Annotated in this window: 53 protein-coding genes, 1 other RNA gene, 1 pseudogene and 1 CRISPR repeat array (1 of these 56 cut by a window edge); of the genes and pseudogenes, 1 reads left to right on the forward strand and 54 read right to left on the reverse strand. The window is 51.1% G+C overall.

Annotated features, from left to right (window positions below; translation table 11 throughout):
• The first annotated feature begins 2 nt into the window (after window positions 1-2).
• Window positions 3-302: a CRISPR direct-repeat array (repeat unit 32 nt; unit sequence GTTTCAATCCACGCACCCGTGAAGGGTGCGAC).
• A gap of 174 nt (window positions 303-476) precedes the next feature.
• The 21 genes from cas2 to rplM form a co-directional block, all read right to left on the reverse strand.
• Complete coding sequence (gene cas2, locus HMPREF1527_RS07725) at window positions 477-767, reverse strand: CRISPR-associated endonuclease Cas2 (protein ID WP_016478053.1); 291 nt, start codon at window positions 765-767, stop codon at window positions 477-479.
• Window positions 768-769: 2 nt separating this feature from the next.
• The gene (gene cas1c, locus HMPREF1527_RS07270) at window positions 770-1,789 is read right to left on the reverse strand and encodes a type I-C CRISPR-associated endonuclease Cas1c (RefSeq protein ID WP_016478054.1); all 1,020 of its coding nucleotides are present in this window, start codon (window positions 1,787-1,789) and stop codon (window positions 770-772) included.
• A 6-nt stretch (window positions 1,790-1,795) separates the two neighbouring features.
• Window positions 1,796-2,419 (reverse strand): CRISPR-associated protein Cas4, encoded by a 624-nt coding sequence (gene cas4, locus HMPREF1527_RS07275; RefSeq protein ID WP_016478055.1) that lies wholly within the window; start codon window positions 2,417-2,419, stop codon window positions 1,796-1,798.
• Window positions 2,420-2,425: 6 nt separating this feature from the next.
• The gene (gene cas7c, locus HMPREF1527_RS07280) at window positions 2,426-3,340 is read right to left on the reverse strand and encodes a type I-C CRISPR-associated protein Cas7/Csd2 (protein ID WP_016478056.1); all 915 of its coding nucleotides are present in this window, start codon (window positions 3,338-3,340) and stop codon (window positions 2,426-2,428) included.
• 9 nt (window positions 3,341-3,349) lie between these two features.
• Window positions 3,350-5,176 carry a type I-C CRISPR-associated protein Cas8c/Csd1 gene (gene cas8c / locus HMPREF1527_RS07285; RefSeq protein ID WP_016478057.1) on the reverse strand — a complete coding sequence of 609 codons (1,827 nt, stop codon included), beginning with the start codon at window positions 5,174-5,176 and terminating at the stop codon, window positions 3,350-3,352.
• Complete coding sequence (gene cas5c, locus HMPREF1527_RS07290) at window positions 5,173-5,856, reverse strand: type I-C CRISPR-associated protein Cas5c (RefSeq protein WP_016478058.1); 684 nt, start codon at window positions 5,854-5,856, stop codon at window positions 5,173-5,175. The genes cas8c and cas5c overlap by 4 nt, the downstream gene beginning before the upstream one ends.
• Before the next feature lie 54 nt (window positions 5,857-5,910).
• Entirely contained in the window at window positions 5,911-8,382 is a 2,472-nt protein-coding gene (locus tag HMPREF1527_RS07295) for a CRISPR-associated helicase/endonuclease Cas3 (RefSeq protein WP_016478059.1), read from the reverse strand.
• A gap of 661 nt (window positions 8,383-9,043) precedes the next feature.
• Window positions 9,044-9,943: an N-acetylmuramic acid 6-phosphate etherase gene (gene murQ, locus HMPREF1527_RS07300; protein ID WP_016478060.1), complete on the reverse strand. Its 900-nt coding sequence runs from the start codon at window positions 9,941-9,943 to the stop codon at window positions 9,044-9,046.
• Entirely contained in the window at window positions 9,940-11,103 is a 1,164-nt protein-coding gene (locus HMPREF1527_RS07305; RefSeq protein WP_016478061.1) for a MupG family TIM beta-alpha barrel fold protein, read from the reverse strand. Before HMPREF1527_RS07305 ends, murQ begins: the two co-directional genes overlap by 4 nt.
• A 128-nt stretch (window positions 11,104-11,231) precedes the next feature.
• On the reverse strand, window positions 11,232-12,737 hold the full coding sequence (locus HMPREF1527_RS07310) for a PTS transporter subunit EIIC (RefSeq protein WP_016478062.1): 1,506 nt from the start codon (window positions 12,735-12,737) through the stop codon (window positions 11,232-11,234).
• A gap of 61 nt (window positions 12,738-12,798) precedes the next feature.
• Window positions 12,799-13,785 carry a MurR/RpiR family transcriptional regulator gene (locus HMPREF1527_RS07315; RefSeq protein ID WP_016478063.1) on the reverse strand — a complete coding sequence of 329 codons (987 nt, stop codon included), beginning with the start codon at window positions 13,783-13,785 and terminating at the stop codon, window positions 12,799-12,801.
• 387 nt (window positions 13,786-14,172) lie between these two features.
• Window positions 14,173-14,472, reverse strand: a complete 300-nt coding sequence (locus HMPREF1527_RS07320) for an STAS-like domain-containing protein (protein ID WP_198009262.1) — start codon at window positions 14,470-14,472, stop codon at window positions 14,173-14,175.
• 83 nt (window positions 14,473-14,555) lie between these two features.
• Window positions 14,556-15,527, reverse strand: coding sequence for an ATP-binding protein (locus HMPREF1527_RS07325; protein ID WP_016478065.1), 972 nt, complete (start codon window positions 15,525-15,527; stop codon window positions 14,556-14,558).
• On the reverse strand, window positions 15,524-16,087 hold the full coding sequence (gene tsaE, locus HMPREF1527_RS07330) for a tRNA (adenosine(37)-N6)-threonylcarbamoyltransferase complex ATPase subunit type 1 TsaE (protein WP_016478066.1): 564 nt from the start codon (window positions 16,085-16,087) through the stop codon (window positions 15,524-15,526). Before tsaE ends, HMPREF1527_RS07325 begins: the two co-directional genes overlap by 4 nt.
• Window positions 16,080-16,685 carry a uracil-DNA glycosylase family protein gene (locus HMPREF1527_RS07335; RefSeq protein WP_016478067.1) on the reverse strand — a complete coding sequence of 202 codons (606 nt, stop codon included), beginning with the start codon at window positions 16,683-16,685 and terminating at the stop codon, window positions 16,080-16,082. The genes tsaE and HMPREF1527_RS07335 overlap by 8 nt, the downstream gene beginning before the upstream one ends.
• 85 nt (window positions 16,686-16,770) lie before the next feature.
• Entirely contained in the window at window positions 16,771-17,922 is a 1,152-nt protein-coding gene (gene alr, locus HMPREF1527_RS07340; RefSeq protein WP_016478068.1) for an alanine racemase, read from the reverse strand.
• Between the two features lie 5 nt (window positions 17,923-17,927).
• The gene (locus HMPREF1527_RS07345) at window positions 17,928-19,544 is read right to left on the reverse strand and encodes a bifunctional ADP-dependent NAD(P)H-hydrate dehydratase/NAD(P)H-hydrate epimerase (protein ID WP_016478069.1); all 1,617 of its coding nucleotides are present in this window, start codon (window positions 19,542-19,544) and stop codon (window positions 17,928-17,930) included.
• 3 nt (window positions 19,545-19,547) lie between these two features.
• Window positions 19,548-20,069, reverse strand: coding sequence for a holo-ACP synthase (gene acpS / locus HMPREF1527_RS07350; RefSeq protein WP_016478070.1), 522 nt, complete (start codon window positions 20,067-20,069; stop codon window positions 19,548-19,550).
• 13 nt (window positions 20,070-20,082) lie between these two features.
• On the reverse strand, window positions 20,083-21,426 hold the full coding sequence (gene glmM, locus HMPREF1527_RS07355) for a phosphoglucosamine mutase (protein WP_016478071.1): 1,344 nt from the start codon (window positions 21,424-21,426) through the stop codon (window positions 20,083-20,085).
• A 243-nt stretch (window positions 21,427-21,669) separates the two neighbouring features.
• Window positions 21,670-22,065 (reverse strand): 30S ribosomal protein S9, encoded by a 396-nt coding sequence (gene rpsI, locus HMPREF1527_RS07360; protein ID WP_016478072.1) that lies wholly within the window; start codon window positions 22,063-22,065, stop codon window positions 21,670-21,672.
• A 3-nt stretch (window positions 22,066-22,068) separates the two neighbouring features.
• The gene (gene rplM, locus HMPREF1527_RS07365) at window positions 22,069-22,509 is read right to left on the reverse strand and encodes a 50S ribosomal protein L13 (protein ID WP_016478073.1); all 441 of its coding nucleotides are present in this window, start codon (window positions 22,507-22,509) and stop codon (window positions 22,069-22,071) included.
• Between the two features lie 193 nt (window positions 22,510-22,702).
• On the opposite strand from rplM, the gene pfkB reads away from it, so the two are divergent.
• Window positions 22,703-23,635: a 1-phosphofructokinase gene (gene pfkB, locus HMPREF1527_RS07370; RefSeq protein WP_016478074.1), complete on the forward strand. Its 933-nt coding sequence runs from the start codon at window positions 22,703-22,705 to the stop codon at window positions 23,633-23,635.
• Here the strand turns inward: pfkB and HMPREF1527_RS07375 are convergent.
• From HMPREF1527_RS07375 to secA, 33 genes and pseudogenes are all read right to left on the reverse strand, one after another.
• Window positions 23,628-24,659: a patatin family protein gene (locus HMPREF1527_RS07375; RefSeq protein WP_016478075.1), complete on the reverse strand. Its 1,032-nt coding sequence runs from the start codon at window positions 24,657-24,659 to the stop codon at window positions 23,628-23,630. The two genes, pfkB and HMPREF1527_RS07375, sit on opposite strands and share 8 nt — an antisense overlap.
• Before the next feature lie 38 nt (window positions 24,660-24,697).
• Window positions 24,698-25,210 carry a hypothetical protein gene (locus HMPREF1527_RS07380; RefSeq protein WP_016478076.1) on the reverse strand — a complete coding sequence of 171 codons (513 nt, stop codon included), beginning with the start codon at window positions 25,208-25,210 and terminating at the stop codon, window positions 24,698-24,700.
• A 136-nt stretch (window positions 25,211-25,346) separates the two neighbouring features.
• Window positions 25,347-25,793 carry a LytTR family DNA-binding domain-containing protein gene (locus HMPREF1527_RS07385; protein ID WP_016478077.1) on the reverse strand — a complete coding sequence of 149 codons (447 nt, stop codon included), beginning with the start codon at window positions 25,791-25,793 and terminating at the stop codon, window positions 25,347-25,349.
• A 224-nt stretch (window positions 25,794-26,017) separates the two neighbouring features.
• Entirely contained in the window at window positions 26,018-27,061 is a 1,044-nt protein-coding gene (locus HMPREF1527_RS07390; RefSeq protein ID WP_016478078.1) for a class C sortase, read from the reverse strand.
• Window positions 27,062-27,083: 22 nt separating this feature from the next.
• A complete protein-coding gene (locus HMPREF1527_RS07395; RefSeq protein ID WP_016478079.1) occupies window positions 27,084-28,514 on the reverse strand; it encodes an isopeptide-forming domain-containing fimbrial protein in 1,431 nt (476 codons plus the stop codon).
• A 157-nt stretch (window positions 28,515-28,671) separates the two neighbouring features.
• Window positions 28,672-29,667: a class C sortase gene (locus tag HMPREF1527_RS07400; protein WP_198009263.1), complete on the reverse strand. Its 996-nt coding sequence runs from the start codon at window positions 29,665-29,667 to the stop codon at window positions 28,672-28,674.
• A gap of 21 nt (window positions 29,668-29,688) precedes the next feature.
• Window positions 29,689-31,122 carry a SpaH/EbpB family LPXTG-anchored major pilin gene (locus HMPREF1527_RS07405; protein ID WP_016478081.1) on the reverse strand — a complete coding sequence of 478 codons (1,434 nt, stop codon included), beginning with the start codon at window positions 31,120-31,122 and terminating at the stop codon, window positions 29,689-29,691.
• A 65-nt stretch (window positions 31,123-31,187) separates the two neighbouring features.
• Window positions 31,188-33,314: a SpaA isopeptide-forming pilin-related protein gene (locus HMPREF1527_RS07410; RefSeq protein ID WP_198009264.1), complete on the reverse strand. Its 2,127-nt coding sequence runs from the start codon at window positions 33,312-33,314 to the stop codon at window positions 31,188-31,190.
• A 1,666-nt stretch (window positions 33,315-34,980) separates the two neighbouring features.
• The gene (locus HMPREF1527_RS07735) at window positions 34,981-36,141 is read right to left on the reverse strand and encodes a recombinase family protein (RefSeq protein WP_016478083.1); all 1,161 of its coding nucleotides are present in this window, start codon (window positions 36,139-36,141) and stop codon (window positions 34,981-34,983) included.
• A 24-nt stretch (window positions 36,142-36,165) separates the two neighbouring features.
• Window positions 36,166-36,593, reverse strand: a pseudogene (locus HMPREF1527_RS08070) (recombinase family protein).
• 28 nt (window positions 36,594-36,621) lie between these two features.
• The gene (locus tag HMPREF1527_RS07420; protein WP_016478084.1) at window positions 36,622-37,953 is read right to left on the reverse strand and encodes a hypothetical protein; all 1,332 of its coding nucleotides are present in this window, start codon (window positions 37,951-37,953) and stop codon (window positions 36,622-36,624) included.
• Window positions 37,946-38,788 carry a DNA adenine methylase gene (locus HMPREF1527_RS07425; protein WP_016478085.1) on the reverse strand — a complete coding sequence of 281 codons (843 nt, stop codon included), beginning with the start codon at window positions 38,786-38,788 and terminating at the stop codon, window positions 37,946-37,948. The genes HMPREF1527_RS07420 and HMPREF1527_RS07425 overlap by 8 nt, the downstream gene beginning before the upstream one ends.
• Window positions 38,789-38,800: 12 nt before the next feature.
• Window positions 38,801-38,980, reverse strand: coding sequence for a ribbon-helix-helix protein, CopG family (locus tag HMPREF1527_RS07830; protein WP_016478086.1), 180 nt, complete (start codon window positions 38,978-38,980; stop codon window positions 38,801-38,803).
• A 106-nt stretch (window positions 38,981-39,086) separates the two neighbouring features.
• Complete coding sequence (locus tag HMPREF1527_RS07835; protein ID WP_156825500.1) at window positions 39,087-39,242, reverse strand: hypothetical protein; 156 nt, start codon at window positions 39,240-39,242, stop codon at window positions 39,087-39,089.
• 45 nt (window positions 39,243-39,287) lie between these two features.
• The gene (locus tag HMPREF1527_RS07430) at window positions 39,288-40,139 is read right to left on the reverse strand and encodes a hypothetical protein (protein ID WP_016478087.1); all 852 of its coding nucleotides are present in this window, start codon (window positions 40,137-40,139) and stop codon (window positions 39,288-39,290) included.
• On the reverse strand, window positions 40,112-40,612 hold the full coding sequence (locus HMPREF1527_RS07435) for a hypothetical protein (protein ID WP_016478088.1): 501 nt from the start codon (window positions 40,610-40,612) through the stop codon (window positions 40,112-40,114). The genes HMPREF1527_RS07430 and HMPREF1527_RS07435 overlap by 28 nt, the downstream gene beginning before the upstream one ends.
• A gap of 144 nt (window positions 40,613-40,756) precedes the next feature.
• Complete coding sequence (locus tag HMPREF1527_RS07440) at window positions 40,757-41,107, reverse strand: hypothetical protein (protein WP_016478089.1); 351 nt, start codon at window positions 41,105-41,107, stop codon at window positions 40,757-40,759.
• Between the two features lie 13 nt (window positions 41,108-41,120).
• Window positions 41,121-42,083, reverse strand: a complete 963-nt coding sequence (locus HMPREF1527_RS07590) for a DUF5906 domain-containing protein (protein ID WP_016478090.1) — start codon at window positions 42,081-42,083, stop codon at window positions 41,121-41,123.
• 108 nt (window positions 42,084-42,191) lie between these two features.
• On the reverse strand, window positions 42,192-42,908 hold the full coding sequence (locus HMPREF1527_RS07450) for a hypothetical protein (RefSeq protein WP_016478091.1): 717 nt from the start codon (window positions 42,906-42,908) through the stop codon (window positions 42,192-42,194).
• A 133-nt stretch (window positions 42,909-43,041) separates the two neighbouring features.
• The gene (locus HMPREF1527_RS07455; RefSeq protein WP_016478092.1) at window positions 43,042-43,251 is read right to left on the reverse strand and encodes an AlpA family transcriptional regulator; all 210 of its coding nucleotides are present in this window, start codon (window positions 43,249-43,251) and stop codon (window positions 43,042-43,044) included.
• Between the two features lie 938 nt (window positions 43,252-44,189).
• Window positions 44,190-44,559: a transfer-messenger RNA gene (gene ssrA / locus HMPREF1527_RS07750) on the reverse strand.
• Between the two features lie 523 nt (window positions 44,560-45,082).
• Window positions 45,083-45,877, reverse strand: coding sequence for a YoaK family protein (locus tag HMPREF1527_RS07465; RefSeq protein ID WP_035434230.1), 795 nt, complete (start codon window positions 45,875-45,877; stop codon window positions 45,083-45,085).
• Between the two features lie 146 nt (window positions 45,878-46,023).
• Window positions 46,024-46,161, reverse strand: coding sequence for a rubredoxin-like domain-containing protein (locus HMPREF1527_RS07470; protein ID WP_003149771.1), 138 nt, complete (start codon window positions 46,159-46,161; stop codon window positions 46,024-46,026).
• Window positions 46,162-46,417: 256 nt separating this feature from the next.
• Window positions 46,418-46,888 (reverse strand): SsrA-binding protein SmpB, encoded by a 471-nt coding sequence (smpB, locus tag HMPREF1527_RS07475; RefSeq protein ID WP_016478096.1) that lies wholly within the window; start codon window positions 46,886-46,888, stop codon window positions 46,418-46,420.
• Window positions 46,875-47,837: a hypothetical protein gene (locus tag HMPREF1527_RS07480; protein WP_016478097.1), complete on the reverse strand. Its 963-nt coding sequence runs from the start codon at window positions 47,835-47,837 to the stop codon at window positions 46,875-46,877. Before HMPREF1527_RS07480 ends, smpB begins: the two co-directional genes overlap by 14 nt.
• A 170-nt stretch (window positions 47,838-48,007) precedes the next feature.
• Entirely contained in the window at window positions 48,008-50,149 is a 2,142-nt protein-coding gene (rnr, locus tag HMPREF1527_RS07485) for a ribonuclease R (protein WP_369745462.1), read from the reverse strand.
• Between the two features lie 113 nt (window positions 50,150-50,262).
• The gene (locus HMPREF1527_RS07490) at window positions 50,263-51,510 is read right to left on the reverse strand and encodes an amidohydrolase family protein (protein WP_016478099.1); all 1,248 of its coding nucleotides are present in this window, start codon (window positions 51,508-51,510) and stop codon (window positions 50,263-50,265) included.
• 53 nt (window positions 51,511-51,563) lie between these two features.
• Complete coding sequence (locus HMPREF1527_RS07495; RefSeq protein WP_016478100.1) at window positions 51,564-52,994, reverse strand: APC family permease; 1,431 nt, start codon at window positions 52,992-52,994, stop codon at window positions 51,564-51,566.
• Window positions 52,995-53,222: 228 nt separating this feature from the next.
• Window positions 53,223-54,158, reverse strand: a complete 936-nt coding sequence (ftsX, locus tag HMPREF1527_RS07500) for a permease-like cell division protein FtsX (protein WP_016478101.1) — start codon at window positions 54,156-54,158, stop codon at window positions 53,223-53,225.
• Complete coding sequence (gene ftsE, locus HMPREF1527_RS07505; protein ID WP_016478102.1) at window positions 54,136-55,113, reverse strand: cell division ATP-binding protein FtsE; 978 nt, start codon at window positions 55,111-55,113, stop codon at window positions 54,136-54,138. The genes ftsX and ftsE overlap by 23 nt, the downstream gene beginning before the upstream one ends.
• 87 nt (window positions 55,114-55,200) lie before the next feature.
• Window positions 55,201-56,079, reverse strand: coding sequence for a YitT family protein (locus HMPREF1527_RS07510; RefSeq protein WP_016478103.1), 879 nt, complete (start codon window positions 56,077-56,079; stop codon window positions 55,201-55,203).
• Window positions 56,076-57,191 carry a peptide chain release factor 2 gene (gene prfB, locus HMPREF1527_RS07515; protein ID WP_016478104.1) on the reverse strand — a complete coding sequence of 372 codons (1,116 nt, stop codon included), beginning with the start codon at window positions 57,189-57,191 and terminating at the stop codon, window positions 56,076-56,078. The genes HMPREF1527_RS07510 and prfB overlap by 4 nt, the downstream gene beginning before the upstream one ends.
• Window positions 57,192-57,201: 10 nt before the next feature.
• Window positions 57,202-57,671 carry the 3' portion of a preprotein translocase subunit SecA gene (secA, locus tag HMPREF1527_RS07520; RefSeq protein WP_016478105.1) on the reverse strand. The gene runs 2,290 nt beyond the window's last position, so the window shows 470 of its 2,760 coding nt (coding positions 2,291-2,760); its start codon lies beyond the right edge, outside the window — the gene reads right to left on this strand; its stop codon occupies window positions 57,202-57,204.

Here is a 57,671-nt window from a genome sequence, read left to right on the forward strand (position 1 = left end):
GCGTTTCAATCCACGCACCCGTGAAGGGTGCGACAACGGCACTGTTACCGGCATAGGCACCGATAACGTGTTTCAATCCACGCACCCGTGAAGGGTGCGACGTCGCGTACGGTGACCATCGAGTGCGAGGTTCAGGGGTTTCAATCCACGCACCCGTGAAGGGTGCGACTTTATCGGTACTATTTTCAAAGTCGAAAATAGCAGTTTCAATCCACGCACCCGTGAAGGGTGCGACCCGAGAGCCACAATGCAACTCACTACGCTTTGATGGTTTCAATCCACGCACCCGTGAAGGGTGCGACTGTCACTTTATGCATTATTTTGCATTGACATCTCTATTTTATACTTTCTGGAGGCTTTTGGAATTTTGGTAACCAAAATAAATCTGTTTTGGTTATAAATACCCCCCCCCCAAAGACTGCGCGAATCTCCCGTATATAATCCATTGCTCACGGTTCGCGCACACAATTAGTATCTTAAATGCATAAAATCCCCTCGGGATCATAAGAACTTTTAGCACCTACATGATCAACTCGGTTTTTCCATTGCTTGCCTAAATTATAGAACCGTAAACTATCCTTTTCTTTGTCGATAATTCTAACAAGCTCATGTTTCATACTTTCATATTGACTGGGGTCAACTAGACATTCAAATACAGAGTATTGAACTCTTTGCCCGTATTGCATACAAACTTTCGCGACTCGCCGCAAACGTCTTGCTCCATTAACATCTCCACTTGCAACATCATAGGTCACCAAAACATACACAATTACCTCCAAAAAAATGCAGGATAATCGCTAAGATCTCCTCTTAGATACCGAGAAAATAACTGAGCTTGAACGAACGGAACAAGACCCAAAGGCATTTTTTCTTTTAAAAACGGATGAATAATCTGACTCTGTTTCTTTTGCTGCCAGTAACCTATCGCTTTCTTGAGCGAAGCATCTTTGAAGAAGAACCCTTGGGATTGAGTGAGAAAATCTGTTTCAGAAAGCTGCTTCCGGTTGAACAATGAGAGGACAAATCGATCTACCATGGGAGCGCGTAGCTCTTCAATAAGATCAAGAGCGAGACTTGCTCTTCCAGGTCGGCAGGCATGCAAATACCCCATTTGTGGATCAAGGCCAACAGATTCACAAGCAGACAATAGCTCTCGGCTTAACATTGTATAAAAAAATGAAAGAACAGCATTGACGGGATCTTTAGGTGGTCGCTTCTTCCGGCCTGAAAAAATTATATTTTCACAGCGCAAGGCCCCACCTAATGCTGAGTAGTAAAGATGAGCGGCATTGCCTTCAACACCTCTCAGCTCATCAAGATTATTGCAATAGAATATTTCTTTTTTACTATTTTCCAGTGCATCGACAATTCGGTCTACGCCAATATCTTTCATATCTGAATAGTCGCGGGCATAGTGCTGAAGTACTAGTCTTGCGTTATGAATTTTCGCACTAACAAAACGCTTTGCAATCGAAAGGCATGCCGATGAATCCATTGAGAGCCTATATTGTTCTCTTCTGAGCAAGACATTGCCAGATGTTGGACCGTTCACATGAGCTTGGAACCTTCCTCTTTCATCTAGGATAGAAACAGAAATTCCATGCATCGCACAGGCTCCAAGTACAGAGGTGCTGCAGCCGACATGTCCAAACAGAACAACTCCTTCAAGAAGATGAAAAGGTACACTCATTATTTTCTTCTGATCAACATATACAGCAAGAGCATCATCTTTTTTTCGAAGGTAGGCATCAGGGTTTGTTAGATAAAGCGTATTTAAAAGTCTTTTCATCTCAGTTTACTGCCTCCTGTCAAATTGCATCCAATACTCTTCTATTGCAAAATTACTTATTTTAGGAAGACATTCATCAGCGAGTGAACAACGGCAACATTTTGGGCCTATCTTAGCTTGAGGAGTTTTCTCTGCCTCAAAAAGATTGTGCATATGTTCTGCAAGTTCCTTTACCTCACTCCTAAGTTTTTCATTCACCTCTATATATTCTCTTCTTCGCGTCTCTCCATAAAAAAGAGAAGCCGTAGTAATAGTCTTTCCGTGCATCTCCTCAAGACATAAGACTTGTGCTGTTGCTTGAATCCTATCCCAATCCTCCACTTTCGGTTTTCCTACCTTATATTCAATAGGTCGAATATAAGAATCGGCGCCGCCAACACCGTATTCCACAATGTCAGCGACACCATATAGCCCAAGTGAATAACTTACAAGATGAACCCCACGTTCAGCTCTTACGCCATCAACACAAGAATATCCTGCCATATCCACACGCTCATGAAAGTAATTACCACGTACCGTGTCGATACTATCTTTCCAAATCTTCTCTAAATGAATGAGAGCCCATTGACGTTCACAATATGCCAGATGCTGTAAGCCTGAGAGAGCCAGCAGCTCGTCCTCGGTGTACATGACAGCCTATATGGAAGGCGCTATATAGTCGTAAATCTCCACCTCAATGCCGGGCATTTCCTCTTCAGAAACCTTAATCTCGTAGTCTTCAAATTTTCTTGGTTCTTGATTGGCAGGAATCTTCTTCTCAACCTGCACCATATCAAAAAGTGTATGGGCAGGAGCATTGCCAAGTTTGCTCTCATGCTTGAAGACTACAAGCTTACGCGATGTCATAAGGCCACGAGCAGCGCTGCGATCGCTCTCGAACATGTTCATGAAAGCCTCCCACAGAAGGTCGAGGTCAGCCTGGCAAAAACTAGATTTCTCGGCAAGGAAGGCAGAAACGAATCCCTCTATTCGATAAAGACCGTAGGGCACGTACTGCTTACGACCCATAGTCTTATTGTCCTTATCTTCCTTGGCTTCCGTTGCGGCCATTCGCGTGATGCTCATCTCAAGCGGCACGACTGGATCGATGGACTCGCCGAAACACAACTGCACGGGACCACGCACCTGGCCGCAGTTAACACCCGTTGTCATAACCGCACCAAAGGTCCTGATGTCGAAGAAGTTGTTGCACATGAATCTGGTGACCTTCAGCTGCTCCTCGACCTTCTTGGGCAGCTTCTTTTTTTGCGGCGTCAAATTGTAATGCCTATACGCTCTAAGATTGCGCTCGTTGAGAACAGCACCCTCCTGCACGTAAATCTTGTAGCCCAACTCTCCCTCATTAGTGTCCGGATCGTCTATGGCCTCTCCCTTTATAAGATTGACGTAATTGCGAATCTTACGCTTGATGCATACATCGGAAATAATCCCACGCGAGGTATCAGGATCGATGCGCGGGAGATTTCCTGCATCGGGGTCACCATTGGGGTTGCCGTTTTTGACATCACAGAAGAAGACGAAATCGTAACGGTTCTTGATAGGTTCTGCCATGATATTCTCCTAATTCTCACTGAGTCTACTGTCTGCAGTTTCATTGGATTCACTACCATTTTGTTTGTGTGAAGTCCAGAGATCTACGCGCTCTTGGTAGTACCCGATAAAGAACTCACCCTGATCCTCCATGGAGAGCGTCCCTGGATAGGGATTATCTGAGAGCTTCTTTCCCACTATCTCGTCAAGTTCCTTTTCAAGGATAACATTCAATCCTGGCTTCTTCTTGCGCAAATCGCTTAGGTGGTTCTGGCAACCATGCATGAGCGTCGGCATCACACGAGCCGGCGTAACTGATGCGGAACCTATATACTTATCCCGGATGGTTGCATTGGTGGTTCCCAACGCCTCCGACTGCGCTCTTTCCATCACGGCAAACAATCTACCAAGAAGGTACCCTACGTTGTTGTTGTCTCTATTTAAAGCCACGTCAATCTCGCTTTCTCTTATTGATGGAATTCCCGAAACACGCCGCGTGCGGACAAGGCAAGCTTTGATGAGCGATGCACGCTGACCTATGTCCCAACTGTTGTTTGACCCATGGTCTGCCCGCATGCGCGAGAGCAAAGTGCTGAGCAACGAACGGGGAAACCTGCCGCCAGTGAGCATCGCCTGCACACAAGGGTTCACAAGTGTGGAGGGGATATTCTCGTACTTTCTCTGAACGGCACATTGTCTGATGAGTTGAAACAGCGAAGTCTCCCGCACGCCTACCATCTCAATATCCCGCAGGTATTGGCCATAGTGCTCAGCCACTTCTCCAAGTGTGGCAGTCTCAAAGAACCGAACAGAAAGTCGCGCAGCGTTGGGAGATATGCCCAATACGTAGTAACGCACGTCAGGATTAAAGCTCATACTAAAAGGACGTCCGTTTTTGATACCTTCAATTGCATTACGGACACGATCAACAATTGCCGAGTCCTCAGCGACCTTATTTCCGTCGTTCCCACCAAGGAAATGCGTGAGCAGGCTGTCCTCGTCAGGCGATGGCCTGTCGCTCCAGAACGTAAAGGTAGTATCGCCCAAGTGAACCTTGCGTTCTGGGTCAGAGAGCAGCATCTTGAGGGCTGTACCCGCTCCAAAGGCAACCCGCTCTGAAACCGAGGCATTGTAGGCTTGGGTCTTGCCGTAGGAATTGAACGAATCACAGTTGAACGAAATGAGAGAGGCGCCGGAAGACTGCGCACCAGCAAAGCCTGTCACTGGCAAAAAGACACGGGCTAACATAGCTTTCTCACTCGTGACAGAGCACTGACCGGAGGTGCTGCTTTCGGGGTTTTCTGTACGATAACGATTCCAAGCATCAATCACAGACGGACGTTCATGAGCAAAAAATCCTTCTCCTGCAAAGTTCTCGACATAAAAAACAAGAAGGTTGCTTTTATTGTTTGCCTGTTTGAAAGACAGGATATCTTCTAATCGCCCTACATCCCACTGTCCCATCGGAAGACTTTGTGAGAAGAACTTGCGCACTGCGTCTGCAACGAAATCATCGCAGTGTTTGAGCACATTCTCGTGTAGCTCGCGCGATTTATTGCGCTTCTCGGTGCTACCTAGTCCAAACAGATACTCTGCCGTATCACAAAGAAAATAGGGTCTGACATTTGAGCTCCGTCGTTCGTTTAATGGTCGTGGAACGAGCATAACTGTATGCTCGTTGTCATTCTTGCTCCCTCCTTGTGACAAAGAGAGGATATTCTTCAGCTCACCATTTTCCGAAAGGACAATCTCCCAGAACACTTTCTCAGCGCTCATGCCTTCGGGTGGTGTTTGTCCGGATTTTTTTGGGTCGGCAGCATAGCGCTCGTAGAGGTCGTAAAGGTCCCTGATAATCATCCAATCACCTCTCGCGCAGCTGTGGAGACGTCGATGACGCCGCCTCTCATGACGGCACGGAAGAACTTAGGCTCAGGGTGCTCCATATCCGCAAAGTCCAAATCGTAGAGCATAAAACCAAGGTCCTTCTCAGAAACTCCTGCATATGCGGAGAGAGGAACGTTCTCCCCCTCCTCAACTAATGAAACTTCTGCGGAGAACTCCCTGCACCCAAGATAAGGCTGATTGAAGCACTGACCCTTGCGCAGGCGCCGCAGGACAATGTTGTAGTGCTTCTCAACCGTATCGTCCTCACCCACGCGGTTAGTCAAATCGAAGTGGGCATTGACGACATATGCAACGTCCCGTAACAGCAAAGTTGCGCGCTGCTGGCGGTCTGTCGATACGGTTTCATAGAGGGGCAGGTTTTTACCTCCCTCGATTGACTTAGCGCCCGCCGATCCACTGTAGGGAAGTTTACTTCCCACCTCGTTGCGGCGAAACGTCTCGAAGCGAATCTTGTTGAGCACCTCAATGCTATCAATGTGCCATGTGATTGCTGGTTTCCAATACACGGCCTCTAGGATTCCACGTGCCGCCGATGGCGTCATCACGTCATAGCTAACGCGCTCCGCCTTCATCTCGGGACGCGTGAAGCATGCGCGTGGTCCTTTTACCAGCATCTTTATGCCATATCCCATGTATCTCCTCCTTTCCTTGAATAGCTTTGTCCCAATCGTAATGCACGAGGTGCGTCATAGTACCATCACATTGAGTACCTCCTCATCCGGTGGGAGAAGACCCGTCTCTTCGCTGTAGACTGTACGGCAGTCGTCCTCCATGCGCAGCACGTTTACAAGACCCAGGTGTTCGATGAGTCCCTCTTGCTCTAACTCGCGCATGAGCTGAGGGTATACGCTTACGCTATAAGGCTGCAGCTGTCGTATAAGGGACGCCTCTTCACGAAAGGCCTCATGAGAGTGCAGGCGACTAAACAACTTCATACCCTTTTCATTCCAAGGGACGAAGACGGATTCACCTGAGTCTTCTATGACCCTATAGGTACGAGCGTACATCTCAAAGTCGTAGCAATAGTCCATGTAGCGCGATAGGAGACCCTTACTGAACGAAAGATGTTTCTGGTCAGACATGTCCTCGTAGAGTCCCGAGGAACCGTACTTCCTATGGCCCTTTCCGTCGTCTCCCACTATACATTTAGCATCAAGGCCTTCGGTCTGATAGCAACGCCTAAAGTAGAGGTCGACCGTATTCGCGTCAATGCCTAAGCCATCTACATTGAGCAGCTCAGATGCAATCGAGCGTGTCTTTCCCAGGAAAGAGCGCGTTCCTGACCGTACGAAAGCCTCATCCCTCTCGGCGAACTCGAAGATAAAAACATCTCCCGGAACCTTCTCGCCTACCTCATCGGTGCGTCCTCCATTGCGGTTACAGCGTCCCGCCGCCTGCACGATAGAATCCAGTCCAGCCATCTCGCGCCAGACGATAGGGAAATCGACATCCACACCCGCTTCTATAAGCTGGGTTGATATGACTACGCATCGTTTCCCTGCATCAAGCCGATTTCGTATCTTTGCAATCATCTGTGATCTGTGCACTGGAATCATGTGTGCGCTCAGATGAAAGAAACCTTCTTCATAAGGCTCTCTATTGTCCTCGATCAAAGCGCTCTCGCGCGCTCGGGCCACCACGTCGCGATAGAGAGTAAGCGCCTCAGCTTTCTTGCCAACAACACATAGTGCTTGATGCAATTGTATGAGTTTATCCACCAAGTCCTTTTCTAGAATCTCGCCCACTATCTGGTAGTGGACTCGTCCATCAAACGCCTTTGAGAATAGTTCCTCGTGTGCGCGACACAGTTCATGGGGGCAAGAGCCGAACGGCCACTCGTTTTGCACGGCTGGCTGCGTCGCTGTACAGAGCACGATGCTCGCACCGAAGTCGAGTGCCAATTCCTCGAGTGCCGCAAGCGTCGGGTGTATGAGCTCGATTGGTATGGTCTGTGCCTCGTCAAGTACGATAACGCTATTCGCAATGTTGTGCAGCTTGCGGCATTTTCCTGGCTTGTTTGAGAACAACGACTCCAGCAGCTGAACATTCGTAGTAACCACGATGGGCGCATCCCAATTCTGTACGGCAAGCCGCTCGTATTCGCGTCCTTCCTTCGCCGCTTCCTCAAAGTCGTAATTCGAGTGATGCTCAAGAACGTTATCAGCACCAAAAATATCCCTAAAAATAGTGGCGCTCTGCTCGACGATGGACGTAAAGGGGATGGCATAGATGACACGCTCGAGATCGTTCTCCGCCGCATGACGCAAGGCGAACTCCATAGACGAAAGCGTCTTACCACCGCCGGTCGGCACCGTGAGGGTGAAAAGGCCAGGCTTGGATACCGCTCCCTCTCTGCAATCGGCAAGAACGGCAGCACGTGCTTCGTTGACCGGCGTGTTCCCAGCCTTACCCGCCAGCCTCTCGAGATGATTTTCGAGTCTATCGAGCAACATGGGAATGGAGTCGTAGTCATGCCCCCTCTTCTCCGCCACCTCAGGGCTCATAAAGCTCTCCGTGTCAATCCAATCGGCATCGACAAGACACGAGAACAGCATGCGCGTCAGAGCCTGCCCCGAAAAGGATAGATGTTGCTGGAAGATTTGTCGCACCGCATTATCTTGCAGGGCTTCAGGGGATGATCTCATGATGCGGGAAAGCATCGTTGGTTCAAGGTCAACTCGATCCGGGGGGACAACATCAGGAAACTCATCTATCATGACATAGTACGGACTGTAGTCATCAATGGCTTTTCCTGGGGAAGGTGGGGTGCCAAGGCGCTCTATCCTATTCTCCATATCGATAGAGGTCTTCATACCGCCATGATGTCCTAGGATTGCATAAGCCAAAAGTTCGCCCACATAGGCCCCACTACCACATGCGTCATCTTTATCACCTCGGCCGCCATAGAGCTCAAGCGCACGTTTCGCACCAAACGCCGCATGATCTACGCTTACAGGCCTGTTGTGCAGGCGCTCATTCTGGAACCTGTCGCATGACTTACCCGCGTCATGCAAGAGGCCGAGTGCACGACCCCATTGCTCGTAGCCAAACGTGGATGCAAATTCGGCGCTCAGTTCCGACACGTTTACCAGATGCTCAGACAGAGGCTGCCATTCAGCTTCATCCTCGTCTTTTGAATGTGCCCACAGAATACTCATAGTGCCCCTCATTTTGTTAGTTATACGGCCGCACTTTATTAAACTCTCTCCTATAAGAATCTTGTTCTATTTATACGTCATCATCTTCTCTTTGTTCTTGAATCCTTTGTAATATCCTGCAAGCGGTATAATTAGCGATGCAAATGCCTTGAAAAAAATAAAGGCCTGTCAAAATTTCCTTTGGTGTCGAAGCACAATCGAAAATAAGATTCAAAAAAACCATCGATATATCCTCTCTGCGAATCAAGAAAGTATCGCAAGAAGGATAGTGCTGCTAAAAGTGGTGCTGGGAGTGCAAGAAGCACTGCAAACTGGGCGTCTCCTCCAGCGTTGCCGACCAAAACGGTAGTACCACCCCACCAAAGAGCACGGGCCGTGGTGGTAAAGACGAATGGAGTGACAAGCATTAGATTTAAAAACAATGGGAGCACCGAAGATAATAGGCTCATTTGATATTAAAGACTGCCGGAAAGACGGCAATTCATCCCAGATATTTTGCATACTTCGACTTACACGCGGCAACAAAAAGAATAGTAAGTCCGATAGTCGTATTAGCACCGCCAATAAAAATGAACCACAGATAGAAAAGTCTCGCAATGATTGAAGAAATTATCTTGGTACGAGAAGAACTTTCTCGCCTTAAACAACGCGACCACACAAACTAAGTATCTGCGATAGCCTCACGGACGTGCCCGCGAGCAGCCTGAAGCCGAGAGCGTGCCTCATCAGCGTTCACCTGCGCTAGCAGCATAACCACCGCGCATTTAACGTCCTCGTCCGCGAGACGCAAGGTCTTGTCGGCGTCCTGCAAAGAGCAGCCCGTAGCTTCGCACACAATATTGCGCGCGCGGCTTACCAGTTTTTCGTTCGTCTGCTGCACGTCAACCATGAGGTTTTGGTACACCTTGCCGATGCCCACCATAGCGCCTGTTGAAATCATGTTGAGAATTAACTTCTCCGCGGTGCCCGCCTTCAGACGCGTTGAGCCCGTCAGCACCTCTGGACCCGGCTCGGCCTCTATGGCAAGCTGAGCCACAGCTCCCGCCTCAGAACCCTTATTCGCGGTAACGGCAATCGTCTTACACCCGAGGGCGTTCGCGTAAGCAAGGCCGCCGATGACATAGGGAGTGCGGCCAGAAGCAGCCAGGCCAACAGCTAAATCTTTCTCGCAAAGGCCAATATCCTTAAGTTCCTCGACGCATAGCGTCTGACTGTCTTCCGCGCCTTCAATCGCTCTCACAAAGGCCTTCTCGCCACCAGCAATAAGACCGACAACCACACCGGGATCAACCCCGAAAGTTGGCGGGCACTCTACCGCGTCAAGCACGCCCAGGCGCCCTGAGGTCCCCGCGCCAAAGTAGATGACGCGCCCGCCCGCCTCAAGCGCTTCTTTCGCCCATGTAATCGCTTGCGCTACCTGCAGAAGCACTTCTCCAACAGCGTCGGCGACCTTATGATCTTCTTCATTCATCACCCGAGCAATCTCAAGCGGCGTCATTTGATCAAGCTGCATCGTATGGGCGTTTCGGCTCTCGGTTTTGAATTTGTCCAACTTGATCATGCAAAACTCCACTTCTCAAGCGTAAAGCCTCTGCCGGTATGAATGTACGACAGCAGCGGAATGTCCGACGCGGTGACACGCCCCACTACGGCGTCTCGCGGGTCAAGCGGGAGCTCTTTTTTCGTGATGGAGACTTCCCCGACGTAGCGACCGTACTCCGCGGCGCTTACCAGTATCGTTCCTACGGGAAGCAAGGCTCCCTTCTCGGCGGTGAACGGCGCCGTGGTGGCAACCGGCGATGACGCGGCAGCCACTGGCGGCGTAGCAACACACGGCGCGGCAACGGGCCCCTCCGTAGCGGCAGGCGTTGCCTCAACAACAGACGCGTCAGTCCACAGGCGCGACTCCTGCGAGCGGATAAGGTAGTCGGATGAGTCCACTCTATCGTGCTGCACCCGGCCGTACAGATAGTCGTATGTATCGTCCAGCTCTACCCGCAAAGGAACATGTCCCTCACTAAACGCTCGCAGCCACTTCCAAACACCCTCAGAGGCGCTAATGTCGCCGATAAAAACAACGTCAGTTTGGGCGTCATAGAGCTCAAGGGCATCGCGAGCGAGAAGAACTCCGGTATGGTCGCGATGCTCCTCAACAGTAGGAAGGCCTTCAAAAAGCGGACAGCGCTTCTCAGCGTCTCCCGGTATGAACGCAAGAGTTTGGAAACCCAAGCTCTTGAGGCGAGCATTACTGCGCGCAACACGTTCTATGGAAAGGCCAGTATATCGTTTGGGATAGTAATTGTGGCAGGCCGCGAAACGAGAAAAATCAGCCCCCGCTTCCTGCCAGACGCGGATGACGTCCTCCGTGATAGTTGACGCGTTGAAGACTACATGAAACACCCTAGAGAGCTCGATGATCCGTTGAGCGTCAAAGCCATAATCAAGACGCACATAATCAATTCCGAAGTCAGCGAGTTCTTCAAGACGAGAAACACCCAGTTTCTCCAAGGTATGAGGAGATACGTCGGCGATTAGGTGGACGCCCTTCTCGCCACAAAACCTGATGAGGTCACGGGCATCTCTTTGATACTCTGCGCTTGTTTCTTCAGGAATGTGCAGCGAAGTAAAGGTGTAGCGAGCACCGGCCTCATATGCTTTTTTCAGCATGCACGCATTCTTTTCAAATCCGCTGCCAACATAGAGAGACACTCCCGTAAACATACGCCTCACATCCTTTCTGCAACATGCCTCAATCCCCCGCCTGCAACGACGGGAGATTGAAGTCAGAATCAAGCCAAACGAGAATCAAATCGAATTAAAGCCAAGGTGCAGACAGGGCCAAACGGCCGTTACTCACCAAAGACATCGTTAATACGGTCTTCGTCAACGCCAAAGAAATACGTCAGGACAAAGCCGGCGACATAGGCCGCAAGCATAGCGATAACGTAGAAGCCCTGCGTGCCAGGCTGCACGATGAGCAGGCCAAAGAGACCGGATACGCCCTGCGAAACTGTACCAAGATGGAAGAGCCACGCGAGGATAGAGCCGACACCAGCGCCAAGGCAGGCCGTGATAAAGGGCCTGCCTAAAGGAAGTGTTACCGCATACATCAAAGGTTCACCGATACCAAGCACGCCAACAGGTATGGATTCAGTCAAGAACCGCTTAACGTGAGTGTTCTTCGTCTTAACAAGAATGGCGAGACCCGCGCCAACTTGTCCGCCGCCAGCCATCATAAGGATAGGCAGCAAATAGTTCACTCCCTGCGTAGGACCAGACGGATCATTGAGCATGACGTGGATTGGCGTCAACGCCTGATGCAAGCCAACGGAAACGAGCGGCAGGAAGGTTGAGCCCAACAGGTAGGCTCCGAAGACGCCGAGCTTATCGTAGAAGAACTGAAGGATAAAAAAGATCGCTTGCGTAAGGAATGCGCCGAGGGGCTGCAGCACCAAAACAGCCACGATAGAGCCGACAATGACTGTGCAGAGCGGTGTTAAGAAGGTATCCAGAACGCTCGGCATAATCTTGCGGAAGTTCTTCTCAAGCCAAGCAAAGAATATAGCACAGATAAGCGCGCCGAGAAGACCTCCTGCGGCGGCATTGAAGACATTCGAAGTCGTCACCGAGAACACGCCTTCAGCGAACTTCACTGACGGAAGGGCAAATGGCAAGTGAACTAGGTCCACGCCTTCCGTATTTTTGGCTAGAAGCGGCATACCCGCATTGGCAATGGAGAGCGCCGCCGCCATGGCACCGAGTACGGCCGACCCGCCAAACTCCTTCGCGGCATTCATTCCTACAAGAATCGGAAGGTAGGCAAAGAGCGCCCAACCCATCGTGCGAATGGTCTGGTACCACCAGGCTGTAGCAAACGCGTTGTGCGTGCCAACATTGATGACGTTACAGAGGCCGTTGATAAGGCCGGCCGCAATAATGCCCGGCAGAAGTGGCACAAAGATATTGGCAATCCTTTTCAGGAAGCGCTGCACGGGCTTATCGTACTTGGCCTTCTGAGTTGATTTGTTGCTCTTGGCAACCTCAGCCGCACTCTCGCCCGATGGCTCTTTGCTCAAGGCGCTCTGGTCTAGAACATCCCCAGCTTTGATGCCGGTCAATGCGGAAAATTCAGCAATGACTTTGTTGACCACGCCGGGACCGAGTACAACCTCAAGCCTGTCGCCTTCTTCCACGAGACCCATGACACCGTCAAGCGCCTTGAGGCTATTCGCGTCGACTTTTGAGGGATCGGCAACCTTGATGCGCAGCCGTGTCATGCACACCATGTTACCCAGGACGTTTTCCTTGCCACCAACGGCGGTAAGGATAGCCCCTGCAAACGTACTGTAATCCATATGCTTCCCTTCTCTCGTGATTGCCACCGAGGTTTTCCTATACGACAATGAACGACTCTCTCTATGTACCTTCTAACGTTGCGGCGTCTTCGCCGGCCGCGGCGTTTGCGCTCGTTGTGGCGTTTGCGCCGATTGCGGCATCCGCATCAGCTGCGACGGTATCGGATTCTGGAGCGGAAGCTGCTGAAGCCTTATTGGAAGGCGCCGTTGACTTCTCGATATAGTTTGACGAGAAGCGCCTGACGCTCTTCTCGTAATTACGATTCACATAGGCGACAAAAAGGGTATCGATAACGTTGAGCTGGGCGATTCTTGACGACATGGCGCCACTTCTCAGCACATGCTCCGTTTCTGCAACCCCAAGAACAAAATCAGCGCGGCGCGCAAGTTCCGAATCCACACCGCTTCTGGTAATCGCTACCAGTTTGGCTCCATTCGCCTTTACAATCCAGGCGCACTCAAGCATTTCGCGCGTGAGTCCCGAGTAGCTGATTACGAGGGCAAGATCTTCTCGCCCCGTGTTCTTCGCATAGAGCAGCTGCGAGTGCAAGTCATCGCAAAGATTGCAAGCGATATTCAGGCGCATGAGTTTAAGCTGCAAGTCATGAGCCACGAGAAGCGACGCACCTACGCCAAAGAGGCAGATAGAGCGCGCCTCCATCATAAGCGACACCACTTCATCAATCGTATCCGCGTCCAAAAGCTGCTTGGTCAGCTCAAGCGACGCGATATTTCTGGATGTTACCTTTTCGATAACGTTCTCGGTTGAGTCGCCTGCGATAACACCGCTCACAGCAATATCATTACTCTTGTCGCTTACCGCGAGCTCGTACACTAAGGCCTGCTGAAATTCTCTGTATCCGGCGCATCCGAGTTTTTTGCAGAGACGGACTACCGTTGACGCGGAGGTATATGTCTGATCCGCAAGTTCATGAATCGACTTACCAGCCGCTTCTCGGGAATTGGAAAGGATGTAGTCAATGATGTCACACTCCGCCGAGCTGGCATGTTGACGGTACTCTTCCAGATGTAAGCGCACTCCCCGCATACGGCCTCCTTTTACTAGCATCTTACTAGCTCACTGTAATTTTGAGCCTTGTATGACTAATTTGTTTCACCATCTGACTAAAAAGCATGACGTATTTTTCGCTCATGCCTCTTTCCAGACCGTTCGCGGACGATTTATCGCTGCTAGTTTGTCATTTCAACAGGCTTTATCAGGGTGCGCACGCTTTTCGCCACCCACCGCCTGTCTGATAAAATTGTTTCAAATAACGTGTAATGAGGCGTCTATAGTGACGTATGTATGCTGGCGTATATATCAGATTCCCCAGAATAACTGAAGCGGTGCTTTCATTTAATCTTTTGATTCGGCTCAAAGAAAACCCCACTCCCAATGCTGCGAGCGGGGTTTCATCTGCTCTTTTAATTAACGCTAACTCCTGCCGAGCGGAGCGACCTTCTCAAGACTTCTTGCGTCAATTGCACTTCTGACAATCGTCGCCCAAAAAGTAGAAATATGAGTAAAGGTAGTCCTTCTCCTTAGCTCATTAAATCCAAGCTCATAAGCTAATCTGCCAAAAACTTCATCAGCAAAAGAACTCGTTATAGTATTCACGCCCTCAAAATCGAACGTGACTACATCTTGAGAGCTACTATCAAAAGCTTGAGAAATCTGACTGAAGGCGCTTCTTCCTGCCGAGCGCGTTACTAAAGAGGTGCCAAAAGTATTCATATGTATAACCATAAAACTCTCCCCTCTGTAACGAACATTATCATATAGCAAAATTAGATGTACACACAAAAATATCTAATTCGTTACCAAAGAGGTCCTTCTTGTGACTTTTCTGAATATATTGCGTCTTTCGAATTATATCTAAATGAGCCTTTTGCTTCATCAGGGAGAAGATCATTCGTTTGAATGTCGATAGTTCTATCTACGGGTATTCTAAATGAGATTATGGTGCCTGGAAAATAAAGGTTAGGTACTTTTTGTATGCCCCGCTGCCTATCGATTTTTATAGAAGATTCATTTGCTATAGCTAAAAGATTCCCGTTAGCAGCTCTTACAAAATTTGAGAGAACTGAAAGTCCTACTCCTCCACTTACCTTCTCACTTCCGTAATCTTCTTTTCCTATCCACTGGCCTGTTTTTCGTTCAAATGCTTTAGCCATCCTATCTTCGGAGGATAGCTTTGCATATATCTGATTCTCCTTCATGCTTGAATCAATGCCTATGCCACCATCAGCAACGCAAACTTCCAAAAATCCCAAATTGGGAAAGTATTGTGCGCCCAATAAACCGCCTATCTTTGATTGCGCATGCATTTCTACATTATCCAAAATCTCACCAATTGAATAATCGATGGCACTTTTGACGCTATCTTGTACTTCAAGCTTTGAAACGATAATATCCATCAACCTATTGACTAAAGAATTGATATCAAAATCATCTTGAATTACTAATAAGGGAAGAAATCTGTTCTTTTCAGCATGACGATTAAAATCTTCGATCTGTTGTAATCCCACATACTTAAAGAAATCCATTCGGGATATATACTGTCGAACATTTTCCTTTATACCATTACTGTCAATGCAATCCTTAAGATTAAATCGCTTTACAAAAATCGCTAAAGCCACAATCTGGCTAATTGAAATAAAGTCGCATTTTGTCCAATCAAACTGAAAATCAATTTCTTCACCCAGGTAAAAATTTGGCTTGGCACACAATGTTACCAGCGAAGACTCATCGCATTGCAATGATGAGGCGCTCACGCGTATACGTTTCATTGTTTGGTGTCCTCATATAAAAACGATTCAACCAACTGCTGACCGCGGGAATCATGCACAACAAAGCGGATCTCTCGCTGAGGCTCACTGTTGCCATCAACGTCGCCACCAGCGCTACCATCACTGACGCTGCTATCGACAGCGCCTCCCTCAAGACGGGAAATGAACACGTCAACACGTTCATCACCAATATCGTCGGCAAACTGCTCACCCCACTCAATAACGGTGGGACCGTCAGATCCAATGGCATCAAAAAGGCCGGTATCTTCAAGCTGGCTGGAATCATTCAGGCGATACAAATCAAAATGGTAGAGCGGCATCGCGCCGCCCTCATACACCATCTCAATAGTAAAGGTAGGGCTCGTCACATCAGCGGCAATACCCATACCCTGCGCGATACCCTTCGTGAACTGCGTCTTTCCTGCTCCAAGATCTCCTGTCAGCACCAGCACATCGCCAGCTGCAAGGAGTTTTCCGCACTTCTCGCCAAGAGCAATGGTCTCGGCCGCGGAAGAAGAAACAAAGACGCCGGGGCTAACCATACGAGGAAGCTTACTCATGCACGACCTCCCCTTGCGGGTGTTCGCGGAGCCATCCGCCCAGAAGACGCAGGTCATCGGCAAGCAGCGTTCCCCAGTCCGGATGGTAGATAGTAGCCGCGGGGTGGAACGTTGGTAATACAACGAAATGACCCGTCTGGTACAGGCGGCCTCGCAGCGACGTCACGCCCTTCTCGGTACGCAAAATAAATTGCGACGCAAAATTACCCAGGCATACAATCGCGTCCGGCCAGATAGCACGAACCTGATTGCGCAGGTACGGAGCGCACGCCTCAATCTCTTCAGGACGAGGGTTTCTATTTGAGGGTGGCCGGCACTTGACCACGTTGGTGATGAAAATATCGTCGCGAGAAAGGCCCGCCGCTGCAAGGTAGCCGTCAAGTTTCTTGCCCGCCGCGCCGATAAACGGTCTTCCGCCAAGATCTTCGTTTCTGCCGGGTCCCTCGCCGATAAACATCACGCGCGCATGAGGATTTCCGTCCCCAAACACGATGGTATTGCGACCCTCGCATAGCTGACAAAGGCGACAATCTCTCATCTGGGCTCGGATTTCTTCGAGCGTAATGGACGGAATGTGTTGAGATGAATTCTCGGGCATCTTTTCAACCAACCATAGTTCTTAGGCAAACGGCCCCACGCTCGCTCCCGCGCCGCGCTCGCCGCGTTGCTCCGCGTACAGTGCACTAAAGGTAAACTTTATCGAGGCGCATTCCAAAATCGCATACGACCTCGTAGTTGATGGTATTACAAAGCTCAGCAATCTCTTCCGCGGAAATAAACTCATCGCCGTCAGCGCCCATGATAGTCACCATATCACCTACGCTGACCTCGTATCCGGGTCGATAAGAACGCGTTCTGTTGACATCAACGGCAAACATGAACTGATCCATGCAAATGTTGCCCACCTGTCGCACGCGCATGCCATCTACCAGCACATCCATGCGATTAGAAAGGCAGCGCGCGAGACCATCGGCATAACCGATAGGCACTGTTGCCACCTGGACGTTCTTCCGCGGAACCCGCCAGGTCAGTCCATACCCCACTCCATCGCCGACGTTGGGATAGACCGCGCGCGACACGCGTCCCCGCACGCTCATCACGGGCTCAAGAGCAATGCGCGGCACGGTGTTTTCCGCAGGATGAAGACCGTACAGGCCAATGCCCACCCGGCACATATCAAACTGAATGTCGGGATGAAGGATGGTGCCGGGGGTATTGTCGGCATGTATCAAACCGGTTTCAAGTCCGGCTTCATGCAGTATCGAAACCGCCTCGGTAAAGCGATTCACCTGCAAGGCGAAATCCCAGTCATCGAGCAAGTCAGCGGTGGCAAAATGCGTGAACGTACCGGCGCATGCAAGACCACGATGGAAATCGATGGCGCGCCGAACCTCAAGAGCTTCTTCTCGCCGCACGCCGATGCGAGTCATGCCGGTATCAAGGGCAAGATGATACTGGCCGACCTTGCCGGCCGCAGAGGACGCCTCCCCGTATTCGAGTGCGAAATCAACCTCGTATATCGCGGGCATCAAGTCAAATGTGACCAGGTCAGCAATGCTCTCCAGAGGCGGCTGGCTGAGCACCAAAATGGGATCTTCAATGCCCGCCTGGCGCAGGGCGATACCTTCGTCAACTGTGGCGACCCCAAATTGATGGGCGCCCGCCTGGCGCAAAGCCTTAGCGCACGCAACGGCTCCGTGACCGTAAGCATCGGCCTTGACGATGGCCATCAGCTTCACACCGCGCGCCATCTGCGCCTGAAACGCCTTCGCATTGTGCTTGAGCGCGCTGAGATCTATCTCGACCCATGCCCACCTGTTATTTGGAAGCGCCATCTTTGCTACTCCGTCATCGTTTCCACAGGAAATGAGATTTGCTCTTCAAGAGCGTCCGCCGCGAGGCCGACCGCCTCGGAAATATCGGACGCCATAACGCCACGTGTGCCGAATTTCTCCACCGCCAGCTGTCCCGCATAGGCGTGCACCTCGCAGGCAAGCGAGCAAAACGTTGGAAGATCGTCAGCGACTCCTCCAGCCAGAGCCAAACGCCCCGCGAGAACGCCTGCAAGAACATCGCCCGAACCGGCAGTCGCAAGCGTTGCGAAGCCGGGCTTGGGTAGTACGGCCTTCTGAACACCAACGCAGGCGGTCGCCGTGCTTTTAGCAACAACGACGAGCTCAGAGCCACCGTCAGCCCAAATGATCTTGCGAGCGGCGTCAAGCTGCTCTACCAGGCTTGCGGGCGGATTGTCAATCCTGCCTACCAAGCGGCCAAGCTCACGGCGATGCGGCGTCAGGATAAGCGGCGCTGAACGCCTTGTGACCTCGGGAAAATCGGGAAGATTATGGGACGTCAGACGTGCGATGCAGTTGAGCGCATCAGCGTCAACAATAAGCGGCAGGCTGGAATCGATAAGAGCCGATGTTACAGCAACCGTACCGCCGGAAACCCGCATACCCGGGCCAACAAGCGTGACCGTTCGCATGCCGGCAAGCTCGCTTACGAGAGGAACCGCGTCTTCGGTAAGCATGCCCTCCTCATCACAAGGCAGACCGACCGCGGGAATCTCCGGGCATTGAATCTGCACCGTAGGTAAAATGGCTTCCGGAACCGCAAGGGTCACATAACCGGCGCCCGCGCGAGCGGCGGAGCGCGCCGCCATAACCGCGGCACCCGGGAAGCGAGAAGAGCCTCCCACCACAAGCACAGATCCACGCGAGAACTTGTCCACGTCGTTTTGCTGCGCAGGCAAGCTGTCCAGATAGTCTTCCAAATCAGTACGCCACGCTACGGGATCCGCGTCCACTACAAGACGCTCGGTTTGCTCGGCAAGCGGTGCGACCACAATGGAGCCGCATACGTCACGGCCCGCATCCGCCAAAAGGCCTGGTTTAAGGGCTATCATCGTGACCGTCATATCCGCTATAACACAGGCGCTTTCGGCGTGGCCGGTCTGGGAGTCAAGACCCGACGGCACGTCCACCGCAAGCACGCGGGCGCCGGACTCATTGAGCGTCTCAATCCAAATGTCAAAGGGAGCGCGGACTTTTCCGTGAAAACCGGTTCCCAACATGCAGTCAAGGACGGCGTCAGCGGTGGAAAGCAAGTCCGCAAGTTCCGTCTTTGATGGGCCGACCAGCACTGATACGCCGGAGCGAACCGCGCGCTGCGCAGTTTGGCGCGCAAGATCGCCTGATATTTGATCCGGCTCAATGGGAGTAATGACCTTGACGTTAACGCTTCGCGAACGCAGCGCCTCAGCAGCCACCCAGCCGTCGCCGCCGTTGTTGCCCATGCCGGCAAGCACCACCACGTTATCGATGGTTCCTCCAAGATTCAGAACTTCCTGGGCGGCCGCATAGCCGGCGCGATGCATCAGCTCAGAAACGCTCACCCCTGTACGAGTAAGCGAGACCTCAACGCGCTTAATATCCTCAACGTTCAGAACAGGCTGCATGTTCTACTCCTCAGACTGCTGTTTCATGGTGTCTATTATAGTTTCTTGCACACGCTCAAGCTCATCTATCACAGAACGCGCCTCTTTAAATGAGGCCACAAGCGCTTGAGCTGCGTCTTCTTTCTCGTCAATTTTTGGTTTCACCGCGTCCGTCACGGTAACTGCATTTGCCACCGCAACAGAGCGGGTATGCGAGATTGAAAGAGCTACCTCACGAACTCCCTGCTCGCGCGCCACCTCAGCCGCTCGTCCGGCGAGAAGAACCCTCGGACGGCCTGTATCATCCAGCGTAACCGAAACGTCAGAGAACCCGACACCCGCGCCAAATCCCAGCCCCAACGCCTTCAGCACAGCTTCGCGAGCGGCAAAGCGGGCGGCATAGTGCTCGGCGGGATGCGCCGTATGCTCGCAATAGAGACGCTCCTCCTCCGTAAACACACGCCTGATAAAGTGAGGATGGCCATCAATCGCCCGCTGCATGCGCGCAATCTCCAGCATATCAACGCCAATTCCTGCAAGAGCCATACGTTACCCGCGCTTACGCCGTCAACTTGAAGGGTTCAAGCGCCTTCAAAACAATTTCATTGGCTTCCTGGCAAAGCTTTTCGGAGGAAGCCTCCGCAAGTACGCGCACCAGCGGCTCGGTGCCCGATGCCCTCACCAGAACACGACCATCGCCCTCGAGGTACTTCTCGGCAGCTTCAACTGCCTTCTTTACGTCGGCGGACTCCATGGCGGCGTTCTTGTCGGTAACCCGGACATTGAGCAACTGCTGCGGGTACAGGCGGACAGGACGAGCCAGCTCTGAGAGTTTCTCGCGTTCGGCGCGAAGAACTTCCATAATGCGAAGGCTGGTCATAATGCCGTCACCGGTCTTTTCCAAATCGCCAAAGATGATATGGCCGGACTGCTCGCCGCCCAGGCTGTACTCGTGCTCATTCATGCAGGCGTAGACGTTCTTATCGCCCACGTCGGTTTTCGCGTAGGAAAGACCCGCGTCCTCGAAGGCCTTGAACAGCCCGAAGTTGCTCATAACCGTGGTGACAACCGTCTGCTTTGCCAGGCGGCCGTACTTATTGAGATAGCAGCCACACACATACAAGATAAGGTCGCCGTCGACCACGTGGCCGCGTTCATCAACGGCCAGACAGCGGTCGGCATCGCCGTCGTAGGCAAAACCGACATCAAGGCCGTTTTGCACTACAAAGCGCTGCAGCTGGTCAATATGGGTGGAACCAGAGTCCACGTTAATGTTAAGGCCGTTGGGAGCGTTGTTGATAACGTGTGTCTCCGCGCCGAGCGCGTCAAAAACAGGACGAGCAACGCTTGAAGCCGCGCCGTTAGCGCAGTCAAGCCCGATTTTCATGCCCTGAAGGCTGAAGCCGCACGAGGCGATAAGACTGGAGATATAGCGATTGCGTCCCTGCATATAGTCGATGGTGCAGCCGATCTGTTCGCCTGTGGCGAGAGGAACCTCAAAGGTGCCGTCGATGTAATCCTCAACTTGCTGGAGTACATCCTCCTCCATCTTATAGCCATCTTTATTCACAAGCTTAATGCCGTTGTCCGTGAAGGGATTGTGAGAAGCGGTAATCATGATGCCGCAGTCAAAGGCGCCGTCGACCACCTCATAACTTACTCCGGGCGTCGGAATAACATGAAGGATATACGCGTCAGCGCCCGAAGCCACAAGACCAGAGACGAGTGCCGACTCAAACATATAGCTGGAGCGGCGAGTGTCTTTTCCCAAAATCACGCGGGCGCGATGACCCTGACGAAGCCCGTAGTACCACCCGATGAAGCGGCCAATCTTGTACGCGTGGTCAACGTTGAGGCCTTCGTTCGCACGGCCTCGAAATCCATCAGTGCCAAAGTACTTCATAGCAGCTCCTTGCATATGTCGTATATCGTATGTCATAGGTCCGCGCAATGCGGACGATTGGATGTTCTTCTCGCCTCGCACGCCTGCGCATGCGCGGCAATACTAATATTTTAGGTGAAATCAAAGTGCAGCCAACAAGAAAAAGGGTCTGTCGTAAAATCGACAGACCCTTGTGTGCTTTGGTTCTCGCGTGTCCGCATTCCTTGCGCCAATGCACCTTGCGCTCGGATACGTCCTGAAACGTTAGCGCTTCGAGAACTGCGGACGCTTGCGTGCCTTCTTCAGGCCGTACTTCTTACGCTCGACCGCACGGGAATCGCGGGTGAGGTAACCAGCCTTCTTGAGATCCTCACGGTACTCGCCGGCCTCAAGGAGCGCGCGGGCGATGCCCAGACGAAGCGCACCAGCCTGACCGTTGATGCCGCCGCCATCACAATTTGCGAAAACATCAAAATGACCAAGGGTATCGGTAACGCGCAGAGGCGCTACGGCATTGTCAACGAGCTGCTGGCGACCAAAATAGATGGCTGCCTCACGACCATTGACCACTACCTTGCCGGTACCGGGAATAAGACGAACACGAGCCACGGCCTCTTTACGACGACCGGTGCCAGTATAAACTGCAGTATTTTCAGCCATCGTTTAGCCCTCCAGCTCGATCTTAACGGGATTCTGTGCAGCATGCGGATGATTGGCTCCGGTATACACCTTGAGCTTCATGCCCTGCTTGCGACCGAGAGTGGTCTTGGGGAGCATGCCCTTAACGGCGTGCTCAATGACACGCTCAGGATGCTTCTCCATAGCTTCCTTGAAAGACTCAAGCTTGAGACCTCCAAGATAGCCAGAGTGACGCCAGTACTCTTTGTAATCAGCCTTAGTACCGGTAAGGATGACCTTCTCGGCGTTGATGATAACTACAAAGTCACCAGTATCGGCGTTAGGGGTATACTGCGGCTTGTTCTTTCCGCGAAGGATCATTGCTGCCTTCGTGGCCAGACGGCCGAGCGTAGCGCCCTCAGCGTCGATGAGCACCCACTTGCGCTCGACTTCGCCAGCCTTGGCGAACTGAGTCGACTTCTTCACTAGACTCCTCCTACGAATGTACAAAATGGCAGCTTCTGGACAAGCTACCGCTGCTTTTATCAGAGATTACGGGGCTCTGTGGAAAAGCCTTAAAAGTATACTCCACTTGCACGGCAATATCACGAGGAATTTTATATACGTTCTTCAGCAAACCGAGTATTATCAGTAGTATCCCACTCATCGGAGGTTGCTGATGATTTATACCGTTACGTTAAACCCCGCACTCGATAAGACCGTCCAAATTCCGCATTTTACCATTGACCAAGTCAACCGTATCACCGATATCCGTCAGGATGCGGGAGGCAAGGGCATCAACGTATCCAAGGTTATAGCTCAGCTGGGTGGAACTTCTGCTGCTGTCGCTCTTCTTGGCGGCACTACAGGCACCTGGATTGAGCGCTCTCTTAGCGAGCAGAACATCAAAGTCCATGCCTTCGACGCCGGTGGACAGACGCGAACCAATCTCAAGGTAGTTGACGCTGTCAGTCACACCAATACCGACATCAACGAACCGGGACCTGAGGTGCGCGATGAACAGCTCACTTCCATTCTCGACGAACTTGCGGGCATGACCTCCGCGGGAGACATCGTAGTGCTCTCCGGCAGTCTCCCGCGCGGGGCTTCCATAGATACCTACGGTCGCTGGACGCGCCGCCTGCGCGAAGCGGGACTGAAAGTCTTTTTGGACGCTGACGGCGCTGCCCTCCAGGCCGGCCTTGCCGAGAAGCCCTATTACACCAAACCCAACGATCATGAACTTTCTGAACTCGTAGGCCGCAGACTTGATACCGTTGACGATATAGCCGACGCCGCGGCAGCCCTTGTCGCAGAGGGTCCCAGCACCGTTTGCATCTCTATGGGAGGCAATGGCGCCGTCTATGTTGCCAAAGATCAGGCATGGTACGCATATCCTGTACGCGTGCCGGTAGGAAGCACCGTTGGAGCGGGAGATTCGGTAGTGGCGGCTTTTGCCTATGCCGAGGATAAAGGACTTTCCATTGAGGACACGCTGCGCCTCGCTATGGCAACTGGCGCCGCCAACGTCATGGAATCCGGTACGCAAGCCGCTCCACGCTCCGTTGTGGATTCGCTTCTTGAAAAGGTGCAGCTCAAGCGCCTTACCTAACGCCATCCGCGACAAAGGAGCGGATCTCTTCAATCCGCTTTTCCGCCTGTCCACGCCCTTGCAGATAAAGCGTCAAAAGCGCCTCGCCCGAGCGTTCGTTTACCTTCACCTCTACCGGCTCGGGAGGGGCTAGCACCAGGCACCGTCCTTCTCGCTCCAGCTGCCAGAGCTGCTCCCTGCAGGCGTTGTATCTTTTCGCACGCGTCTCAAGCGCGTCGAGATAATACGGGAAAGCGTCATAGCGATGTGAGCGAATGGCCATTTGCTCGTTTGCGGTGCCCTTGAGGTATTCACGGTCTTGCGTCACAATCACCACTGCTCGTTTTGACGGCATGTGATCCTCGGGGATTCGCGCTCCCGAAAGTCCGAGCGCAGGAGCAAAGGGAATGGAATCGGTGGTGCCGCCGTCCAAATAGCGGCGTCCCTCCTGCTCGACCGTCCTTGATACCAACGGCATCGAAGCCGAGGCCTGAACTTTCCAGATATCCTCAGGCAGAGATCGTACGTGCAGGTACGCGGGGGTCCCAAAGGTAACGTCAGAAGCTACGGCATACATTTGCAGAGGATTTGAGTTGAATGCCTCAGAATCGCATGGGTCCAGATGATTTTGTATCTCTTCGTACATGAATTCGCTGCCGGCAATATTTCCCGTAGTGGCCAGCGACCAGAACGACATGAACCTGCGATCGTCCCGGAATGCCAAGATCACGCGCATGGCACGACCGATCTGACGGGATTTGAAACTCACTGCATTGATGGCGCCCGCAGAGGTTCCCCACACGCTGTCGAAGTCGGCAATGCCATGTTCAAGCAAGACATCCAATACGCCGGCGGTAAAAATGCCCCGAAAGCTGCCGCCCTCAAGAACGAGGGCGGTAGTCGATTGGTACGCTCCAGCCTGTTGAGACGGTCGGACCGAAGGGGTTTCTCGCTCTTCTTTTGCCGCTAGGGTTTCCTTTGCAGTTTCTGTCGAATTCCTCGCCTTAGGTTCTGTTGGGTTTTCCTTCTCGGCTTCTGCTCCCATGAGGCCTCCTTCTGTTACTTGAAAGAAGTGTACCCTCATCAGCGCCGAGCGTCCTGATACTTTTTGAACGCCATTTGATATTCTCTATTCTCACGTTTGAAACGCCAGTTAAAGAGGATGGTCATCACCAGAAGAATCACAAGATATGACCCTACAAACGAAACCCATGCCTCAGGGATGCCGGGTAACCAGCCTCCGATGAGCGCCATTATCACTAACACGGAAAACATGCAGACGTTAAATCCCAGATACCGTTTGAAATAGCTAAAGCGCAGGATAAACGGTTGGTAATTAAACCAAACCTGCTGAAACAGCCCCGCTCCTGCTCCCGCGCCAATGAGCGTCAGAACAAGGATACTTTCCTGTCTGTCGCCAAAGTCACCAAGCAGCATCACCACAAAGTACACAAGTGAAACCATCGTAAAGTAAAACGCTCCTATAACAAGACCTTTCCGCGCCGTCTCGCCCATCGTTTTGTTGGCGCCACCGCCAAACTCTTGATTGGCGGTCTGCTCAATGTTCTGCATGCCCTGCGACTGTTTAAGTTCCATGGTATCCCCTTCTCTTGGGACGTTTTGAATTTGAAACATACTCGAACACCCTGCGGCCTAGTGCCCCAATCACCTCGTGACTGCCCGCCCTCGCGCATAATGCCTCGCGCGGCTGGCTACCTTTGCCCCGAGGCACCTACCTGAGGCCAATGCGCTTTTTAATGCCTGCCGCATATTTTCTTGAGGCAACCAGGTTCTTCTCACCAAGAGAAAGAAGCATGCGTCCGGATCCCGCGGGACTAATCCCTGTAACATGGTCCAAATTGACCAATTCCTGTCGAGAAGTACGGACAAACTCCGTTTCTTTCAGGGCCGCTTCAAGCTCATGCAGGCGACTGTCGCTTTCAAGCGTTTCACCAGTTGCAAGATGAATCAGTGATGCGTTCTCGCTCGTTTCAATCCACGCTACATCGGCGAGAAACACTATGCGCCGCTTGATGGTTCCGGGAACGTACCCCGAAATTTTGCCGTCAGCCATCTGCAGCTGGCGAACAATTCCGGCAACGCGCCAGTCATCCGACCCGCTCAGGATAGTCACCTCTATCTGCGAACGACCCTTTTCCTCTACGACACGAATCTCCATCTTTCGTCCAAACAATCGATTCTGCCTGTTGCCGCCTCGCCTTAAGGCATCTCTAGCATAAGCAAACTGAATGCGAATAGCTCAGCATGCGCCCAAGATGCACTATCTGGCAGGTAGAATGCTTTTTATGCAATAAATTCAACATCGCCGCAATATTACAATCGTTCATATTGCATGTATGGCAATATGAACGATTGTTAATTCATTATTTATCTCTATTCATATTATCTTTTATGGGATCTGTTGCTCCTCTTCTTATGGAACTTCACTGCAAAAACTATGCCTAAAATAATACTTATTGTAACCAGTATGCCAGCAATTGAATAAAACACCATATGCCTAGGCAAATCGGCAAGCGGTTCAACAGAACGATTGACCAGCTTCTTTGAAGACTCCCATTCCGCAGGGACTTCACAGCGCTCTGCGTGCACGAGCAAACGATGGGTATTAACGCCATATGGTGTACAAGTTACGAGAGTAACTTGGTCTTTTCCAGGTTCGATTGAGAGACTATTTACTTCTTCAGGAAGAACAACCTCGGTTGAAGTTACTCTATATGCGTGATCTTCACCAAGCACACGAACAATGAACCAATCATTTACGCTCAGTTCATTCAGCTTATCAAAAATGCGAGCAGTTGGTAATCCGGTATGTCCCGCAAGGACACAGTGAGTTGATTCTCCACCGATAGGAACTGACGTGTTCACAACATGCCCAACACCATGCTGAAGCACTTTATCAGTTGTAAAATGATAAATGGGGAGATCAACACTAATTTTTGGTATTATCAGCTCACCCATGGTACCGTCTCCGGCAACATTGAGGACTTCCTTGTATTCTTCGTTTCCAGGCATCGTATCTTTACTGTCAAATGGGTCAATGACTTTTGAGCTACCATCACGAAGATGTTTATTAAAGGCTATTGCTTTCTCTTTTTCAGAAGAAAGATCCTCTTTTTTCATTGCTGTTACAGTTTTTTCTTGAGTCGCACTCACTTCATTTTGGGCTTGCTGATTAAGCCAATCACTTACAAATGGATAAGATATAAGTGCAAGACCTGCTACTAAAGCAATAATAGATAAAATCAGCCAAATCTGGGAACGTTTCTTTTTCTTTATATTTTCAACATTTAACTGAGTTCCGGACATCTGTATACCGGATACTTGAGGCACTGATACTTTCCTTCTACCGGACACAGTAACAGAAGCAGGAGAATCTGATGATTCTCCTGCTTCACTGCCATGCTTCATATGTTTTGCATAAGCCATGATTGAAACAAGCTCTGCTTACTTAAGCGCGCTGCTTCCTTGAACGAACGATTGCAAATACGCCAGCAGCGAGAAGAACAGTTCCTGCTGCCGTAAGAGTAAAGGTGCCCGCATCGCCGGTAATAGGAAGAGCAGGCTGCTTGTTGTCGACTACATTCTGAGAATTAACGAGGAAATTGTTCTCGATTACACCATCTGTTGCTGGGTTATCAGCAGTAGCGGTAGTCTCATCGAGATCAAACTCAATGTCGTTAACCTTAGTATAGCCAGTAGGAACGCCAGTTTCAGAAATCTTGTAGTGCCCAGCAGCGAGACCGGAGAAGTAAACATAACCCTTATCATTGGAAACAGAAGTCAAAACCTTACCGTTGGGAAGGGTAAGAGTGAAGGTAGCGCCCTTAAGAGGATTACCCTCAGGGTCAGTCTTCTTAAAGACGTAACCGTAGGTTTTCACCTTAGTCGTGCTGCCAGGAGTAACCGTCGCTGAATCATAAGGATTGGGATTGAATGTAACGGTGGCGGTGTTGCCAGTCACATCGTCTGCACTATGAGAGAAAGCTTCAGAAGTAAGTTCTGCTTCATAAGTAACTTCAATCGCCTTGCCAGGGTTAGCAAGGATATAGTCCTTCTTATACTCAATCGTGTAGCCATCCTCAGCTGCTGTTAACGTATAGTCAGCACCAGACTCTGCCTTTTGGCCGTTGATTTTGATGGTATCAGTCTTGATTTTAAGGCCCTTGGTCGGCTTATCACCAATCGTGAACGTGGCATTTTTAGAGTCCTTCGGATAGTTAGGGATAGCGGTATTGACCTTGAAGGGGACACTGTCACCAACACTGTACTGGTCAGTAGACTCCTTATACTCAGAACCAACGGTCTTCTTAACAGTTACATCAGTCTTCTTGACATCAATAGGAGCAACGTCGCGGGACTTATAGGTACCATTTTCAACCTTGGGGGAAACGTCGACCACCATATTCTGGTACACACGAGTTTTACCACTTGTAGTAGTAACACGGACAAGATAGTAGCCGCTGCCGAGCGTCAGCTTAGCAGTACCATCAGCACCTGCAGTAGCAGTTGTATATGCAGGTTTTGAGGTTAGAGCATTTGCGATAGCCGCAGTAGCGTTCTGCATATCAGAGCCCTGAGTAAAAGTATAGCCATCAGTAGCAACAGCAGCAATCTTATCGATTGTGTCGTACTCGGACGGAAGACCGTCAGCCATCTTGTAGGTCAGGTTGTTAGCAGCATCAATATCTGCGTCAGCGATCTGATACGCACTTACTACGTCACCGCTCTCAAGACCCTTAATGGTGATTTCGCTATCAGCAACATCGTTAACGCTTGTAGGCGCTGCAAATGCCTTGACCGGTACCAGGGAAAATACCAAAACGACTGCTGCAAAAAGACAGCCAATCTTCCCCAGAATACCCTTAGAAGCAGATCTCATTCTTTCCTCCTTTTCCTTTTCTGGCTAACCAGAATAAGCCTGTAGTTATTATACCTTGCAGCTTCTGTTTACAAGCTCCAATTTAAAACTACATAAATTACTTGAATTTAAGTACTCAAACATCATGTTGGGCTCTAAAAAATACCTTAGCCCCCCTTTATTCCTTCTTTTTATATCTCCTTCGGATAAAAATCAAACCTATAATTAAACTAATTCCTATTACTAGACCAACCAATGTTAGAATAAATAGAGGAGTTTCAAAATACAGACGTGATTCAGGAGGCATAGAAGTATCTCTTTTTTCATTCCATTCTTCCGGAACATCGCACCTTTCAGCGTGCACCAAGAGGCGGTGCGTATTAACGCCATAGGGAGTGCAGGTAACTAATGTCACCTGATCCTTCCCTTCAACTATTGTAAGACTCCCTGTTTCTTCAGGAAGTACTGTTTCAACAGAGGTCACACGGTATGCGTGGTCTTCTCCTAACACTTTAATAATAAACCAGTCACCTTCCTTAAGTTGATCAAGATTATCAAAAACTTTGGCTGAAGGCAGGCCAGTATGGCCTGCTAGAACACAATGTGTCGATTCACCGCCCACGGGAAGCGAAGTTGTAGGCATGTGTCCTACACCGTGATCCATGCCCTTTCCGGTCACATCATGATATATTGGCATACTAACGTTAATGCTCGGAATGATAATCTGCCCCATCACGCCGTCATCTGAAATATTTAGGAGCGACTCATATTCTTCATTAGAAGTTTGTGTGATACTGGGATCAAATGGATCAGTGACGAGAACCCTACCCGCCTGTAAGCGTTTGTTATAATCTTGCGCCGCATCCATGTGAGCAGAAAGATCTTCTTTAGAAATATTGGATACTGCCTCTTCTTGATTTTTTACAACTTTATTCTGCTCAATTTGATTTAGCCAACTGCTGGCATAGGGATAAGCAATCAACCCAACACCAAACAAAAACAGCAACATCGCTATAATAATTGCAATTGTAAGGGATTGAGGAATATGCCTACAACATTTACAAGCATCGCGCTGAAGCGACTTCGGTGCTTTACTTTCGTATTTTAGCAAAGAAGAAGAGGGAATCACTACTCCCTCTTCTTCGATCTTCCTATAATGTTTACCGTTAACCAACAATTACTCTCTTGTAATCAATTACTTACTAATCTTTTTACGAGAACTCGCGACAATCATAGCACTACCGGCAATCATAACAACACCAGCAACAGTAAGAGCAAGCGTACCTGCACCACCCGTTATAGGAAGAACACCCTGATCGGGGTCGACAACAGTATTGTCATTTGTATACTTTTGGTAGTTTGCTTCGGCGATACCGGTTGTAGCAGGGTTATCAAGCGTTGCAGAAGCAGCTTTAATGGTTACTTTAAAATCGGCAACTGCTTGCTTCCCGGCGGGAACCTTTGTTTCCTTTACTGTATACGTCTTTCCATCAGCAAGATCCTCAAACCAGACATAACCATTAGCGTCTGCAGTCGACTTAAGCACATCGCCATTCTCGTCTTTAATGGCTTCTGTGCCGTCTTCATTATAGAGCGTAAACTCGGCCCCCTGAAGCGGGTGACTGTCTTTGTCAACCTTTTGGAAGTAGAAGCCATAAGTGTTCACTTTATCTTTAATAGGATCACTCGTATGAGTGGTTGTGGGGCTATTGCTGTAGTCAAGCGTAAGGGAATTCTTTGTTCCATCAGAAGCAGTTTTGAAAGCAGCGCTCGTAAGTTTTGCCTTATATGCCACCGTGATGGTTTGACCGAGATGGGTCTTAATAAAATCAGACTTAAATGAAAGCGTAAAGCCATTGCCATTAGCGGCAACTGTGTACTCAGAAGCCGCAACAGGGTTGCCGTTAGCTTTCACTTCAATAGTGTCAGTCTGATCAATAAGACCGTCGTTAGGAGCATCTTTAAAAGTAAAAGTCGGATTCGTGTAGTTGGAAGGATAATTCGGAACCGCAGCAGTAATGGTAAATGGAACTAGGTCGCCAACCTGGTACTCACTGGTTTCGTGAGCATTACTTTCACCGACCGTCTTATCTGGCTGGGGGCCATCCTCAGCTTTAATATCAACTGTCTGTGGATTTGCAACATAAGTCAACCCAGAAGACTTAGGCGTATTATTAACAACGGTATTCTGATAAACCTTTGTCGATCCATCAGCATTAGTAACGACAAATAGCCATTCGCCGTCATCAAGACCAGAGAATGTAACTGCGCCGCCGGCTGCCGTTACAGTTTTTACGTCAAGGGGAGTAACACTTCCGCCAGCAATATCCGTTGCAATTTTACCCACCGCAGCCTTCATTTCAGCAGAATTTGATTGGAGCGCTGAATACGTATTGCCATCGATTCCGTTTGCATACTTATACGTTAAGTTATTATTAGAATCAACAACTGCGTCGACAATTTGGTAGGCGGTAACAGTAGCTCCACTGTCAACATTCTTGAGAGTGATATCAGAAGCGTACTTACTCCCCGGTTCTGCTGATGCCATGCCAACTGGCACCATTGAAAGAGCAAGCGCTGCCGCAGCAATGCCTGTTAGCACCTTCTGTCTAAACCCTTTTTTGATCATTTTCTACTCCTTTCGCGACTGATTTTCAGTCATGATCAAACTTACTTTAGCCATCAACTGCACCTTTAGTGAGCAACTGATACAAACGACTTGCGGTATATGCAGTACAGAACAAACCCTACCGCAAATACTATGAACATGATTCCCGCACCAACAAAAGGTATGTTCCCTACGCCACCTGCATATGGAAGCGCACCTAACACGCGGTTATCCACATCAATTTGGAACCAATAACCACTGCTACCATTTTCTCCCTGATGATCGGAGCTGATAGGTAGTCCATTTAACGTAGCATTCCCAGAAGTATCAATTACAAGCCTCAAGTCATTATCAAGTTTTTGATAACCGGCAGGAACCTTTGTCTCACGAATGATATATGTACCTGGCTTAAGATCAGAAAACTTTGCTTTACCGTCATTATCAGTGGCAATAGCAGGCGCGACTATCGTCTCTCCATCTTCAGCAAAAACCGTAAACTCTGCACCAGCAAGAGGTGTTTTCGCATTTCCATCAGTACTTGAAGTCTTGTACATAATAATATCATACGTTTTCAGAGTATTAGTAATGGTATTTACACCGTCAGTACTACCATTAATATTCCCTGACCTATACGAACTATATATAACTGGCGAACTATATGAAGTATCATATCCTTCAATCGGGCTTATTTCATCGACTGACCAGGTGGTATCTCCCTCAAGACCTCCGGGTACAACAATATCCTTCGACCAATCATTACCAGCATCTAACGTGATTGGATCTCCATAGTCCTTAGTGATTTCTACACCGTTTATGGTCATAGTCCTTTTAAGCTGCACGGTAATGGTCTTGCTGGCATGGTCAGAAATATCATCACCTGACCATTTCTTTTCAACTTTAACTTGAGACAATGGAACTTTCATCGTAGGACGCTCGTAAGGCGACATCCCATGTTCCTGATCGGTAACAACACCATTAACCGTTTTTTGTCTAATATACTCTAACGTCGCAGACGTATTGGAATAGACTGAGTACGTGCCGTCTCCATTATCAAGAACATTCTCATCTAGACCATTACCATTAGCAGCAGCTGCTACAGAATCTAGTGCCTTTTGTGTGGGAGTAACTGTAAAGCTTACTGAATAGATTACGTTATTTTCAAGCTGACTAATACTTGAAAGATCCCATGTGACGGTATCGCCACTTAACTTCGCCTTCGGAGCTTCTGACCAATCGGTTGTAACCCCATTAGCACTGGTTTTAGTATATTTGAAAGTAGTTACCTGACCATCAATATTCGTTGCTGAAACCATATCAGTAAGAGTGTCTTTTATCTTAACGTCTCTGTAGTAGGACTTATGCGTAATGTCAGCAACAATAGAACTAAAAGCATTGACGATGCCTTCTTGATCTTTTGCATCAAAATAGTAATTATCGGTCTGCTGTCCGTCATACGCATAATCTACAAGATCTCGCATACGATCAACATCGCCAAATGTACCTATAGCGTAAAAAGTATTTCCAGAAGTAACTACATTACGCGCGTCATCTGTTGCTGGTCCAAAACACTCTTGAACGTTCTTCTTTCCCTCTTTCCCCTCATCATGACCGGTTCCAAGAAGATAGTGACCACTCGCTGTCTTTGTGTAATTATGTTTAGTGCCATTATAAAATGTAGGGTTTCCATCAGATACAAAAATGACATATGTAGGGTCACCATCGCTGCTTTGAGCCACTTCATTTGCAGCCTTTAATGCATCTTCCCAGTTAGTTCCTCCATGATACTTTGGCAATCCTGCATCATGGGGTGTTTCAATGTCATCTACCGCCTGTTGAAACGCATTTAAATCTGATGTCCAGAGACTCCCACCAAATCTTTCCTTATATGCAATTGATTCAAACGTTACCAATGACATTTGAATACGGCTAGGATCATCAATAGTATTGTTCTGCATTAGCTCATCCGCTAATGCGTTTACCGCCTCTTTTGCCACCTTAAGACGCGTCTCCTTTTTGTGCTTATTATTCATGCTATTCGATTTATCAAATACGACAATAACGTTCGCACGCGTCTTTTCTGTACTTATTTGAGACCTACCTTTTACACTAAGCGTAAGAGTATAGGAGCCGTCTCCATTAGGGGTAAGAGTTTTGGTGTGAACAGGAGGTTCATCCGCCAAAACGGGTATCGGTGGCACTACAAGGAAACCCACAAGTAGTACTACTCCAATAATTACTCCCCACAGAGCAGTAAAACACGCTCTATATCGTAGACTCATCCTGGCCTCCATCACTCTATGCCATATGATCAAAGACTAAAAACTGGTTGATCGCCCACTACCCCAAGCAATCTGTTCCATCAGATTCAGTTCCCCAATCTAAACACTCTCACTAAAATAACCAAAATAATCTTACCAAAAGACTTAATACATTCTTAACACATTTCTACTAGAATTTTGCAAACTAATAATTTTTACACAAATAAGGTACGAGTAATTTTTTGGTCTCCTTCCTTTGGAGGGTGTGTCAAAGTTCCCCTCAGCGCTCGCTCAAATTTGATCAGTCGAATGGTTCTTTGATTCTATCCTTGCGGCAATACCGAAGTTTTCCACAAACTCCTCCGCTGAAACATCGCACCTATCACAGTGGCAGAGAGGCTTGCTCTTTAGATTTTTCTCTAGGTTTTTAGGTAAGCGTCTAGAAATCCTTCACATATCATGTTATCAGAGCTATATCCTTTGGTTGGAGCAAGTTTCAATAGTAATTTACTACTCCATATATCGGTCCAACCGGTTCAGTATCAGTACGAAATGAAGTGTTGCTTGTATGCCAAATCACCTTTTGGCAAGTGCTGCAAGTAGATTTGAGCTGAGAAACTTGTATTTTGATGTATACTCATAGTCCGTTCAACAGATCTGCTGTCAAGGCAGACTGCAGCAACACTCGGGCAGACTTTTATTTGGGTCAAGACTCAGCTGTGTCGATAAGTTACAACTTACTGAAAATGCCTGCATGAAAGCGTCTTTTTTTAAATTATTAGATATCTTTAGTCTTTCCAGTATGAAAGACACAACACCAATAAAAGCAGACGTAGAAAACGTACTATTTCTTTTCTTACATAGTGCGTAATACTTACCTCTCGCTGACACGTATACCAAAGCATACATACCAGCGCAACACGATAGTTCCATACCCCTTAGCCTTTGGAGAAAAAGTTTTTAACTATTCCTCGCGTGTTGAGGTTGTGCTTAAGACCAGACGGTATCGATATACTTAGGGGAGCTCTTCGATATTTTCAATAAGGGCTAGTTGAACAGAGAAGCAGGTCTGCTGCCTATCTCAATTTCTCACTAAACTTGCACTTTCCTTGTTTAAAATCAAAGCCAGACCTCACCTCCTCCTCTTTTAGATCGAACAACGCCGCTCGAAGTAAAGGCTCTCTATCCGGAAAGGCTTAATCCTTATTAAGACCCGTTCTTTGAAGGATCATACGGATGTTCTTGATCTTATTCGAGCCAACCATAGTCTTTTCCTTCGTCAACATGCGCTTCGGGAAATGTTAATTAAACTTAAAGTACATCCTCGTGCTCATAAGATCTTTACCCTTAGATCTCCTTTGTCATTTAAGATATCGAGATGGTGTGCTTATACTTCACCATTTTATCCCGATAGTTCTTTCGTATGCGGACGCTCTCGTCTTTCAGGGCATCTATCTAGCAAGATTACGCACAAGTTGGTAAAGAAACACAAGGTTGTGAAAACTGTTTTAAGACAAAAACCTTAGGTGACAATTAGTTGTTCGTCTAAAATTTTAAAATCGCTCTACAAGCAAAGTGAATCCTTTTAAGGGGTAATGCTCGTTCATAAATCCATATAAATTCATATACACAAACTCCAGCTCATTTCTTTAAAACAAAATTCAACATTTCCCCTTATGGTGGAGCCAGAGGGGAAGCAATCGAACCTGACGGCTTCCCCTTCAGCAAAAGGGTCTTCCGTCTCCCCGTCCAGCACCTCCATCGGAACCTCGCGGTTGTCCTCGGAGTACCACGAGGCTACCACGAGCCTGTCCTCGTGCAGATAGATTTTATCGACGAAGTACTCCATGACGGAGTCCCTCACTTCCGCATTGTCGAAATCCGCATGGAGGAACCTGTCGTAGTAGGACCTTATTGAGTGCTCGTTCTCGAAGAGCGACGTCTGACCGTCTCGGCAGCTATGGCGTCGTCCAGGGCTTCCTTGCGCGCCTGAAGCTCGGCCATGCGTTTCTGGCATCGCCTCGTTGAATATGCCCGCCTCTATCGCCCTCACGAAGTTGGCGAGGCCCTTCTCGACGTCCCTGCGCTGCTGCTCAAGGCCCGCGAGGTAGTCCGTGCCCTTGTAGTGCTCCTCGTAGTATTTGGCCGCGTCCACAGCGATTGACGCGAGGTTCTCGCTGTCGTCCAGGAACCCCTTGAGGATGTCGATCACCGCGCCCTCGACCCACTCCTTGCGAACGGGCCTCTTCGAGCACCTCTTGGCCCTCTGCTCCTTGCAGTAGTAGTAATAGTGCTTCGCCCCGGTCTTGCTCGTGCCCGAGACGCCCTGCATGGAGCCTCCGCACTCGCCGCAGAAGAGCTTGCCCGTAAGCCAGTAGCGAGGGGCGTCCTCTGCCTGTGCGCTCGCCCTGCGCCTTGAGCCGTTGCGCTTGTTCTCGGCGAGCCGCCTCTGCGCCCTGTCGAACAGCTCCTCGTCCACAATCTGCGGCATGCCGCCCTCGACGGTGACGCCGCCGTGGCGATACTCGCCTATGTAGGCCCTGTTCTTGAGCAGCTTGTTCATGGTCTTGACGCCGAAGAGCGCCCCGCGCGTCGTCCTGAGGCCCCTCTCGTTGAAGTCGTCGCATATGGACTGCATCGCCTCGCCGTCGGCGTAGCGCTCGAACATGTCAACCACGAACGGGGCGACGGCATCGTCCACGACATAATGCTTCTCGTCGTCCACACCGTAGCCCCACACCTTGTGACCGTTGTATAGGGCGTGCTCCGCGTTGTAGGTCATGCCTCGCCTTATGTTCTGGGACAGCTATCTTGAGCAGAACTCGGCCATGCCCTCCATCATCGTCTCCATGAGCACCGACTCCGGCGAGTCATCCGGCGTAGGCTCCGCGATGAGGCAGACGCGGCAGCCAGCGTCTCGAATCCTACGCTTGGCGTCCGCCAGCTCGAAGCGGTCACGCCCCAGCCGGTCGGTCTTCCACAGGATGAGAACGGCTGGCCTTATCGCGCCCACCTCGGAGAGCATGACTGGTACTGCGGGCGGTCACTGATCGTGCCCGATATGGCGGCGTCCTCGTACTCCTTGGCTATGCGGTATCCGTGCGCCTCGGCGAACGCCTGCGCCTGCTCCCTCTGCTGGTCGATGGAAGCCTCGTTCTGGCTGTGTGACGAGAAGCGGTAGTAGGCTATAGCGAGGTTGTTGTCGTTCTGTACGAATCTATTCTGCTTTGCCAACTAAAGAATCACCTCCTTACTCGAACGCCTAAATATCGTCGTCAGCAAGAGAAAACATCCAATTAAGCCACGAAAGAACACTGGACGCACGTCTGTGTACAGTTGCCCCGCCGTTACATACATTCAACTGCAACATAGCTTCTTCAATATATTGCTTATCAGGATAATTACCATTTTCTATTACTGTCTTAAACAAATTATGAAAAATTCGATGTCTCAAAATCAGGCTCACATACGCAAGTTGTCTTTCTCGATAATTCATATCGAGTATCTGAAAAGCTATATCTGTGAGTTTTACTTTCCCCCGTTCAGAGCGGTCAAAAAGACCCAGATATTCTCCCGCTGCAGGATAATATGCAGCCTGACGTTTTACAGTACCCATAAACTCGGTAACTTCATCTGTTGTCATTGCATTTTCGGCGGCGGCGCCCAAACGCTCTGCTAAAGCAATTACCCTGTCAAGCCTGTCTGCTTGAATGAATGGAACATTTGTCTCCGTTTGATTGTCATTGAGATTTGCAGTTGTCTTCTTCCATGTATCAATAAGGTCTGACATGGAAATTTGACAATCTTCGAAAGTATATGCATGTTTATTTATAAGCCTTATTGACGAGAGAAGATTATGCTCAGTAAACTCATATTCATACAGATAATACGTTAGATTTGTATACTGCGAAAACACCAGTCTGATAGGCTTTTTCACCAGTGCAAGATATTTGCGATATGGGAAATAGAGTTGCCGAATATTAAAATTATCATGCCTGATATTTTTTGCTTCCATAATACAAATTGAGCTTTGTGACTCAAACCCGCCATCAATTTCAAGCTGCGCTTTGCTTACATTAATAGTCTTTCGCACCGCTGCATTAGAGTTAGCTGCTTGCTGTGGAAGTAAGTTCACATCAAACGAAAAGTCACCACTTCCCATACGTCCGTTGAAAGTCTCGACTAAATCTTGTTCTTCCTCATTAAGGAACTGCTCAAGCGTATGACTTACAAGAAGTGCGTTAATTGCATTTGATTCACTGGTCAGATTTTCCACTCGCAAAGTCTCATAATCAGGGAGTGAAATAGGTGTTGGTTTCATTCCTAATGTATCTGGGAAAGCTTCGTACAAATCAAATTTACCTATCACATAAGAATGACGCGACACTGGTAATATATTCAATCCAAGCTCTCGCAAGGGACTTGCCACCGAATCGACAGTATCAAACTTCGTCATTAAGCGAGGCTCTCTGAATTCTTTTATGGCATCCGCCTGAATCTCAAAAAGGCCTCCGTTTTTTGTCTGCTCTTCAATAGGATATTTTTCGAAAAGCTTCAACCAGGCATTATCCGTTTTGCCAATTGTCTCAGCCACTAATTAACACCTCCTTCACCGTGCCACGTCTGTCACCGCGAGAGTTGATAGAGCGTTTTGCATCTACTGTTTCAATTTTGAAGCTTTTATATAGTTCTCGAATCTCTTCGCAGTCACTATTCGATTGCAAGAAATGTATGCCCTGCTCACGCAATTTGACACATTCATCACGTAACCGTACTTGCTCGTCGTATCCGAAACCGCCTTGCGTATAGCCAGTAAATGCAGAGGTTGCAGTAATAGGCATATATGGCGGGTCTAAATACACAAATGCCCCTTTAGGTAGGCCTATTAAGCAATCCGCAAAATCACCCTCGCGCATTTCGATATTTGCATTGCAAAAATATCCATGCAGTGCACGAATGCCAACTTCGTTGACAATATTAGGATGTTTATATCGACCATATGGAACATTAAGCTGTCCAGCAGAATTCACTCGAAAAAGTCCGTTGTAACAAGTCTTGTTTAGGTAAATAATGCGTGCAGCACGCTGGAAATCTGACATATTCTCAAACTCGGGTGTTCTATCTAAACCTCGAACAAAGTAGAACCATTCGCTACCAGATTCGTCATTTTTCTTTTCGTGATTCTTGAGTTCTTCTATTAAATCATCTGGGTTGTCTCTGACTACCCTATATACATTAATCAGCTCTTTGTTGTAATCGTTGATTCGTACATATTGAGGCTGCCTGTCAAATAAGACCGCTCCTCCTCCAACAAACGGCTCGACATAATAGGAAATTCTTTTTGGTAGTCTTTTCTCTATTTCTTCCAGAAGTTGTCGTTTTCCGCCTACCCACTTTAGAATAGGTCGTACAAGTTTATTTTTTTTCAAAATACGCACCTCCTATCTTTGGTCGACGTTTGCTGTCTCAGCATGCTTTGTCGCATATTCTTTCGCAGCCAATCGCAAGAATGCAGAAAGAGACAAACCATATTCTTTTGCGATGTCTTTGATTTCGTTTTTTTCTGATTCCGCCAACGATATGGACACTGATACTCTTTTTTCTGTTGTATCGCTCAACATTAAATCACCTCATCTATAAATATGAATATAGTTAAGCATAGCACTAGCAGACTCTATTTTCAATAATTCTTATATAATTCTTAGTCAATATTATAATTCTAATTTTCTACTCCCACATCTCAAGACCATAGACATAACCATTCGCTGCTACCTGTTCAGCGAGGACTTGAATGCGCTTGGATAGGAATCTTTTGACCACTTTCGTAACCGTTTCTCGCCCAAATTCAGGCACAAAAATAACCATAGTGCCAGCCATCGGCATTATGGTTACTTTTTTGCCACATTCTGGTCTTTATTGTGACCAAAATCATAACTGCATCTGGTCGTCGTCATTCTTGTGCGCATCGGCCTCCAACAGGTCGCCGAACCGCAGCGAGATGTCGCGGGCGCGGTTCCTGACGTCTTCCCTCTTCCTCTGAAGCCCCTGCCATGCCCTCTCACAGCTTGCATAGAAGTTAGGATACCTCTCCTTGACCTTGGGGATGATAAACGAGGCGAAGCCTGACGGCTCAGAATTGACCTCCTCAGCGTCTTTTGCAAGCCGCTCGACCTCCCGTGCCCTCTCGGCAACCAGACGCGCCCTGCGGTCGTTCTCGGCCCTCTGGCGGGCTATCTCGGCCTTCTGTTTTGCAAGGTCGTCTGTCTGCCTCTTGGCCTCCTCGATTTCCCGCCTGACCCTCTTTCGCTCAGGCACAAGGTCGGCAAGCTCGTCCCTGGCATCTGCGACCTGCTGCTGCACGTCCTCAAGGTCGCCTATCATCTCGTTGACCTCGTCGTTCAGCCGGTCCTTCTCGTCCTCCATGTAGGCCTGCAGCCCTTCGAGGTGGTCGTATTTGTCCTCCACCTCCTCGTGCAGCCTTTCGTTCTCGCCCTCAAGGGCATGCCTCAGCTCGTTGGCCTTCTCGGCGTCTTTCATCGCCATGTACTCGTTAGGGGAAAGGCTCCTCCTCGCCGCCTTCCTGGCGATGTGCGCCTCTTTGTACGCTCTCTTCTCGTCGTCGGTCATGTTCTTGACCGCTTCCTCGTCGTAGGTCTTCAGCTCGTTGACGTCCCAGCCCTTCTCGCGCATGCGCTTCGGATAGTCGCGGTTGAGCTTCTTGTACATCTTCAGGTTGACGACGTCCTTGCCCTTCAGCTCGCCCTTGCCGTTGTACGACATGGCGATGATGTGCTCGTGCTCCGCCCCTCGTCGCGGTAGCGCTCCCTCATGCGGACGTCGCCGTCCCTCAGGATGCCAATCTCGCAAAGCGTCTCGTAGGAGTCCTTGAAGAACCTCTCCCTGTCCTCCGGCGTCTGGGCGTCAATCCACTCCTTCTCTGGCTTGACGATGAGGGAGAAGGCGAGCACCACGTCCGAGCGGAGGCCTCGCCCTTTGTAAGACGTCTTTCTCATCTCGTTCTCGTAGTCCTTCACCTCTTCGAGCATGGCTTCGTATGCCTCCACTCCCGAGGCGTGAGGCCCGAGGTGGGCGTTAGTGTCGCTCATCTTACGATCGAGCGTCTTCGTCTTCGAGTATCTCTCGGTGCCCGCCTCGCAAAGTATCTTGCGCAGGTTCCCGCGTCTGTTCGAATTGCCCTTGGCCGCCGCTCCTCTCTTGAGCTTTAGCACGGGCATACCAACATTGAATCCCATGGCATTCATCCTCCTTGTCACATGGATTTTTCGGAGGATGATTCAGGCTAAGGCGCCTCCGTATTTTCGAGCGGCATTCCCTCTCGGCTGGCCGCTCTCTCTTTATGCAACGGTGTCCGTCACTCTGCTTATCGCCACGATAAGTTAGAGTAACACTCCATCCGACTTATCTGCGATAAGTCTCCTGGACCGAGAGGGGCTGCCGCCCCTCTGGACTCCCTGCCTGCCTCGAAAAGTCATGCCCACCCTGTGGGTCATAACTTGCGTTCTCGGCATGGTCGGTCGCACCCGAAACTTCAGGGTAAGCGCTCTGCGCACCCTTCCAGCCTTCGAGATACTCCTCAGTTTCGAAGCGTCGTCTGGCACGTCCGGGAACATCTCCCGGAGCGCCTTCCCGAGCTTCTCGTTGGCCCGCCTCTCGGCGGTCTGCTTGTCGCGGCGAACCGCATTCATCTTCTCCTTCAGAGCCTCAAGCTCCGCGTCGAAATCTCTCATAATCGTTTGCCTCCTAATCCATCTCGCCTGTGTCGCGATCCGCAACGCCAAGCTGCACCCTCACCGCCTCGTAGCAGTTCCCGAGGTCTGCGGGTGTCGTGCCGTGGGCGTTGCAGTACTCGAAGACGACCGTGCGGTAAATCCCGCGTTCCCTAGGTTTCATGTTGACCAGCGAGGGGCACCACTTTGAGCTGTTCGTGAAAAGCAACTTTCCGTTTGCGCCTCTGACCTGCATCCATTCGCCGTCGGCGCATGCAATCTCACAGATTCGCTGTGCGAACATCTTGCTGCTCATAGGGTTCCGCATGCCCGGATGCTCGCAATCCATCCACCTGTCATACTTCCAGCGCAGGTACCTGATTGGCGGGAAGTCATGATGCTCCGTGTCTTTGTCCTCATCCCAGAACTCGGCCAACGTGTCGTTGCCAAGAACCCACTCGTGCTTGAGCTTTGCGGCCTCCTCTAGCTCTGGTAGCTCGTAGTATCTCGGCCACTTCACCAGCGACTGGTAGGCCATGTACTCGCACACCTCTCGGGGTACCAGCCACTCGGAGCGTATGGTCTTGTCGTCCGCCTTGCCTATGAACTGGCCCGTGAACGGGACGTAGATGTTCCTGTCCAGCCACGCGTCGCCCTTGTCCCTCGTCTTGGGGATGTCGTTGGCGGCGCAGACAATCAATGCATGCGGCGTGTAGTCGAACATGCCCTTGTTCTTGCGCTCGACGCCTATAGCATCATGCGAGATGATGTTCTTCAGGCGGGAGTTGTCCTTCAGGTACGCACCAGAGTCGGAGTCCTCGCACGTGATGAGCGAGACGCCAACAATGTTGGATACCCCGAAGCGGCCGCCGTCTCCACCACCGGCGAGCAGCGCGAGGCTCGACGTCATGCACCCATCGAAGCCGACGAGCGCCTTGAGGTGGTCGAGCACCGAACTCTTGCCGTTGTGACCCGTCTTGTTGTACAGGGTCACCATCACACGCCAGTTGTGGTAGCTACGCAGGCAGGCGCCTGCGAGCTTGACCAGAAGGTCACGCCCGCCATCGTACGGCGTGTAAGAGTCGGACAGCCCCCCACAGGTCAATCACGGTACCATCAGGCATCGTATGCGTGGGCACAGGCGGCTCCTTGTCTGGAAGCGCCGTGGCGCTCTTCCTGAGCGATACGAGTCAGGCGAGAAGTCCAGCATCACGCGCTCCTCGTAGTCCCAGATGCCGTTCGCCATGAAGACGAGGGCGGGGTCGTCGCACTCGCACACGCGGTTCTCGCGACGCGACGCCATGTCGTGGAGCTTCTGGACGAAGTTCTTCTTCCAGCTGCCGTTGACGGAACCCGCCAGCTCGTGGCACCACCTTTCTATCTGGCCGTCGCCAATCTCGCGGTAGACGCCCTCGTCCCAGTCGTAGACCGCGAAGACGCCCTCGGAGGTCTCCTTGCCGATGGTCTCCCTCACGCACACCATGCGGACGACTTCTCGCATGAAGACCAGCTCGGCGGCCTGCACGGGGTCTATGGCCTTCGGCCTCGCCCACCTCAGGGCACGCCCGCGAGGCGGCTTATGATTATCGCCGTGGCCTTCACGAGGGGAATCCACCCAGTAGACCAGATTGTCCGTCACAATCACGACCCTCTCGGAGAGCATGTCCAGACTGTCAAATGGGTGTGCCGTCCTGCACACGTAGGTCACCGCCGCATGAAGTGCCTTCGTGTAGCTCTCCCCACCGTACATGTAGCCGGGATTGTATGCATTGCCCTGGTTGTTCACGTCATAATCAGGGCCTTCCTTCAATCTCTGCGCCATGCCACTAGGCGCTTGAAATATCGGTCGAAACGTGATATTGCGATATTATTTCTATACGTAGATGAGGCGATTCCTGTTGCTGTGGCGGCAAGGGAGCTGCCCTTTTGTTTGTCGTTATAAATCCGCACCTCCTTCAGTTCCTCGGCTCGACGAGCTGATAGTTCTCGCCAATCCATGCATCCACGTCTTCCCTCTTATAGAAAATGGAGCGGTGAAACCTGTAGAACCTCGGTCCCGTGCCGTTCGTCCTCCATATGCGGAGCGTGGTCGGGCTGAGGCCCGGCCTCTCCACAACCTCGCGCGTAGTAAGAAAACCCTTATTCTCAACCTGCATGTCTTCCATATCTGATACCTCCTCGATTCAGGTTCGGCGAGCAACAAAAAGGCCCCCTGTGGAAACCAGAGACGAACATGGGCATGAAAATGCCTTGCCTATCTCGGTTTCCACAGGGGGCTTCGTCAATCGTTGTTTCACCTGTGACGCTTGGCCTGTATTGCCTCGCGCTCGGCCCTTATTCCCGGCAGTAACCCCGCATCAGAGGCGGGACGGGTGCTGAGCCTTGTTCTCTATGCCTCTATAATACGCCAAAAACAACCGCAACACAAGGAAAACATTCGCTTAACCGCAGGTCAGAAGGCTGTTCTGCTCGTATATGAGCGGAAAGTGACAAAAAAATTTGCGCCCCACATAATGGAAAACCGCCACGACCACATGGGGCTGAACACATCCTGAACACATCGAAATTCAATGTGTTCAGGCAAAGCGCTTGTAAACGAGGCTTTCCACTTTTCGCACCCCGTTTTCATGTCCTTCGCAAGTGCGCATTTCGGGCGCTTCGCGCCCTCAATGCAGGCTAGGGCGGCCCTGCGGGCCGCCAGACTATTACAGACGACGTATGAGGACGGGTTCGAATGGAGGAATCCCTCTCATGCACACATGCTTTTCACACGTCGTCCATCCCTCGGGCGCGGAGCGCCCGAGCCTTTGAATCTCTTCCGCCGTAGGCGGTGCATTCGCAGCGGGGCGGCGATAGCCGCCTCCGCCCATAGGCAGAGCGCCGTTCGCAGTCGCTGTCGATGGTCTGCGGGTGGGACGGGACCAGATTCGCCCTCAGGAGCCGTTTTAAGGCACAAAAACCTTGGATGGGATTTTATCCATCCAAGGCCTTAAAGCCGCCCTACGGGCTTCGTAGGGCGTCGCTCGTGGTCAGTAATCGTCCACGAACCTATATACAAGCGCCAACTCATTTCTCACGAAATAAAGTTCAACGCTTCCTACTCTGGTGGAGGTGCGGAGAATCGAACTCCGGTCCAAAGCAAATCCGCGGCAGGTGTCTCCAAGCTCAGTTGCTCATTACATCTTAAACAACGCACGCCGAGCAACCCGCGTTTGTTGTTCCAGCCGGTTCAATCTTTTTGTAAGGCATACCGACTACGTCCTTACAAGCATCTCCCTCACATGACGTCGCCCCGGAAGCGGGAGCATATCCCGGTTTGACGCGCTGAACTTTTAATTAAGCAGCGAGAGCCATCTGAGGCTCATAAGAAAGAGTGTTGTCAATTCAATTTGACATTTCCCCTGTTTAACGTGGCGAGGAGACCACGGCTTGCTGCCCACCTAAGACTCACCCTGTCGAATCCAGTCACCCCCGGATGAATGAGGTGCTGTGTCACCATACAGCTTTCAAGTTACGCACGCGAGAAGCACAGCACAGGCGGCGTTGCTTGCGCCGTACCGGACGGACGGCATCTCTGCCGTTGCCGAGCTTTTCTCAGCGCCCGACAATAACATCGGGACGAACAGTATACCCCTTTTTGTCGGGATATGCTCGTGTTTCCAGACGACAACACAGCGCGCGAGGTAACTTTCCAGAAGTGCGGCGCCGCGCCTTCCGAAAGTATGGCCCAGCAGGTGACTTTCCAGAAAGGGGTATGGCTCACGGGTGGCGTTTCCAAAAAAGTGCCACAGTTGTGATAAAAATACTTCACAACTCATGGCATTTTTAGGGGATTTATCACAACTGATGCCTTTTTTAGGAGTTTTCATATCACAACTCATGCACTTTTTTGGAAACGCCTCAATGGACGCCCGAGTAGACCGGAAGCGGACGCCTAAGTGGCACCTAACGAGGACTGAAGTGGACCAGAGAGCCGGACGCTAAAATGCACTGGAGTCAGTCGGCTGAAGAAGAGCTTCCTAGCTGAGAGGTTCTTCTCGCCCGCTCATGCGCTCGGCCTGCCGCGAAACCTTTGGCATACTCTGACCTGCGGCGATCCTTTGCCTCGCGAATCTCCTCATCATGCAGCAGCTGCCGCTCCCGATCGATGAACATAACCGCAATCACAGCGAGAAGAAACACGGGGCTTGCAAGAATCATGTAATTCCCCATCACGGGAATCAACCGACTCCCGATAACGGCTCCCGCGACAAAGCAGAAAATGGTTCCGAAATAGAGCAGGGAAGACTCCGCGTGCTCCTTGTTGTGCGTGTGGATATATGCGGCGACTTCCTGCGTGCCGCTTCGAAGGTTCCCTATGCACATGGTCGTCGCGAACGCGTGTCCGTGCAGCTTTCTGAACGCCTGCACCTGGATGCCGCACGCCAGCGACGTAAGGCTGTTTGCCAGCAGGTTCATATCCTGCGGTATAAACGCAACGCAGGTCAAGAGAAAGATTTCGACAAAAACGGCAAGCTGTCTCCAGTGAAGATGACGTTCGCGAGCCACTATGCGAATGACATACGCCACCGCGATGCCGATGGCAAACGCCAGCACCGGCATTCCATACTTAGCACACTTTTCAAACGAGCCGCTGGTTACATGAATGCCCAACAACAACAAATTGCCCGTTTGCGCATTGGCGAAGACGTGATCGCGCACAAGATAGGAGTAGGCGTCCATCACGCCTCCCGACAGCGCCAAAAGCGCCGCTACCTCAACGGAATCCGACATTTGCAGCGCGTGTTTCAAGGCAATCTCCCTGCTGATTGGTCACCATAAGTCGTGCAACTCGCACGAAAAAAGCGGCGCAAGCGAAAAGCTTACACCGCTAACTTAGCACTACTCGACAAAAATGTTGTGGCTCAATTGCCAAGCTTCATTCGCATCAGTCAGAGTTAGTCCTCGACAAGCTCAAACTGATCGGGGCCAACGCCGCACACGGGGCACGTGTAGTCCTCGGGAAGCTCGGGAGTATCCACCTCAACCTCATAGCCGCAAACGGTGCATACGAACTTGTATGTCTTTTCTGCCATCTTGTTTCCTCTCTCCACGACCGGCTCCATACCGGTCTTTTACGTACTTCTGGTCCTGCAAACACGCGATCGCACTGGGTAAATTACGACCGCGTTTGAAGCATTTTATCAATACCTGACTTTTTTACAAGCCCGAGAGCTCCTTATCGGCACGTAACGTCACCGGCCTCTAAGCTGCCGGCGCCCAAAATCTGGCGCCCAAAATCTGGCGCTCACAGCCTGACGCATCAACACCGGAGCATCAAAACCAGCACCGCTAAAAGCGACTCCGCTCCTTGAGCGCGCGCTGAATCTCCCTATCGGAATCACGACGAGCGGCGTCGGCCCGCTTGTCATATAGTTTCTTGCCGCGCGCGAGTCCAATAACCAGCTTCACACGATTATGCGTGTCAAACAGCAGGTCAAGCGGTATGAGCGCAAGCCCCTTTTGGCGCAGCTTACCGTCAAGATAGGTAATCTGGCTCCTGTGCAGCAACAGCTTGCGCTTGCGGTCCGGGTCTACATTCCACACACCGCCATTTGAGTACGGATGGATATGCACCCCGTGAAGCCACACTTCACGACCACGAACCAGGCAGAACGCGTCCGTAATCTGCGCTCCACGGTCACGAAGGCTTTTGACCTCCGTGCCCGTCAGCACCACACCGCATTCAAACGTCTCCAGTATTTCGTATTCATGGCGAGCAGAACGATTGCGCGCAATACTCTTACGCTCACGCTTTTCCATCGTCCGCCTCCTTTTGTGTCTTGGACCCGGGCTCCTTGCCGGCCGACATCTCAGACCCGGGCTTCTTGCCGGCCGACGTCTCAGGCTCGGACTCCGTGCCGTTGTCTGACGTCTCGGAGTTCAGCGCCGCGTCGCGCACGAGCTCTAAAAGAGCGAGGGCAGCGGGCTCGCCCACAAGGTCGCGGGCGCGAATGGTCAACTGCGTTGCCTCGCCGCGATTGCCCATTGCAGCCTCATCTTGAGCGCACATCAAAAGGCAGACCGCGATTTCCGCGTTGGCTCCATCAGGCAAGCCTTCCGCCGCGAGAAGATCCTCCGCTTCAGAGTCGGACACGCCATCCGGGTCGGTTTCGGTACCCGCGGCCTGACTCAAAGCGGCGTCAAGCGCCCCGTCACGCGCGTCAAGACGGCGAGCTGCACGCAGCGCCGCTGCCGCCTGCTGCGGACGACCTGTCTGCTCAAACCATGCGGCGAAATTCAAAAAGGCGCGCGCAAGATGCCTTACCTCGCTTGCTCGCTCAAAGACGCTGAAGGTAAGCGCCAGATACTGCTGGACATCGCCGGCAATCTTATACAAATCAGCCAAATCAAGACGGGCGGCGCAGTTCATGGGGTTCCAGCGGATAGCCTGCTTGAGGGCGTCTGCCGCCTCTTCGTATTTGCCCGTCCGCACGCAGGAAAGCGCAAAGTCGGCATACAGACGCTCAAACGGCTCTCCAACGTCACGCAACTCTCGGGGGTCCTTCTCTACACGCCTATAGGCAAGACGGTCAAAGAGCGTGGGAAACGCGAACCATTGAACCTCGTTGGTTGTCTGATAATTGCGGTCAACGTACTCTTCCGCGTCCTCCGCGAGACGAGCCAGCAGCCCATACGCCTGTTCATCTTCATTTTGCAGCAACAAGCCCTCGGTATCGATGAGCTCATCGGAAAGTTCTGTCTGTGCCATGTCTCTCCTTCGGAGGCAATGCTTTATCCTTTTCGGCCGGCCACGTTGCGCATCGGCTACACTACACCCCCGGCCACGTTGCGCATCGGCCACGTTGCGCGGAACCGCGTTGTGCGCCAGTAGCTCTTGCACGGCGGCTTTTTGCGCAGCTACTCTATACCCGCCTTGGCTCACCTTTTAACAGACGGTCGCTTAACAGGCGACCGTTTGCCATGCAGCATATTCACCGGCAAAAAATCAATCTGCCCGCGTTCTATTGTAACCGCAGAAACCTTGACCTTAATGCGATCTCCGATGCGCCACCTTTTGCCGGTAGCCTCTTCGGTAAGCATGAACTGCTCCTCGTCGTAGCGAATCCACTCCTGCCCGAGATCTCTGACATGCAGCAGCCCTTCAGCATACGTCGTATCCAGCGTAATAAAGAGGCCAAAGCGCTCTACGCTCTCAATGGTTCCCCATGCCTCCTCGCCGATTCGGCTCTGATAGAACTCGGCCATTTTTATTTTCTGCGAAGCGCTGGCGGCGCTGTCGGCTACACGTTCGCGCTCGGAGCACGTCGCGCACAGCTGCGGAAGCGCTTTTATCTGCTCAAGCCGACCTTTTCCGAGGTTCTTCTCGCCGGCGAGAAGAGCTTTAAGCGCGCGATGCACCAGTATGTCCGGATAGCGCCGAATGGGCGAGGTGAAATGGCAGTACGCAGTGGCTCCAAGCGCGTAGTGGCCTTGATTGACGGGTAGATAAATCGCACGCTTTTGCGCTCTGAGCAGCACGGCATTAACCACACGGGCATAGGCGGTACCGCGCGATTTCTCAATCGCCTCGCGAATGGCACGGGGGTCTCCATTCGCTATGCGCGCGGCTTCTGCAGCCTCCAGGGCTCCGATGGCGATAAGCGCCGACAAACCGGTACGCAGTGCCTCGGGAGAAGGCTGCTCATGTACACGATAGGCTGTCTTACTGTCCGCGTCGGCGAGCATCTTGGCCACTGATTCGTTTGCCAGCAGCATCGCCTCTTCTATCAAACCTGTGGCGCGCGTTCTCCTGCGAACAGAGACACCAGTCGGATGCCCGTTTGTATCCAGCAGCATGCGCGTCTCAACGGTCTCAAAATCAATGGCTCCCCGCTCGCGACGAATCTTCTGGCGCTTCGCTCTGATTTCATCGAGAACTTCAAGCATTTCGACTAGAGCTGACTGCTGAGCCTCACCGTCCGCAGCACCGTCTGCAGCACCGTCCGATACAACGACATCTTGAGCTTGCTTTCCTTCAAGCAAATCATCTGCCTGCTCATACGATAAGCGGGCTGCAGAACGAATCATAGCGTTCATCGCTTGAGCAGAACAGACGGCGCCCTTCTCGTCAAGTCTCATGCGAACGCTTACGGTCAGGCGATCTTCATGAGGGCGCAGCGAGCACAAATTATTGCAAAGCTGCTCAGGCAACATGGGGATAACACGATCCACAAGATACACCGAACAGGTCCGCACCTGCGCTTCAAGATCAATCGGCGAGCCCCAAGATACATATCGAGAAACGTCCGCGATATGAACGTCGAGTTCATATCCGCCATCGGGCAGCCGACGGGCGCCCACAGCGTCATCAAAGTCCTTCGCGTCCGAAGGGTCTATCGTGATGCAGAGCGCTTCTCGCAAATCAACACGACTCGCGTCGTCCGCCAGCTCTGTATTGCTATCGAGTGACAGGCGTGACGCCTCTGCCAGAGCGCTTTGGGGAAACTCCGTAGCAAGTCCGAATGAGGCAATTACAGCCTCAATATTCATATCCAACTCATCGGACGAGCCGACACGCCGGTCAAGGGTAACCACTGCGGCGCTCATGCGCGTGGGATACTCCACAATACGAGCGACTACAATGTCGCCGTGAGAGACACCGCAGCGCTTCGGCGAAGAGTCTTCCGGCAACACAAAGAAATCTCTTTGGATGCGGGCGTCCAGCGGTATAACAGCACCGAGAGGACCGGCGGTTTCATAGCGTCCTAAAAAAGTTGAGGTAGCACGTGTCAGCACAGAACGAACGATTGCCTGTGGCTCTCTGCCCCTTGCCGTTGCAAGAGACACCTGCACTTCATCGCCATCCATGCCCTCATGCAGACCATGGCGCGCAAGCGCAAAGGTGCCTTCAGGCGTAGTCACCGTCCCTGTTCCTGGCCGCATTACGCGCAGGATTCCCGTTAGAAGCTTCGGCGATTTTCTCGCTCTTTTAACCCTACCCTGCTTGCGGTTGCCGTTATGTACCTTTTTGCGCGCCACTATCCCTCTCTCGCACTTTTTCTGTATCTTCGATGTACTAATCGTTTCATTCTGATTTGACTAAGATATTACGATACGCAAAAGGGGTCGTCTCGCGAGCGACCCCTTCCTCCTTAATCGATTAAAATCCTATCCGTTCAGGACTGGCTTATACCCTACAACGCGCCCCTAATGACAATATCGCCTTCCTTCATGATAACTTCCATATTGTCAGGTGTCAGATCATGGATGTTGGAGGCAACGTCGCCCTTAACCACGAGAAGATCAGCAAGTTTACCCTTTTCAAGTGAGCCAAACTCATCCTCATGATGAACCATCTTTGCACCGTTCAGGGTACCGGCTTTGATGGTATCAAGAATGGAGATGCCTGCCTTATCAACAAAGTCATACATCTCATCAATGGTGACATAGCCGTATGGAGTTACAAAGCTGAAGGAGTCAGAGCCAATAGTCAGGGTCACGCCACGCTCATATGCGCGACGAAGATTGGCATAGGTGCGCTCCAAGCCCTTCTCGATAACACCGTTGCCTGGGAATTTGTCCAGCTCCGGCGTCCACTCGGGCGGGTATGTCGCATACCAGGTTGGCAAAAAGCCGATGGTGGGAGTAAAGAACGTTCCCTGTTCAACCATCAGATCCATGGTCTTATCGTCAAGCTCAAAACCGTGAATGAGCTGCTCGCAGCCACAGCGAACTGAATCATACGCGGCAGAAACGCTGTTGTACGAATGCGACCATACGGGAATGCCGACCATTGCGGCTTCATCGCAGACCGCCTTAATCTCCTCGTAGCAGTAGTGCTGATCCCTGCCGGAGTCCCAATGCCAGATACCGCCACCGGTTGCCCAAATCTTAATGGCGTCAGGGTTCTCGCGAAGACGACGGCGTACCGCCTTGCGCAAATCCCACGGACCGTCTACCTGGTCTCCCCATGGGTGGCTGTCTTTTGAAATCTGCAGTGGGAGATGGTGCGAATCGCCATGTCCGGCAACGCGGCAAAAACCAAGCCCGGTCGCGTAAATGCGCGGACCCTTCATAATGCCCATATTCACCAAATCGCGAATAGCAATACCGTTGCGGCCAATCTCACACACGGTGGTAAGGCCGTGCGTCAGAGCATCGTAGGACTGCTTGACCGCGCAAGCCTGTTTCTGGGCAACGGATTCAATAACCCAATCGTTGTCATCATCTGTCAGATTTCCGGAAAAGTGCAGGTGAGAATCGATAAGACCGGGCATAATGGTACGGCCCTGAATGTCACGAACCTCATAACCCTCGGGGATCTCAGTCCGAGGTCCTGCATAGGTGATCTTTGTATCGTCGACAAGGACCAAGGAGTCCTCAACCGGAGCTGAACCGGTACCGTCAACGAGTTTACCGCCTACAAAAGCATACCTTCCCATAATCCTCTCCAATTCTTTGTCGTTATCCGACACAGTGCCGCGTATTTTTCGCGCTATCCGCGCTTGTTAAACGCCAGAAGAATTACAAGGCCTATAAGAATCCACGCGCCGGTAATCATCCATTCAACAGGCTTCATTGCGGCTGGGCTGAAGGGAACGACCATAAGGGCGATGATAATCGCTCCAGCAAGAATGGCGCATATGATTCCGAATATGCCACCATTGACCTTGTAAGGCCGCGGAAGATCAGGTTCCGTCCGACGCAGGCGCAGGCAGGCCAAACCGGCCATCGTGCAGGCAAAAATAAAGCCGAGCGACGCAACGTTTGTCAAAGGAACGAGCATATTGCGGCCCAAGAACGGCCCCACAAGGGTGAGACAGGCCATGAAGATATTGGCCGTTTTCGGCGCGCCCGACTTTGGGTCAAGACGAGCAAAGCTTTCAGGCAGCATCTTCTTGCGACCCAGAGCCAGCAGAAGGCGAGTTGAAGCGCCGAAGAACGAATTCATGGGACCAAGGGGTCCAAGTGTCGCGATAATGAGCATCGCGATATAGAAGAAGATGTTAATGCGCTGAAGCACTGCAAGCGCAGGCACAGAACTCTTCACAAATTCATGCCAGTCAATCATGGTGCCGAAGGCGTAAATGCAGATGAGATAGAAAATACCAGAAGCTATGAGCGCGAGCGCCGGAATGATACCAAATTTCTTCCAATCCAAACCCTCAGAAGCTTCTTCAGCCTGCTGAGGAATAGTATCGAATCCGGCATAGAAGAAGGGTGTCATGACGAGAACGGCAATGACTCCGCCCAAAAATGAAGTCGCTTTTGTTGGATCTCCGCTTGCAACCTCAGTAGCCTGTGAGAAAAGAGGCATACCATTTTGCGGTGAGCCCACAAAAAATGAGATCACCATTGCAAGAACCATGCCAGCAAGCAGAGCCTTAGCAAGGAAGCTGGACAGTTTTGCCGCCGCTCCCGCACCCCTAAAGTTAAGGAAGATAACGAGAACCGCAAAACCTAAAGCAATAATCGTCGGCCATAGATACACGTCCGCACCAAGAATGGTATAGAGCTTGACGGATCTCAACCATGAAAGCGCAGGGAAGGCACCAAAACGATCCGTCAAAAGCGTTGAGATCGCAATAGCTTCCCACGGACACAGAGGCGCGTTACCCAAAAGCAGCATCCAGCCGGTAAAGAAGCCAACCGGGCGGCCAAAAGTTCTGTCCGTGTATTCAATGATGCCGCCTGAAATGGGAATTGCGGCGGTCAGTTCGCCAAAGACCATGCCAATCGGAACCAAAAACAGCGCGCCGATTGCAAATGCGATCATTGCCGGATACGGGCCGCCGCCAAGAATCATCCAGTCGCCGACCAAAAGCACCCATCCGGTGCCGATAATCGCGCCAAATCCAATGGTAAAGAAGTTAAAAAGCGAGAGCGACTTCTTCATTTGCGGTGCGGAAACATCTGTACTTGCCATGCCAAATCTCCCCTACAACTCAAAACGTATGAAGTTCTCTAGCCGTATCCTCACACGAAAATGATAAAAACGATTACATCATTTTGCGAACGGTCGTATAAATCATGTAGACGGATTACAGCGTTTCGCTTCTCCGACTGACGCGATAGCATACCGCTGAAAAAATGGCGAGAAGACCAATCTTCTCGCCATTACATGCTTCAGTACCGTACTATGTGCGTTTACAATCTACACTTTCAGATAGCGCCCCATGGCAATCGCAGAACCAAAAAGGCCCAGCAACAATCCGAGCAGCAAAAGCAGGCCGCTCATGCCCCACACCACATAGGTCGGAATGGCAAAGGTCAAAAATGACATGCTCTCCGTCAGACGCGGAAGCACAAAGTGCATACCGATAACGAGCGTTACCACGGCGAGAATCGCGCCAATCAGGGCCTCAAGCGCGCCTTCCATCAAAAATGGCCCGCGGATAAAGCTGTTAGAGGCTCCTACCAGGCGCATGATAGCAATCTCACGGCGACGCGCGTTGATTGCCAGACGAATGGTGTTGTTGATGAAGACGAACGCCACAAAAATAAGGAGCGCTACCAGCACGATGGCGCCGATACGGATGTACGAGGTAACGCTGAAAAGCCTCTCGACAGTTTCGCGGCCGTACTGGACGTCACCTGAAGGATTGTCCTTGTTGTCCGCGATGGCCTTAAAATCACTTGACGAGGAAATCTTCTGGGCTGTTGACTCTACCTGCTTGGGATCCTTCATCTTGATAACAAGTGAGGCCGGAATGGGGTTCTGACCGTCAAGCGCGCTGACCGCGTCAGCGGCATTGCGGTAGGACATAGTATTCCTGTATTCCTCGAGAGCCTCGTCCTTGCTCTTGTACGTCACAGATTCAACGTTGTCCCAACCCTGCACCTGCTTGGTAAAGGCGTCAACGGCGGTCTTATCGGCATCGTCTGAGAGGAACGCCTGGATGGTAACGCGATTCTCAACGTTGCCGACCATGTTTTCAATCAGAGCTGAGCCAAGCACAAACAAGCCGATGATAAAAAGCGACAGGAAGATAGTAACAACAGCGCCAAAAGCCGTTGACCAGTTCCTCCTAAAGTGATGACCCGCCTCACGCAGGGAATAGCCAAAATTAGAGAGCACCATAATAGCCATAGCCCCCTTTCTCTTGATCGCGCACGATATGGCCGGCTTCAAGCGCAATGACACGCTTGCGCAGAGAGTCAACCATCTCACGGTCGTGCGTTGCCATTACAACCGTTGTACCAGCGCGATTGATGCGATCAAGCAGCTTCATGATGCCGAGTGAAATGGCTGGGTCAAGGTTGCCGGTGGGCTCGTCGCAGATAAGCAGCGGCGGGCGGTTGACCATGGCACGAGCAACGGATACACGCTGCTGCTCGCCGCCGGAAAGCTGATCGGGATACGCGTCCATCTTCTGTCCAAGACCCACGAGGCGCAGTACCTCAGGAACCTGAACATTGATAATAGAGCGCGGCTTGCCAATGCATTCAAGCGCGAATGAAACGTTTTGATAGACCGTCTTGTCGGGAAGCAGCTTAAAATCCTGATACACCGTGCCAATCTGACGGCGCAGATACGGGACTTTAGAATTTCTCATCTTAGTGAGATCCTGGCCGGCAATAATCACTTTGCCGCCCGTGGTCTTTTGCTCACGGGTAATAAGGCGCAGCAAAGACGACTTGCCCGACCCCGAGTGACCAACGACAAATACAAACTCACCGGGATAAATATCGGCACTGATGCCGTCAAGCGCGGGTTTTTCAGGCTGCGACGGGTACACAAGCGTTGCCTTTTGAAATGAAATGGCCGGAGTTCCTGTACGGGAAATCGTTGGCTCGTCTTCACGGGCAAGGTCAGCAAACAGGCTGGCTCGATCCACCGGAGCCTGTTCCGGCTCCGTTTGCTCTTCAGCTGTAACAACATGAACACCGTCAGCAGTATCAAGCGGATCAAGTGAGTTGTCACTTGCAGGCGCGCTGTTCTGCTCGCCATATTCGCTCACGAGGCCGGCGTCGGGCGAAATCACGCCAAAACGCTCCTCTACATCGGCATTTTGTTGTTCATCGGTACGAAAATGATTAGCCACAGATGCTCCTTTTCACATACCGTAGAAACAGATACAGGGGTAATTCTACCAAACACGCAGGTATCTTGCGAAATCACCACGTAGATTTTACGTTATCGCCTGAAATGACTTAAAACCTTCACCAAACGCCTCGTGAACCTCGGACACAAACACGAGCGCCTCGGAGTCTATCTCGGCCACAATCTCTTTGAGCTGGATTGATTCTGAACGATTGAGTACCACAAGAAGAACGGGCTTGGTATTACCGCTCCACACGCCGCGAGCCTGCAGCTCCGTACAACCGCGGTTGAGTGAGTAGAGAATCTCATGAGCTATCGCGTCATGCTCCTTGGAGATGATGTACGCCGCGCGCTCCGACTTGGGGCCGTCAACCACATAGTCGAGCACTTTGCCTGTAATGAACATGGCCAGCATCGAATACAGTCCGCTCTCCAGTGAAAAGACGGGAATGGAGATTATGATGACAACCATATCAACAATGATGACCGCGGTGCCCATGGGAACCAGGAACCTCTTTGCGAAGGCCTGGGCGATAATATCGGTGCCACCCGTGTTGGCGCCAGCTCGAAATACCAGACCGAGTCCAATGCCACAGATAATGCCGCCCCAAAGCGACGCGAGTATCAAATCGTGCTTTCCAAGCACCGGAAGAACCGGCGCGAGAAGGTCGATAAACAGTGAGGACACCATGAAGCCTACGACTGAGCGGACCACATAGCTCTTGTTTCCTCCTCGTATGACAAAGACGATGAGGATGATGTTCATGGCGATGGTCTGAGCGCCAATAGGCAGCTCAATGCCGGCGGTTGCCGCAAGCGCGTGAAATACCGTTGCGAGACCAGTGATACCACCGGCCGCGATGCCGTACGGAATCTCAAAGCAATCGAGGCCAATCGCAAAGATTATCGAGCCAAGTATGATGAAGAATGTATCGCGGACAAGCGTGCGTATTTTCATTCTTTTCATGAAGCGTCCTTTTGTCCGACAATCCAGCGGTGATACGCGATGATAAAGGGGTCAAGATCTCCATCACTCAAGACAGCATCAACGTTACCCGTTTCCTCTCCAGTGCGGAGATCCTTAACCAGCTGGTATGGATAGAGGACATAACTGCGGATTTGATTGCCAAATGAGATCTCATGCTTAGGTCCACGCAGCTCATCAAGCTCCGCCTCACGCTTTTCTCGCTCGATTTCATACAGGCGGGAACGGAGAATGTTCATGGCCGCGGCCTTGTTTTGCAACTGGCTGCGCTCGTTTTGACACGTCACAACGGTACCGGTAGGAATATGCGTGATGCGCACCGCGGAGTCGGTGGTGTTCACTCCCTGCCCGCCGGGTCCCGATGCGTGATAGACGTCAATGCGCAGGTCACTAGGGTCAATTGCGACTTCTATGTCGTCCGGCAAGACCGGAAGCACTTCAACGCCGGCAAAGCTTGTTTGGCGACGTTTCTTATCGTCAGTGGGAGAAATGCGAACCAAACGATGGACGCCTTGCTCGGCGCGAAGCATTCCATACGCGTTTTTGCCCGACACGGTAAACGTAGCGCGGTCAATACCAATAACTTCAGCGGGAATTGCCTCCGCGATATCCACGCCCCACCCGCGACGCGCCGCATAGCGAAGATACATGTGGTAGAGCATATCCGCCCAGTCCTGGGCTTCAAGGCCGCCTTGCCCCGGCTTGACGGTAACAATCGCGTCGCCGTGATCAAGCTCATCCGTAAACCAGCTGGAAAGCTCCAACTCCGAAAGGTCATGCTCAAGTGCATCGACAAGCTGCTCCGATTCAGCGAGAAGCCCCTCGTCTCCTGTTTCATCACCCAACTCACGAGCGGCCTTCGCGTCATCCAACTTCGTTCGAGCCGCGTCAATGCCGGCGACATCGTCCTTCAAGTTTGCGAGATGAGCCATGGTCTCCCGCGCAAAATCAGCGTCGTTCCAAAAGTCAGGTTGCGCGCTTACCGAAGTAAGACGCGCTATTTCTTTGCGCTTCTCGTCAATATGAAGATACTGTTCGACTTCACCAAGACGAACGGCAAGAGCGCCTAAAGAGGCGTGCTCGGTTTCAGCCATGTCCTACCTGTTATCTGTTTTTTCCGTGGCAATTCTTGAATTTTTTACCGCTTCCGCAAGGACAGGGATCGTTTCGGCCTACGTTGACATAGGGGTTGGGGTCGTCAGCCTTGCGGTAGGTCGCAACCGACGAAGAGCCCACGCCGGAACCCTGAGGAGATTTTCCAATGGCTGCGCTGCGATTCTTGACCATCGCCGGTTTCTGACCCCGGTCTCCGTCCACCTCTTCGCCGCCAGAGTATTGCGCTCCTCGAAGCGACTCAGGCTCTTCGTCAGCAGACACACTCGTGCGGGGACGATTGACCAGCTCAATGTGCAGAATAGTACGAAGGAAATCCTCGTACATCGTATTGACCAGCAACGTAAATGCCGCGTACGCCTCGGTCTTATACTCAACGAGAGGATCGCGCTGGCCAAAACCGCGCAGGCCGATGCCCGTCTTCAGGTAATCCATCTCCTGGAGGTACGTCATCCAGCGGG

The sequence above is a fragment of the Atopobium sp. oral taxon 199 str. F0494 genome, assembly GCF_000411555.1.
In the GTDB taxonomy this organism is placed as follows: Bacteria; Actinomycetota; Coriobacteriia; order Coriobacteriales; family Atopobiaceae; genus Lancefieldella.

Excerpts from the sequence above, each read along its gene's own strand:
- HMPREF1527_RS07495 (WP_016478100.1), bottom strand. The coding sequence starts at position 52,994 with ATGGCAAGTACAGATGTTTCCGCACCGCAAATGAAGAAGTCGCTCTCG.
- HMPREF1527_RS07335 (WP_016478067.1), bottom strand. The coding sequence starts at position 16,685 with ATGCCCGAGAATTCATCTCAACACATTCCGTCCATTACGCTCGAAGAA.
- HMPREF1527_RS07405 (WP_016478081.1), bottom strand. The coding sequence starts at position 31,122 with ATGATCAAAAAAGGGTTTAGACAGAAGGTGCTAACAGGCATTGCTGCG.
- HMPREF1527_RS07450 (WP_016478091.1), bottom strand. The coding sequence starts at position 42,908 with ATGGCGCAGAGATTGAAGGAAGGCCCTGATTATGACGTGAACAACCAG.
- prfB (WP_016478104.1), bottom strand. The coding sequence starts at position 57,191 with ATGGCTGAAACCGAGCACGCCTCTTTAGGCGCTCTTGCCGTTCGTCTT.
- HMPREF1527_RS07310 (WP_016478062.1), bottom strand. The coding sequence starts at position 12,737 with ATGGATTACAGTACGTTTGCAGGGGCTATCCTTACCGCCGTTGGTGGC.
- HMPREF1527_RS07315 (WP_016478063.1), bottom strand. The coding sequence starts at position 13,785 with ATGCGGGGAGTGCGCTTACATCTGGAAGAGTACCGTCAACATGCCAGC.
- pfkB (WP_016478074.1), top strand. The coding sequence starts at position 22,703 with ATGATTTATACCGTTACGTTAAACCCCGCACTCGATAAGACCGTCCAA.
- HMPREF1527_RS07435 (WP_016478088.1), bottom strand. The coding sequence starts at position 40,612 with ATGGGATTCAATGTTGGTATGCCCGTGCTAAAGCTCAAGAGAGGAGCG.
- HMPREF1527_RS07380 (WP_016478076.1), bottom strand. The coding sequence starts at position 25,210 with ATGGAACTTAAACAGTCGCAGGGCATGCAGAACATTGAGCAGACCGCC.
- HMPREF1527_RS07440 (WP_016478089.1), bottom strand. The coding sequence starts at position 41,107 with ATGAGAGATTTCGACGCGGAGCTTGAGGCTCTGAAGGAGAAGATGAAT.
- HMPREF1527_RS07385 (WP_016478077.1), bottom strand. The coding sequence starts at position 25,793 with ATGGAGATTCGTGTCGTAGAGGAAAAGGGTCGTTCGCAGATAGAGGTG.
- HMPREF1527_RS07510 (WP_016478103.1), bottom strand. The coding sequence starts at position 56,079 with ATGAAAAGAATGAAAATACGCACGCTTGTCCGCGATACATTCTTCATC.
- cas1c (WP_016478054.1), bottom strand. The coding sequence starts at position 1,789 with ATGAAAAGACTTTTAAATACGCTTTATCTAACAAACCCTGATGCCTAC.
- cas7c (WP_016478056.1), bottom strand. The coding sequence starts at position 3,340 with ATGGCAGAACCTATCAAGAACCGTTACGATTTCGTCTTCTTCTGTGAT.
- tsaE (WP_016478066.1), bottom strand. The coding sequence starts at position 16,087 with ATGAGTAAGCTTCCTCGTATGGTTAGCCCCGGCGTCTTTGTTTCTTCT.
- ftsX (WP_016478101.1), bottom strand. The coding sequence starts at position 54,158 with ATGGCTATTATGGTGCTCTCTAATTTTGGCTATTCCCTGCGTGAGGCG.
- HMPREF1527_RS07390 (WP_016478078.1), bottom strand. The coding sequence starts at position 27,061 with ATGGCTTATGCAAAACATATGAAGCATGGCAGTGAAGCAGGAGAATCA.
- cas5c (WP_016478058.1), bottom strand. The coding sequence starts at position 5,856 with ATGGGATATGGCATAAAGATGCTGGTAAAAGGACCACGCGCATGCTTC.
- smpB (WP_016478096.1), bottom strand. The coding sequence starts at position 46,888 with ATGGAAAAGCGTGAGCGTAAGAGTATTGCGCGCAATCGTTCTGCTCGC.
- HMPREF1527_RS07830 (WP_016478086.1), bottom strand. The coding sequence starts at position 38,980 with ATGTTGAGCGATACAACAGAAAAAAGAGTATCAGTGTCCATATCGTTG.
- HMPREF1527_RS07375 (WP_016478075.1), bottom strand. The coding sequence starts at position 24,659 with ATGGGAGCAGAAGCCGAGAAGGAAAACCCAACAGAACCTAAGGCGAGG.
- HMPREF1527_RS07345 (WP_016478069.1), bottom strand. The coding sequence starts at position 19,544 with ATGCAGCCTGTTCTGAACGTTGAGGATATTAAGCGCGTTGAGGTCTCG.
- alr (WP_016478068.1), bottom strand. The coding sequence starts at position 17,922 with ATGGCGCTTCCAAATAACAGGTGGGCATGGGTCGAGATAGATCTCAGC.
- rpsI (WP_016478072.1), bottom strand. The coding sequence starts at position 22,065 with ATGGCTGAAAATACTGCAGTTTATACTGGCACCGGTCGTCGTAAAGAG.
- HMPREF1527_RS07490 (WP_016478099.1), bottom strand. The coding sequence starts at position 51,510 with ATGGGAAGGTATGCTTTTGTAGGCGGTAAACTCGTTGACGGTACCGGT.
- HMPREF1527_RS07480 (WP_016478097.1), bottom strand. The coding sequence starts at position 47,837 with ATGGCACAGACAGAACTTTCCGATGAGCTCATCGATACCGAGGGCTTG.
- HMPREF1527_RS07590 (WP_016478090.1), bottom strand. The coding sequence starts at position 42,083 with ATGGTGACCCTGTACAACAAGACGGGTCACAACGGCAAGAGTTCGGTG.
- HMPREF1527_RS07295 (WP_016478059.1), bottom strand. The coding sequence starts at position 8,382 with ATGAGTATTCTGTGGGCACATTCAAAAGACGAGGATGAAGCTGAATGG.
- HMPREF1527_RS07735 (WP_016478083.1), bottom strand. The coding sequence starts at position 36,141 with ATGACCTACAACGCGGAGCACGCCCTATACAACGGTCACAAGGTGTGG.
- HMPREF1527_RS07320 (WP_198009262.1), bottom strand. The coding sequence starts at position 14,472 with ATGAATACTTTTGGCACCTCTTTAGTAACGCGCTCGGCAGGAAGAAGC.
- HMPREF1527_RS07470 (WP_003149771.1), bottom strand. The coding sequence starts at position 46,161 with ATGGCAGAAAAGACATACAAGTTCGTATGCACCGTTTGCGGCTATGAG.
- HMPREF1527_RS07430 (WP_016478087.1), bottom strand. The coding sequence starts at position 40,139 with ATGTCGTACAACGGCAAGGGCGAGCTGAAGGGCAAGGACGTCGTCAAC.
- HMPREF1527_RS07325 (WP_016478065.1), bottom strand. The coding sequence starts at position 15,527 with ATGAAACGTATACGCGTGAGCGCCTCATCATTGCAATGCGATGAGTCT.
- glmM (WP_016478071.1), bottom strand. The coding sequence starts at position 21,426 with ATGAAGTACTTTGGCACTGATGGATTTCGAGGCCGTGCGAACGAAGGC.
- murQ (WP_016478060.1), bottom strand. The coding sequence starts at position 9,943 with ATGATCAAGTTGGACAAATTCAAAACCGAGAGCCGAAACGCCCATACG.
- acpS (WP_016478070.1), bottom strand. The coding sequence starts at position 20,069 with ATGGCTCTTGCAGGAATTGGCGTTGATATGCTGGAGATTGCGCGCATG.
- cas4 (WP_016478055.1), bottom strand. The coding sequence starts at position 2,419 with ATGTACACCGAGGACGAGCTGCTGGCTCTCTCAGGCTTACAGCATCTG.
- HMPREF1527_RS07305 (WP_016478061.1), bottom strand. The coding sequence starts at position 11,103 with ATGTTTACGGGAGTGTCTCTCTATGTTGGCAGCGGATTTGAAAAGAAT.
- cas8c (WP_016478057.1), bottom strand. The coding sequence starts at position 5,176 with ATGATTATCAGGGACCTTTACGACCTCTACGAGCGCTATGCTGCCGAC.
- HMPREF1527_RS07835 (WP_156825500.1), bottom strand. The coding sequence starts at position 39,242 with ATGCCGATGGCTGGCACTATGGTTATTTTTGTGCCTGAATTTGGGCGA.
- HMPREF1527_RS07395 (WP_016478079.1), bottom strand. The coding sequence starts at position 28,514 with ATGAGATCTGCTTCTAAGGGTATTCTGGGGAAGATTGGCTGTCTTTTT.
- HMPREF1527_RS07455 (WP_016478092.1), bottom strand. The coding sequence starts at position 43,251 with ATGGAAGACATGCAGGTTGAGAATAAGGGTTTTCTTACTACGCGCGAG.